The following is a 56,649-nucleotide window of genomic DNA, read 5'->3' on the forward strand; positions in this document are numbered from 1 at the left end:
CGCCTCGATGTGGCCGTCCCGCCCGGTCTTGGGCGTCAGGAGCCAGATCAGACCGCCCTCGGCCAGGTACTCCAGGGCGTCGACGAGGGAGTCGGTGAGGTCTCCGTCGTCGTCGCGGTGCCACAGCAGGACGGCGTCGGCGACGTCGTCGTAGTCCTCGTCGACGAGATCCGTCCCGGTGAGCTCCTCGATGCCTTCGCGGAGATCCTGGTCAGTGTCGTCGTCGTACCCCAGCTCCTGGATGATCTGGCCCGCTTCGAAGCTGAGACGGGTCGCCGGGTTGGACTTGTCCGCGGGGTCCGCGGTCGCGCTCACGGGAATAACCTCCAGTATTCGGCCCGGCGTCCATGCCGAGGCTGTGGCCGTAGTCCACACGGGCGCGGCGGTTCGCGCAAGTACCCGACCCCCGATCCCCCCCAAAGGTTGACGTGCCACAGCGGGGACACGCCGTTCGACGTGTCGGGAATCACACCGATTTGCCCTTCTCTGCGTAGGACAAGGATGCTTCGGGTGGTCCCGGCCCACAGGCCGTACGCATGCCCGAGATGCGAACGGCATTCTGGTCCGCGCGTGCGCGGGCGTAGAGTCTCCTGTTGGCCCTCACCCCGGCCGCCCGCCATCGGGCGGACGGGACACCAGGTCGGACCACCTCTGTACGTAGCACCCGGGGGTGTGCGGGGCGGGCGAAGTCGCCCGGACCGCGCACCGCCAGACCGTCCCGCCCACCAGGCGGAACGGTTACCGATCGGTAGAGATGACGGATCTCCGAGCGCGGTAGCACGATGGAGGCGGCGCGACACACCTCAGTTTCGACCGACAGTGAAGGAACAGCGTGGCTTCCGGATCCGATCGCAACCCGATCATCATTGGCGGCCTTCCGAGTCAGGTCCCGGACTTCGATCCCGAGGAGACCGCGGAATGGCTGGAGTCGCTTGACGCGGCCATCGACGAGCGGGGGCGCGAGCGCGCCCGCTACCTGATGCTCCGCCTGATCGAGCGCGCCCGCGAGAAGCGTGTCGCCGTGCCCGAGATGCGCAGCACGGACTACGTCAACACCATCGCGACCAAGGACGAGCCGTTCTTCCCCGGCAACGAGGAGATCGAGCGCAAGATCCTCAACGCGACCCGCTGGAACGCGGCCGTGATGGTCTCCCGGGCGCAGCGCCCGGGCATCGGCGTGGGCGGGCACATCGCCACCTTCGCCTCCTCCGCGTCGCTGTACGACGTCGGCTTCAACTACTTCTTCCGCGGCAAGGACGCCGAGGGCGAGTCCGGCGACCAGATCTTCTTCCAGGGCCACGCCTCCCCCGGCATCTACGCCCGCGCGTTCCTGCTGGACCGACTGTCCGAGCGGCAGCTCGACGCGTTCCGCCAGGAGAAGTCGAAGGCCCCGTACGGCCTGTCCAGCTACCCGCACCCGCGGCTGATGCCGGACTTCTGGGAGTTCCCGACCGTGTCCATGGGCCTCGGCCCGCTCGGCGCGATCTACCAGGCCCGAATGAACCGCTACCTGGAGCACCGCGGCATCAAGGACACCTCCGACTCGCACGTCTACGCCTTCCTCGGCGACGGCGAGATGGACGAGCCGGAGTCGCTGGGCCAGCTGTCGCTGGCCTCGCGCGAGGGCCTCGACAACCTGACCTTCGTGGTCAACTGCAACCTGCAGCGCCTGGACGGCCCGGTCCGCGGCAACGGCAAGATCATCCAGGAGCTGGAGTCCCAGTTCCGGGGCGCCGGCTGGAACGTGATCAAGCTGGTCTGGGACCGCAGCTGGGACCCGCTGCTCGCGCAGGACCGCGACGGCGTCCTGGTCAACAAGCTGAACACCACGGTGGACGGCCAGTTCCAGACCTACGCCACCGAGACCGGCCAGTACATCCGCGAGCACTTCTTCGGCAGCGACCTGCGCCTGCGCAAGATGGTCGAGAGCATGACCGACCAGCAGGTCCAGCACCTGGGTCGCGGCGGCCACGACCACAAGAAGATCTACGCGGCGTTCAAGGCGGCCCGCGAGCACAAGGGCCAGCCGACGGTCATCCTCGCCCAGACGGTCAAGGGCTGGACGCTCGGCCCCAACTTCGAGGGCCGCAACGCCACCCACCAGATGAAGAAGCTGACGGTCGAGGACCTGAAGCGCTTCCGCGACCGGCTGCACCTGCCGATCACCGACAAGCAGCTCGACGAGGGCTACCCGCCCTACTACCACCCGGGCCGCGACTCGGAAGAGATCCAGTACATGCACGACCGCCGCAGCGAGCTGGGCGGCTACGTGCCGACCCGCAAGGTGCGCCCGCGTCAGCTGGAACTGCCCGGCGACGACGCGTACAAGGCGGTCAAGAAGGGCTCCGGCAACCAGACCATCGCCACCACCATGGCGTTCGTCCGGGTGCTCAAGGACCTCATGCGGGACAAGGGCATCGGCAACCGCTTCGTGCCGATCGCGCCCGACGAGTACCGCACCTTCGGCATGGACTCGCTCTTCCCGTCGGCGAAGATCTACAACCCGCTCGGCCAGACCTACGAGTCGGTCGACCGCGACCTGCTGCTGGCCTACAAGGAGTCGCCGACCGGCCAGATGCTGCACGACGGCATCTCCGAGGCCGGCTGCACCGCCTCGCTGATCGCCGCCGGCTCCTCCTACGCCACCCACGGCGAGCCGCTGATCCCGGTGTACGTCTTCTACTCGATGTTCGGGTTCCAGCGCACCGGCGACCAGTTCTGGCAGATGGCCGACCAGCTGGCCCGCGGCTTCGTGATCGGCGCCACCGCCGGCCGCACCACGCTGACCGGCGAGGGCCTGCAGCACGCCGACGGCCACTCGCAGCTGCTGGCCTCGACCAACCCCGGCGTCGTCGCGTACGACCCGGCGTACGGCTTCGAGATCGCGCACATCGTCCAGGACGGGCTGCGGCGGATGTACGGCACCAGTGCCGAGCACCCGCACGGCGAGGACGTGTTCTACTACATGACCGTCTACAACGAGCCGATCAAGATGCCGGCCGAGCCCGAGAACGTGGACGTCGAGGGCATCCTCAAGGGTCTGCACAAGTACGCGCCGGGCGCCGCCGGCCAGATCCCGGCCCAGATCCTCGCCTCCGGCGTGGCCGTGCCGTGGGCCCTGGAGGCCCAGCGCATCCTCGCCGAGGAGTGGAACGTCAAGGCCGACGTCTGGTCCGCGACCTCCTGGAACGAGCTGCGCCGCGACGCGGTGGAGGCCGAGGAGTTCAACCTGCTGCACCCCGAGGAGCAGCAGCGCGTGCCGTACGTCACCCAGAAGCTCCAGGGTGCCGAGGGCCCGGTCGTCGCCGTGTCCGACTGGATGCGCGCGGTGCCGGACCAGATCTCCCGCTGGGTGCCCGGTCAGTACCAGTCGCTGGGCGCCGACGGGTTCGGCTTCGCCGACACCCGTGGTGCGGCCCGTCGCTTCTTCCACATCGACGCGCAGTCGGTCGTCCTGGCGGTGCTCACCGAGCTCGCCAAGCAGGGCAAGATCGACCGCAGCGCGCTGAAGGACGCGATCGACCGCTACCAGCTGCTCGACGTGGCCGCGGCCGACCCGGGTGCCGCCGGCGGCGACGCCTGATCACCCGCTAGACCCTGAAGGGCCGGGCCTCCGACCACGGAGGTCCGGCCCTTCGGCGTTCCCGGGTGCACCCGAGCGGGTCCCGCTGGTCCCACCGGCCCGCGGCGGCGGATGACGGCACGCAGCGGCCCCGGACTCCATCGAGTCCGGGGCCGCTGGTCGTCGGCCGTCGGCCGTCGGCCGCGCGGGATCAGATGTGGACGGCCGGGCCCGCGTCGACCGCGCCGCGGCGGGTGAGCAGGCCGAGCAGGGCGGCACCGAAGGCCACCACGGCGGCGACCGCGAAGGCGAGCGACATGCCGCTGACGAAGGAGTCGTGCACGGCGCCGGCCATCGCGTCCACCGCCTGCTGCGGGGTGCCGGCCGGGGCCGGCGGGGCGATGCCGAGCTGCGCGGCCTGGTTGAGGCCCTCCGCCCCCGCGCCCTGGACCGGCGGCAGGCCGGCCTTGGCCCAGTTGCCGGGCAGCACGTCGGTGACCTTGGCGGCCATCAGCGCGCCGAGCACCGCGGTGCCGAGGCTCCCGCCGACCTGCATCGCGGCCTGCTGGAGGCCGCCGGCCACACCGGACAGCTCCAGCGGGGCGTTGCCGACGATCACCTCGGTGGCGCCGACCATGACCGGGCTGATGCCGAGGCCCATCAGGACGAACCAGAGCGACATCACGCCGGTGCCGGAGCCCGCGTCCAGGGTGGACATGCCGAACATCGCGGCGGTGGTGATCAGCATGCCGGCCACGATCGGGATCCGCGGGCCGAGCTTGCCGATCGCGATGCCCGCCACCGGCGAGCCGATGATCATCATGCCGGTCATCGGCAGCAGGTGGACGCCGGCCGACACCGGCGACATCCCGTGCACGTTCTGGAGGTAGAAGGTCACGAAGAAGATCGCGCCGAAGAACGCGAAGGCCATCAGCACCATCAGCAGGGTGCCCGCCGACAGCGGCACCGAACGGAACAGGCTGAGCGGGATCAGCGGCTCCTTCGCCCGGGCCTGCCAGAACGCGAAGAGCACCATCAGGACCACCGCGCCGCCCAGGAACAGCAGCGTACGGGCGTCGCCCCAGCCCCACTCGGGGGCCTTGATGATGCCGAAGACCAGCGCGAACATCGCCACCGAGAGCAGCACGATCCCGGGCAGGTCGAAGGACTTGGCGGCCTTCTCGGCCCGTACGTCCTTGAGGATCCACAGGCCGAGGCCGAGCGCGATCAGGCCGACCGGGATGTTGATGAAGAAGACCGACTCCCAGTTGACGTGCTCGACCAGCAGGCCGCCGACGATCGGGCCGGCCGCGGTGGAGGCGCCGATCACGCCGCCCCAGATGCCGATCGCCATGTTGAGCTTCTCGGCGGGGAAGGCGCCGCGCAGCAGGCCGAGCGCGGCCGGCTGGAGCAGCGCGCCGAACAGGCCCTGGAGCACCCGGAAGGCGATCACGGTCTGGATGTTGCCGGCGAAGCCGATCGCGGCCGAGGTGACGGCGAAGCCGACCGCGCCGACCAGGAAGGTGTTCTTGTGGCCGAACCGGTCGCCGATCTTGCCGGCCGTGATCAGGAAGACCGCCAGGGCCAGCAGGTAGCCGCTGGTCACCCACTGGATCTCGGAGGGCGCCGCCTTCAGGTCCGCCTGGATGACCGGGTTGGCGATGGCGACGATCGTGCCGTCCAGGGCGACCATCATCACGCCGACCGCGACGGTCAGCAGGGTCAGCCAGGGGTGGCCCTTGAGACCGCCCCCGCCCGGTGGCGTGCGCTGCGGCGGGACGTCCGCCTTGGCGTTCTTGACGACGGACTGGCTCATCTGGGGCCCTCCGGGGGCGTGGCAGAGAACGGAACGTGGGCGTGGCGCCGCGGCCCACCCGTCCCCACGAGTGCCCGGCCGGCGAACGCCACTTCCGGCAGATTATGTCAGCCACTGACATTCGGCAAACACTGACTTCTGACCCTGGCTGACATTTGTCAGAGCGCTAAGGTTGGGCTCCTCACCCCGCCCGCACGCGCTCGGAAGGCCCCGCCATGGCCGCTCGCACCCCCACCCCCACCGCCGCCCCGGTCACCCCCGAACGGCTGCCAGGGCTGCGCGAGCGCAAGAAGCAGCAGACCAGGGACGCCCTCGTCCAGGCCGCCCACGTGCTCTTCCTCGGCCAGGGCTTCGCCGGCACCACCGTCGACGAGATCGCCTCCGCCGTCGAGGTCTCCCAGCGCACCTTCTTCCGCTACTTCGCCAACAAGGACGAGGTTGCGCTCGCCGTGATGGCCGACGCCGAGGACTACTTCATCGAGTGCCTGTGCCGCCGCCCGGCCCACGAGTCCCCGCTCCAGGCCCTGCGCGCCGCGATCGTCCAGTCCTGGCGCGAACTCGGCGCCGAACAGCGCACCGGCCCCCGCTCGATCACCACCGCCCTGGAACTGATGCGGATGATCGAGGAGACCCCCACCCTGCTCGCCACCCACCTGCGCCGGGTCACCGAACAGGAACGGGTGGTCGTCCGGGTGCTCGCCGAGCGCGAGGGCCTCGACCCGGCCGAGGACCTGCGCCCCAGCGTGCTCGCCGCCGTCTTCGGCAGCGTGCTGCGCGCCGCCCACCTGTCCTGGACCCCCGACCAGGAGCCCGCCGGGCCCGAGGGCATGGTCGCCGTCATCGAGCGCCACTTCGACCAGCTCGGCCCGGCCCTGGCCGGCCACTGGCGCACCGGCCCGAGGTAGCACCGGCCCGCCGTAGTACCGCGGGCACCGCTCCCGGCCCCGCAACGGTGCCGCCCGCCGTAGCACCCGGGTATCACCCCCTACCCCGGTAGCACTCCGATGTTCGACCCCAGTGCGACGACGGGCGGACGGCACCCTCCTAGGCTGGCCCGCGATGAACACGATCACCACGACCGAAGTCCGCGCGCAGACACTCCGGCTGCTCCGCTCGCTCCGGCACCACCTCACCACCCCGACCGGCGGGTACGCCCCGCTGCTCGGGGACTCGCCCCGGGCGTGGCTGCGGCGGCTGCCGTACGTCGTCGCGCTGATCATGCAGGCCTCGCTGATCCCCACCGGGATCGTCGCCCTGGTCGACTTCTACGGCGTCGCCGTGCCCATCGCCGGCGCGCTCACCGTCGCCCAGACCGCGCCGCTGCTGCTCGCCATCACCCGGCCGCTGGCCGCCTGGTGGATCAGCGCGGCCGCCCTCGTCACCACGGCCTCCATCACCGCCCGGCACCACCAGTTCGGCGGCACCTGGCCGTGGACGGCGCCGATGATCCTGGCGTACGTCTTCCTGCTGATCGCGCTCGCGCTGCGGGAGAGCCGGTCCACCCTGATCGCGGTCTGGATCGCCACGATCCTGCTCACCCTCCTCACCACCACGCTCGGCTTCCCGCACGCCGACGACGGCACCACCATGCTGCTGGTCGCCCTCGGCGGCGCCGCCCTGCTGCTCGGCTGGGCCGTCCGGGACCGCGCCGAGGCCCGCCGGCTGCTCGCCGAACAGGAGCACATCAGCGAGGCCGAACGCGAGCGGCGCACCCTGCTGGAGGAGCGCGCCCGGATCGCGCGGGAACTGCACGACGTGGTGGCCCACCACATGTCGGTGATCGCCGTGCAGGCGGCCAGCGCGCCGTACCGGATCACCGGCGTACCGGCCGAGGCCACCGAGGAGTTCACCGCCATCGCCGGCACCGCCCGCGAGTCGCTGGCCGAGATGCGCCGGCTGCTGGGCGTGCTGCGCAGCGAGGAGTCCGCCGCCGAGAAGGTGCCGCAGCCCGGCATCGAGCAGCTGCCGCAGCTGATCGAGACGGTGGGGCGGGCCGGGGTCCCGGCCGAGCTCACGGTGGATCCGGGGCTGGCCGAGGCGGTACCGAAGGCGGTCGGCCTGTCCGCGTACCGGATCGTGCAGGAGGCGCTGGCCAACGTGGTGCGCCACGCGCCCGGTTCGCGGGCCCGGATCTCCCTGGTCGACGAGGGCCCCACCCTGCTGCTGACCGTGGTGAACACGCCCCCGCCGCAGCACACCGAGTCGTTGGAGGCCTCCATGGAGGGCACCGGGCAGGGACTGATCGGAATGCGGGAACGCGCCCGGCTGGTCGGTGGCAGGCTGGAGACCGGCCCGATGCCGGACGGCGGCTACAAGGTCGCCGCCGTCCTGCCCCTCGAAAACCCCCGGGAGAAGCCCGCATGACCATCCGCGTGATCATCGTCGACGACCAGGCCATGGTGCGGGCCGGCTTCGCCGCCCTGCTCAACGCCCAGAGCGACATCGACGTGGTGGGGGACGCGGCGGACGGCGCGCAGGCCCTGGAGGTGAGCGGCCGCACCCACCCGGACCTGGTGCTGATGGACGTCCGGATGCCCGTCATGGACGGCCTGGAGGCCGCCCGTCGGCTGCTCGACCCGGCCGTACCCGGCGCGCACCGGCCCAAGGTGATGATGCTGACCACCTTCGACGTGGACGACTACGTGTACGAGGCGCTGCGCGCCGGGGCCAGCGGCTTCCTGCTCAAGGACGCCCCGCCGGCCGACCTGATCTCCGCGGTCCGGGTGGTCTCGGCCGGCGAGGCGCTGCTCGCCCCCTCGGTGACCCGTCGGCTGATCGAGGACTTCGCCCGCAACCGGCCGGCCCGGCGGCGCGACCCCAAACTGCGGCTCAACGGCCTGACCCCGCGCGAGACCGAGGTGCTGGAGCTGATCGCCCGCGGCCTGTCCAACCAGGAGATCGCCGGCCGGCTGGTCCTGGCCGAACAGACCGTCAAGACCCACATCGGGCGCATCCTCGCCAAGCTCGACCTGCGCGACCGCGCCCAGGCCGTCGTCCTCGCCTACGAGTCCGGCCTCGTGACGCCGGGCCAGTGACGCCGGTTCAATGACGCCGGGCCAGTGACGCCAGGTCAGTGACCCCGGCGGCTCCACCCGGGCGGCACCCCCCGCGGTACCCCGAGCGACACCCCGAGTAGTACCCCGGTAGCACCCGGGAGTTGGCCCCGCGGTGTGACGTCCGCGGGGCCGTCGCATTTCTACCTTCCTCTCCGTCGAAGTCGAACGGACAAGGGAGGGGCCGGACATGGGGAAGTTTCGGGTCAGGAGAGCGATCGCGGCCAGCACGGTGGTGCTGGCCGCGGTGCTCGGTCTCGGCGGCTTCTCCGCGGAAGCCCAACAGGCCGTCACCGGCCCACCGCCGGGCAGCGCCGCCTGGGTGACCGACACCGCGCTCGGCGTCCGCCTGCCCGACCCGGCCACCGCCACCCCGGCCGAAGTCGCCGCGTTCTTCGCCGGGTTGACGCCCTCGCAGCAGGACGCGCTGGCCGTCCGGCACCCGCTGGTGGTCGGCAACCTGGACGGCACCCCGGTCCAACTCCGGTACCGGGCCAACACGTTGGCCCTCACGGCCGAGCGCAGTCGCGAACTCGCCCGGGCCACCGACCCGGCGCTCACCCCGCAGGACCACGAGCAGGCCCGCGACCGCGCCGAGCGCTACCGCGCCCTGCTGGACGGCGACCGCCGGATCCTCGTCTTCGACCCGCGCGGCCGCGGCGAGGTCGCCGAGGTCTTCGGCGACCTCGCCACCGCCCGCCACACCGCCGTCGTCGTCCCCGGCTCGGACAACGACCTGGAGAACTTCGACCGCTCCCCGGGCTCGTACGGCACCCCCGCCGGCATGGCCCGCTCGCTCCACCAGGCCACCGACCGGCAGACCGCCGTGATCGCCTGGGCCGGCTACACCACCCCGGTCGGGATCGGCCTGGACGCCGCCACCGAGGACCTCGCCCGGGCCGGGGCCAAGCGGCTCACCCGGCTGCTCGACGGACTCGCCGTCAGCACCCGCCCGCAGGCCCCCGCCACGGTGTTCTGCCACAGCTACGGCTCGGTGGTCTGCGGGCTGGCCCGCCCCGGGCCCGACCAGGCGTCCGGCGTGGTCGTCCTCGGCTCGCCCGGGATGGGCGTCGGCTCGGCCGCCGACCTCGACCCACGCGTCCCGCTCTGGGCCACCGCCCGCAACGACTCCGACTGGATCGGCCGGGTCCCCTACGTCTCGGTGCTCGGCCTCGGCCACGGCGCCGACCCGACCGCACCCGGCTTCGGCGCCCACCCGCTGCCCGCCACCGGATCCGAGGGCCACGCCGGCTACTTCGCCCCCGGCACCGCCTCGCTCACCGCCTTCGCCGCCATCGCACTCGGCCGCTGACCGCCGACCGCTGACCTCCTCACCGAAAGGAGCACCGCCATGGCCCACCCGCTGACCGCCCTGCGCCGCGCCGCCCACCAGGTCGACGCCCGCACCCCCGAGACCCGCGACCGCGCCCTGGACGGGCTGCGCGCCCTCGCCCTGCTCGCCGTGCCGGTCGGGCACTGGCTGCTCGGCGGCTTCACGCTCTCCGCCGACGGCGCCCTGCACAACGCGAGCCCGCTCTCCTCGCTCGGCGGCCTCGCCCCGATCAGCTGGGTGCTCCAGATGCTCGGGGTGTTCTTCCTGGTCGGCGGCCACTCCTCGGTCCGGTCGCTGGAGCGGGCCCGGACCAAGGGCGTGACGTACCTGGGCTGGCTGCGCGGCCGGTCGGTGCGGCTGCTGCGCCCGGTGCTGGGGGTGACGGCCGTCTGGGCGCTGCTGATCGCACTGCTGCCCGCGCTCGGCGTCCCCGGGGACACCGTGCGGACCGGCGCGACGCTGGTGGTGCAGCCGCTCTGGTACATCGCGGTCTACCTGGGGCTGACCGCGCTCACCCCGCTGTGCGTGGCGGCCGGGCGCCGGCTGGGCGGCTGGTCGGCGGGCGTCCTGGTGGCCGCCGTCGCCGCGGTCGACCTGCTGCGGTACGGGCCGTGGGCGGAGGCGGTGCCGTCCTGGGTCGGGCTGCTGAACATCCTGCCGGGCTGGCTGTTCGGCTACCAGCTGGGCGTGCTGTGGGCGCAGGGCCGGCTGGGCCGCCCGGTGGCCCGGGTGCTGCTGGTCGGCGGCGGCGCGCTGTTCGCCACGCTGCTGCTGGCGTTCCACTACCCGGCCAGCATGGTCGGGGTGCCCGGGATGGAGCGGACCAACTCGCACCCGCCGTCCCTGCTGGTGCTGGCCCTGGCGGCGACGCAGTGCGGCGCCGCGGTGCTGCTGCGGGAGCGGCTGGGCCGGCTGCTGACCCGCCGTCCGCTGCTGTGGCTGCCGGTGGTGGTGGTCAACCTCTCGGCGATGACGATCTTCTGCTGGCACCAGAGCGCGATGCTCGCGGTCGCGGTGCCCGGCGCGGCGGGCCTGGGTGCCGTGCCGGGGCTGACCACCGCGCCGGACTCGCTCGGCTGGGTGGCCGCCCGGCTCGCGCTGCTTCCGCTGTTCGGAGCCGTGCTGGTGGCGATCGGGTGGTTCACCCGACGGTTCGACGGGCCGTGGACGGCCTTCTCCCGGGCCGGGAAGGCGCTGGCCGCGGCGGGTGCGGCGCTGTTCGCCGCGTACGCGCTGGGCATGGTGTGACCTGCGCCGGAGGGTGATGCTCGGAGGGGCGCGGACCGATCGGTCCGCGCCCCTCCGAGCCCCCTGCCCGGGCCGCGCGCTGTCGGCCCCCTGCCCTACGCTGCGGGCATGGTGACGTTCGAGGAGTTCCGCGCGATGGCGCTCGCCCTGCCGGAGGCCGCACAGGAGCCGACCTGGGAGATCGAGACCCTGCGGATCCGCGGCCGGATCTTCGCGATGGGCGCGCCCGGGGGCCGGTCCGTCACCGTCAAGGCCTCCCCCGAGGACCAGACCGAACTGCTCGCCGCCGAGCCCGAGGTGTTCTCCAGCGCGCCGTACGTCGGGCGGCACGGCTGGGTGAGCGTCCGGCTGGACCTGGTCGATCCGGAGGAACTGCGCGACCTCGTCGTCGAGGCCTGGCGGCGCACGGCGCCCAAGCGGATGGTGCGGGAATTCGACGTGCGGGCCACTCTGTGACGCTGAAACGACACCGCCGGTTCATGTGATCCATCCCACAGTTTGGGCGGGCGCGTCACCTCCCGGGGCACCCTACGCTTGCGCAGGGAAGTAGGCAGTCTTATCGCACCCTCCGGGCACCGCCCGAGAAACGGTGACGGGCCCTAAGGGAGTTGGTGCGGTGCGCAACCGTCGGCGCTGGAAGCGGGTACTGATCGGGGCGTTCGCGGGCTGTGCCGTGCTCGCCGACGCCGGCGCCGCGGCGGCCCAGGCGGCCGCCTCCACCGAGCAGCTGGCGATCTCCACACCCCCGGCCGGCAGCGCCGCCTGGGTCCAGGACCACACCTTCGGCCGCACCCTGCCCGACCCGGCCACCACCAGCCCGGCCGCCGCCGCCGCGTTCTTCGCCTCGCTCGCCCCCACCGAGCTGGACCGGCTGATCCAGGACTACCCGCTGGTCGTCGGCAACTTCGACGGCGCCCCGCTGGACCTGCGCTACCGCGCCAACAAGATCGCGCTGGCCGCCGAACGCGACCGCGCCCGGGCCCGCGCCGCCGACCACAAGCTCGACGCCGACGACCGCGAGCTGGCCGTCTCCCGCGCCAACGACGTCGAGCACCTGCTCAGCCCCGACCGGCAGATCCTCGCCTTCGACCCGCGCGGCCGCGGCCTGATCAGCGAGGTGTGGGGCGACCTCGCCGACGCCGAGCGGATCTCCGTCGTCGTCCCCGGCTCGGACGCCGACCTCGGCCACTTCGACCAGGCCGCCGAACCGCTGCGCTCCCCGGCCGGCATGGCCCGCGCCCTCTACGCCGAGGAGCAGCACCAGGCGCCGAACACCCGCACCGCGGTGATCGCCTGGACCGGCTACGTCACCCCGTCCGGCCTCGGCCCGGACGCCGTCACCTCCCGGCTCGCCGACGTCGGCGCGCCCCGGCTGCAACGGCTGCTCGCCGGGCTCAAGGAGACCACCCGGCCGGACGCGCCCCCGGCACTGCTCTGCCACTCGTACGGCTCCGTGGTCTGCGGCAACGCCGCCCCCGAGATCCCGCGCGCGGCCGCCTCGCCCTCCGACACCTCCGGGATCACCGACCTGATGGTGTTCGGCAGCCCCGGCATGGGCGTGCAGAGCACCAGCGAACTGGGCACCGGCGTGCACGTCTGGGCCACCCGCAACCCCACCGACTGGATCGGCAACGTCCCGTACCTGGAGGTCGGCGGCCTCGGCCACGGCGCCGACCCGACCGCCGGCGGCTTCGGCGCCGAGCAGATCTCCTCGGCCCGCGCGGCCGGCCACAACGGCTACTTCACCGAGGGCACCGACAGTCTGCACAACTTCGCGGCGATCTCGCTCGGCCACTACCAGGACGTCGTCCGGCCCACCCCGAACCCCTAGCCGCCCGGCGAGACGCGGACGGGCCCTAGTCCCGGACGGGCTCCTGGTAGAGGCGCAGGGCGTCCGCCGCCGCCCGGGCCAGCTCGCGGCGGGCCGCGGGCGGGTTCAGCACCTCGGCGTCCGCACCGAAGGCGAGCAGTGAGCGGACGGCCGCCGGCGACGGGAAGACCATCGCCACCTCGACCCACTCCTCGGCCGGCCCGGCGCCCGCCTCCGGCGGCGGCGCGGTGACCCGGCCGCCGTGGATGCGGACGAACATGTCCAGCCGCCCGCGCCGCACCCGCACCCGGACCGGCAGTTCCTTCGGCAGCCGCTCCACCTGCTCGCGCAGCACCGCCCAGGCGTCCCCCAGCCCCACCCCGGGGCGCCGGCGCACCGCCTCGTCGGTGGTCTCGGCGGCCAGCACCCGGTCGGCCCGGAACAGCCGGGGCTCGCCGTGCAGATCGGCCACCAGGTACCAGACCGCGGCCTTGCTCACCAGCCCGTACGGATCGACGGTGTACTCCACCGGCGCGGGCGTGCCGCTGTGCCGGTAGCGCAGCCGCAGCCGCCGGTCGGCGAACACCGCGTACTGCAGCTCGCCCAGCTCGGGGCCGGCCGCGGCGCCGGCCGCCGGACCGCTCTGCAACCAGCGGGCCGGGTCGACCAGGATCCGCTCGGTGATCCGCTCGGCGGCCGGGCGGTGCGGGGCCGGCAGCGCGGCCATCACCTTGCGCAGCGCCGAGCCGAGCGCGCCGTCCAGCCCGAGGTCGCTGTGCGCGCCCTGGGCGGAGAGCACGAACAGCGCCCGGGCCTCGTCCGCGGTCAGTCCGGTGACGTCGGTGCGGTAACCGGGCAGCAGACTGATGCCGCCGTGCCGGCCGCGTTCGGTGAACACCGGCACGCCGGCGGCGGAGAGCGACTCCACATCGCGGTAGATGGTGCGGACGGACACCTCCAGGCGCCCGGCCAGTTCGGTGGCGGGCACCCGGCCGCGGGTCTGGAGCAGGAGCAGGATCGAGAGCAGGCGGTCGGCCTTCATGGCAGCAGAATCCCAGCAATCCTGACGGCGGTTGTCAGGTTTTACTGGGAGATTGCCGTTCGAGCCCGAAAGCCCGCACCACCTCTGGGAGCTGATTCCACGTGACCTCCGTCCAGGACGCCCGCCCGCAGTACCTGCTCGCCCTCGGCCAGTTGGAGAAGCTGTTCGCCGAGATCACCCCGGACGCCCTCGGCCGGCCCACTCCGTGCAGCGCGTTCACGCTGCGGGAGCTGCTGAGCCACGTGGTCGGCGGCGTCCACCGGTTCGCCTACCTCGGCGAGGGCGGCCGGGCCGAGGACGTCGCCCCGGCCACCGGGGACCTGGCGGACGACGCCTGGCCGGGCGCGCTGGACCGGGCCCGCGCCCGGGCCGTCGCGGCCTGGGCGGACGACGCCGCGCTGGACCGCCCGACCCACGCGCCCTGGGGCGTGGTGCCCGGCCGGATCGCAGTCGGCGGCTACCTGATGGAGGTGGTCGCGCACACCTGGGACATCGCCCGGGCGCTCGGCTCCGAGCAGCCGCTGGACGGCGCCCTGGCGCACGCCGCGCTGGCCGTCGCCGAGGCCGTCCTGTCGGCCGAGCGCCGCGGCGGGCCGGTCCCGTTCGCCGAGGTGCGGCCGGTCGCCCCGGACGCCGACGTGCACACCCGGCTGGCCGCCTGGCTCGGCCGGGAGGTCTGAGAAGGCACCCGGGACGGGAGGGGGAGCGGCCCGGGCGGCCGCTCCCCGGCCGCCGCTACTCCCGGCCGACCTGGGTGAGGCGCATGTCCGGGTAGCGGTCCCCGGCGACCTCGCCCGCCACCGGCTCCAGCCGGGCCAGTTCCTCGGCGGTGAGCCGCAGCGTGGCGGCCGCGGTGTTCTCGGCGAGCCGGCTGCGCTTGCGGGTGCCGGGGATCGGCACGACGGTGAGCCCGTGCACCTCGGCCCGCTGGTGCACCCAGGCCAGCGCGACCTGCGCGAGGGTCACCCCGCGGGCCGTCGCGATCTCCCGCAGCGGCGCCAGGAGTTCGGCGTTGGCCGCCGCGTTGGCGCCGGTGAAGCGCGGCTGGGTGCGCCGGACGTCGTCCGCCGCGAGCTGCTCGGCGGCCTGGAACGCCCCGGTCAGGAAGCCCCGGCCGAGCGGCGAGTACGGCACGAAGGCGACGCCCAGTTCGGCCGCGGCCGGCACCGCCGTGCGCTCGACGTCCCGGGCGAACACCGACCACTCGGACTGCAGCGCGGCGATCGGGTGGATCGCGTGCGCCTCCCGCAGTTCGGCGCCCGTCACCTCGGACAGTCCCAGTCGGCGCACCTTGCCGGCCCGGACCAGCTCGGCCATGGTGCCGACCGAGTCGGCCAGCGGCACGGCCGGGTCGCGGCGGTGCATGTAGTAGAGGTCGATCTCGTCCACCCCGAGGCGCCGCAACGAGGCGTCCACGGCAGCCCGGATGTACGCCGGGTCGTTGCGGATGCCGCGGTAGCTCGGGTCGTCCTCCCTGCGTTCGAGGGCGAACTTGGTGGCGAGCACCACCCGGTCGCGGTTGGCGCGGACGAAGGGGCCGATCAGCTCCTCGTTGCGGCCGAAGCCGTAGGCGTCGGCGGTGTCGAACAGGGTGACGCCGGCTTCCAGGGCGGCGTCCAGGGTGGCGAGCGCCTCGGGCCGGTCGGTCGGGCCGTAGAAGTCGCTCATGCCCATGCAGCCGAGGCCCTGGACGCCCACGAACGGGCCGTCGGTGCCGAGTTGGACGGTGGGGAGGACGGAGACGGTCATCGCTCTGCTTCTTCCTCTGCGTGCGGTGCACTCCGCTGCGGTGTACTCCGCGTGCGGCGTGCTGATGGTGGCTACTCGTGGCGGCAGACGGCCGGTTCGTCGGACGCGGCGATCCGGCCGGAGTACAGGTCGATCTTGTAGTCGAGGACGGCGAGGGTGGCCTGGAGGTCGGCGACCCGCTGGCGGACCTCCTCGCGCTGGTGGACCAGCAGTTGGCGCCGTGCCTCGTAGGTCCGCTCACCCTCGCGGGCCAGCTCCACGTAGCGGAGCATGTCGGCGATCGGCATGCCGGTCAGCCGCAGCCGGCCCAGGAAGGCCAGCCGGTGCAGGTCGGCGTCGCAGTAGCGGCGCTGGCCGCTGGCGGAGCGGTCGACCGGGTCGAGCAGGCCGATCCGCTCGTACCAGCGCAGGGTGTGGGCGGTGAGTCCGCTGGCCACGGCGACCTCGCTGATGGTGTGCCGCGGAGTCCGGTCCGGATCGCCGACCGGGCGGTGGTACACGTCGGCGCAGGTCCGCAGGTCGAGCTGGACGGGTGCGAGCGTGGCCATGATCGGTTACCCCCTGTGGTGAGCGGTGACGACGACGCTATCGAGTTGGAGTGCACTCCAAGCAAGCTTCCCACCCGGGTGCTCCCGCCACCCGTTTTCGGCCCTTCGTTAGAGTCGGGCGCATGGAGAGCTTGCGGATGATCGAGAACTGGCCGGTGCCCCACGCCGCGGCGGCGGTGGTCCGGGGGGCGGACGGCGCGGTGCTGGGCACGTACGGGCCGCAGCAGCACCTGTTCCCGCTGGCGTCGGTGACCAAGCTGCTCACCTCGTACGCGGTGCTGGTCGCGGTCGAGGAGGGCGTCTTCGAGCTGGACGACCCGGCCGGGCCGGCCGGCTCGACCGTCCGCCACCTGCTCGCGCACACCTCCGGCCTGGGCTTCGACGAGGACCGGGTGTTCGCCGAGCCCGGCAACCGCCGGCTGTACTCCAACGCGGGCTTCGACGCGCTGGCGCGGGCCCTGTCCGACGCCGCCGGGATCGAGTTCTCCCGGTACGTCGCCGAGGCGGTGTTCGAGCCGCTGGGCATGCACGACACCCTGCTGAACACCGCGCACAAGTCCCCGGCCGGCGCCGGCGGCCTGTCCACCCTCGCGGACCTGGTCCGGTTCGCCGCCGAACTGCAGTCCCCGAAGCTGCTGGACCCGTCCACCGTCCGGCGGGCCACCCGCGAGGTCGCCTTCCCGGGCACCAGCGGCGTGCTGCCCGGCTACGGCCACCGCCGCCCGAACGACTGGGGTCTCGGCTTCGAGATCCGCGACGGCAAGGCCCCGCACTGGACGGGCACCGCCAACTCGCCCGCCACCTTCGGCCACTTCGGCCAGTCCGGCACCTTCCTGTGGGTCGACCCGGAGGCCGGCGTGGCCTGCGTCGCGCTCGCCGACCGGGACTTCGGCCCGTGGGCCGCCGAGGTCTGGCCGGCCTTCTCGGACGCGGTCCTGGCCGAACTGAACAGCTGAACGACTCGAAGGCTGAAAGGACAGCCCCTAGCCGTACGAGACCGGCGAGTGCATCTCCCAGAGCAGGAGTTCGGCGCCGGTCTCGCCGGCCGTCGGGTCGGCGAAGGCGTCGCCGGTGATCCGCACGCTGTCGCCCGGGGCCATCGAGCGGCCGCCGCCCTTGGGCCCCGGGATCGTCCGGTAGCCGAGCGAGCCGGCGGTCAGGTGCGCGTACCGCCAGGCGGCCCCGGGCAGTGCGGGCAGTGGCTGCCACGGCCCCGCCGTCGCCAGCCAGAGCGCGGCGTCGCCGCGGCGCAGCCGCAGGGCGTCCGTCCCGGCGTCCCGCTCCAGCCCGGAGGCGAGCAGCGTCAACCCGCCGTCGGCCGGTTCCACCTTGCGCAGCCCGTACGCCGGGGGTGCGTCGAACACGTCCGGCTGGAGCCACATCTGGACGAAGCGGACCGGCCCGGCGGCCCCGCCGACGTTGCGCTCGGTGTGGGTGACGCCGGAGCCCGCGCCGAGGTGCTGGATCATCCCCGGGCGGACCACCCCGCCGTGCCCCTGGGAGTCCCGGTGCGCCAGCGCGCCCTCCAGCACCCAGGTGAGGATCTCGGTGTCGCGGTGCTTGTGCTCCTCGTACCCGGCGCCGGGGGCGAGGAGTTCCTCGTTGCACGCGAGCAGCGCGCCGAAGTGCGTGTTCTTCGGGTCGTAGTGGCCGGAGAAGGAGAACGCGTGTCGGGTCTCGACGCCCTCGGCCGGGGTGGAGAGGTAGCGCTCGGCGGTGCGGCGCAGGTCGGCGCGGGGGCGGGCGGCGTCGTCTGTCACGGGCCCCACGGTAGTGGGTGTGACCGGCACCACCGTGCCGCTGCACCGGGGGGTGTGCACGAGCAGTCACTCACGTGAGGCAGTCTTGTCCTTGTGCCAGCCGCTTCCGCGAACTCCAAGAGCGAACCCAGTCCCACAGCCGAGCCGACCGGGAAGAGCCCGGCCCCCAGGGCCGGCCGCGACCGCCCCGGCCGGGCGGCGCCCCGCCTGACCGCGCAGGAGCGCAGAGTCGCCGCCGAGCGGGCCGAGCGCCGGGCCGCGACGCTCAAGCGGCTGGAGAAGTCCTCGGGCAAGCTGGCCACCGCCGCGATCTCCCGGATGGACGACCAACTCGGCTGGTACCGGCGGATGCCGCCGGAGCACCGCTCCTGGATCGGCCTGGTCGCGCAGGCCGGTATCGCCGCCTTCACCGAGTGGTACCGCCACCCGGACGCCGCCCAGGCGATCTCCACGGACGTCTTCGGCACCGCCCCGCGCGAGCTGACCAGGGCGATCACGCTGCGCCAGACCGTCGAGCTGATCCGCACCACGATCGAGGTGATGGAGGAGGCCATCGAGGAGGTGGCCGCCCCCGGCGACGAGGCGGACATGCGCGAGTCGGTGCTGGTCTACGCCCGGGAGATCGCCTTCGCGACCGCCCAGGTGTACGCCCAGGCGGCCGAGGCCCGCGGCGCCTGGGACGCCCGGCTGGAGGCGCTGGTGGTCAACTCGCTGCTGTCCGGCGACGCGGACGAGGGCGTGCTGTCCCGGGCCGCGGCGCTCGGCTGGGGCCAGCCCAGCCAGGTCCGGGTGGTGATGGGCAGTGCCCCGGACGGCGACAGCGAGCTGGTGGTCGAGGCGATCCGCCGGGCCGCCCGGTACGCCAAGCTGCACGTACTGACCGGGGTGCTGGGCAAGCGCCTGGTGGTCGTGGTCGGCGGCGACAAGGAGCCGGTGCACGCGGCCCGGGCGCTGATCGGCCAGTTCGCCCCGGGCCCGGTGGTGGTCGGCCCGACCGTGCCGGACCTGCTCTCGGCGACCCGCTCGGCGCACGCCGCCGCGGCCGGCCTGCGCGCCTGCGCCGCCTGGCCGGACGCGCCCCGCCCGGTGCTGGCCGACGACCTGCTGCCCGAGCGGGCGCTGGCCGGCGACCAGGCCGCCCGCCGCCAGTTGGTGGAGGAGATCTACACACCGCTGGACGAAGCCGGCTCGGCGCTGCTGGAGACGCTGAGCGTCTACCTGGAGCAGGCCTCCTCGCTGGAGGGCGCCGCCCGGATGCTCTTCGTCCACCCCAACACGGTGCGCTACCGGCTACGACGTGTGACCGACGTCACGGGGTACGCCCCGTCCGACGTGCGTTCGGCGTTCACGCTGCGGATCGCACTCGCCCTCGGCCGACTCACCGCGGCCGGGGAGTCGAGCTGAACCGCCTGTAGGGACCTTACAATCCCGGATGGTTTTCTTCGTTACCGTCGCCTACCCGCCCCTGGGCGCCTGGCGAGAGAGGGTTGAACCGTGCTCGTAATCGTCGCCCCTGGACAGGGTGCCCAGTCCCCCGGTTTCCTCAGCCCCTGGCTGGAGCTGGACGGTGTCACCGACCGCCTGCGCGGCTGGTCGGAGGTCGCCGGGCTCGACCTGGTGCACGCCGGGACCGAGGCCTCCGCAGAGGAGATCAAGGACACCGCCGTCGCCCAGCCGCTGCTCGTCGCGGCCGGCCTGATGACCGCCCGTGAGCTGTTCCCGGACGAGGACGTCGCCCGCAAGCTGGTCGGCGCCGTGGCCGGCCACAGCGTCGGCGAGATCACCGCCGCCGCCGGCGCCGGGGTGCTGAGCGCGCACGACGCGCTGGCCTTCGTCCGCGAGCGCGGCCAGGCCATGGCCGCGGCCGCCGCCGTCACCGAGACCGGCATGATCGCCGTGCTCGGCGGCGACCCGGAGGTCGTCGCGGCGAAGCTGGCCGAGCACGGCCTGACCGCGGCCAACAACAACGGCGGCGGCCAGATCGTCGCCGCCGGCACGCTGGCCCAGCTGGAGACGCTGAAGGCGGACCCGCCGGCCGGCGCCAAGCTGGTCGCCCTCAAGGTGGCCGGCGCCTTCCACACCGAGCACATGGCCCCGGGTGTCGAGCGGCTGGCCGCGCTGGCCCCGACGCTGACCGTGGCCGACCCGCAGGTCCGCTACGTCTCCAACAAGGACGGCGAGGTCGTGGCCTCCGGCGCCGAGGTGCTCACCCGCCTGGTGTCGCAGGTCTCCAACCCGGTCCGCTGGGACCTCTGCATGGAGACCCTCGGGCAGCTGGGTGCGACCGCCGTCATCGAGCTGTCCCCCGCGGGCACCCTCACCGGACTGGTCAAGCGCAACCTCAAGGGTGTGGCGACGCTTGCCCTCAAGACCCCCGCCGACCTGGACAAGGCCCGCGCGCTCGTCGCGGAGCACGGCGGTCAGGATCAGGAGACCCAGGCATGACGAAGCCGCAGATCCGCCCGTCCGAGGGAGCGCAGTACGCGCGCATCCTCGGCGTGGGCGGCTACCGCCCGGTCCGGGTGATCCCCAACGCCGAGGTGCTGGAGTGGATCGACTCCTCGGACGAGTGGATCCGTACCCGCAGCGGGATCGCCGAGCGCCGCTGGGCCGGCCCGGAGGAGAGCGTCGCCGAGATGTCGGTGCAGGCCTCCGGCAAGGCCATCGCCCAGGCCGGGATCACCCCGGACCAGATCGGCGGCGTGATCGTCGCGACCGTCTCGCACCTCAAGCAGACCCCGGCGATCGCCACCGAGATCGCCGAGCGGCTCGGCTGCGGCACCGCCCCGGCCTTCGACATCTCGGCCGCCTGCGCCGGCTTCGGCTACGGCCTGGGCCTGGCCGACGGCATGATCCGCGGCGGCAGCGCCGAGTACGTGCTGGTGATCGGCGTCGAGCGGCTCAGCGACCTGACCGACCAGTCGGACCGCTCGACCGCGTTCATCTTCGGCGACGGCGCCGGCGCGGCGGTCGTCGGCCCGTCCGACACGCCCGGTATCGGCAAGCTGATCTGGGGCTCGGACGGCTCGCAGTCCGAGGTCATCTCGCAGACCCAGGCCTGGGACACCGCCTTCGCCAAGCCCGACGCCGTCAACGGCGTGGGCGAGGAGACCAAGTGGCCGGCCCTGCGGATGGACGGCCAGCCGGTCTTCCGCTGGGCGGTCTGGGAGATGGCCAAGGTGGCCCAGCAGGCGCTGGACGCCGCCGGGGTCACCGCCGACCAGCTCGGCGCGTTCATCCCGCACCAGGCCAACATGCGCATCACCGACGCCATGATCAAGGCGCTCAAGCTGCCCGACTCGGTGCCGGTCGCCCGCGACATCGCCGAGACCGGCAACACCTCCGCGGCCTCCATCCCGCTGGCGATGGAGCGCATGCTGGAGAGCGGCGAGGCCAGGAGCGGCGACCTCGCGCTGATCATCGGGTTCGGGGCGGGTCTCGTGTACGCCGCGGCAGTCGTTACGCTCCCCTAGGCGCGTTTCGCCCCACCCATTCCGCAAAGCCTGCGTCCGGCCACCGGTCGGACGCGTTCAACACCGAAGAGGAGCAGCCAGTATGGCTAAGGACAAGGCCGAGGTCCTGGAAGGTCTCGCCGAGATCGTCAACGAGATCGCCGGTATCCCGACCGAGGACGTCCAGGAGGACAAGTCCTTCACGGACGACCTGGACGTCGACTCGCTGTCCATGGTCGAGGTCGTCGTGGCCGCCGAGGAGCGCTTCGACGTCAAGATCCCGGACGACGAGGTCAAGAACCTGAAGACCGTCGGCGACGCGGTGAACTACATCCTCACCAACGCCACCGCCTGACCGATCGACCCGTTCGATCCGTCCAGCACGTCCGGCGTTCTCGACGCCTCGGACGGCTGACTCGTCGGCCCGGCTCCCCGAGCCTGGCCGACCCGCCGGCCGGGACGCCCCACCGGGCGCCCGGCCGGGCCCTTCCTCGGCTCGCCGCCGACCCCGCACGATCGTGAGAGAAGAAGAACCAGTGACCGCTGAAAACCGTACCGTGGTCGTCACGGGTATCGGCGCCTTCACGCCGCTGGGCGGCGACGCCGCCACCACCTGGGAGAACCTGGTCGCCGGGCGCTCCGGAGTGGCGGCCCTGACCGAGGAGTGGGCCGCCGAGCTGCCCGTCAAGATCGCCGCCCGCACGGCCGTCGAGCCGGGCGAGATCCTCCCCCGACCGCTGGCCCGCAAGCTGGACCGCTCGGCCCAGTTCGCGCTGATCGCCGCCCGCGAGGCGTGGGCCGACGCCGGCTACGAGACGCCGGCCACCGACGACTCCTCCAAGCTCGCCCCCGAGCGCCTCGGCGCCGTCATCGCCTCCGGCATCGGCGGCGTGACCACCCTGCTCGACCAGTACGACGTGCTGAAGGAGAAGGGCGCCCGCAAGGTCTCCCCGCACACCGTCCCGATGCTGATGCCCAACTCCCCGGCGGCCAACGTCGGTCTGGAGGTCGGCGCCCGCGCGGGTGTGCACACCCCCGTCTCCGCCTGCGCCTCCGGCGCCGAGGCGATCGGCTACGCGATCGAGATGATCCGCACCGGCCGCGCCGACGTCGTGATCGCCGGCGGTACCGAGGCGGCGATCCACCCGCTGCCGATCGCCGCGTTCGCCAACATGATGGCGATGTCCAAGAGCAGCGACGATCCCGAGCGCGTCTCCCGCCCGTACGACAAGGGCCGGGACGGCTTCGTGCTGGGCGAGGGCGCCGGCGTGGTCGTGCTGGAGTCGGTCGAGCACGCCGAGGCGCGCGGCGCCCGGATCTACTGCGAGGCCGTGGGCCAGGGCCTGTCCTCGGACGCCCACCACATCGCCCAGCCCGAGCCGACCGGTGCCGGCGTGGCCCGCGCGCTGGCCGACCTGTTCGAGCGCAACGCCCTGGACAAGGCCGAGATCGTGCACGTCAACGCGCACGCCACCTCGACCCCGCAGGGTGACACCGCCGAGTTGAAGGCCCTGCGCAAGGAGCTCGGCGACGACCTCGACCACATCGCCATCTCGGCCACCAAGTCGATGACCGGTCACCTGCTGGGCGGCGCCGGCGGCATCGAGACCGTCGCCACCGTGCTGGCCCTGTACCACCGGATCGCCCCGCCGACCATCAACGTCGACGAGCTGGACGACGACGTGGACGCGGACATCGTGCGCGGCGAGGCCCGCAAGCTGCCCGAGGGCCGGATCGCGGCGCTGAACAACTCGTTCGGCTTCGGCGGCCACAACGTGGTGCTGGCCTTCCGCTCCCGGTAGTCGGAACGCACCGGCCCGCAGCACACCGGCCGGGAACGCACCGTCCCGGAACGCACCGAGAGGGGCCGGCGCTCGCCGTGAGCGCCGGCCCCTCTCGTACGTCGTGACCCGAGGGCTCAGACCACCTGGTGCAGCCAGCGCACCGGTGCCCCTTCGCCCGCGTACCGGAACGGCTCCAGCTCGTCGTCCCACGGCTTGCCCAGCAGCCGGGAGATCTCGGCCTCCAGGTCGGCCCCCTCGCTGCGGGCCCGCAGCAGGACGGCGCGCAGCCGGTCCTCGGGGATCAGGATGTCGCCGTGGATGCCCGTGACGGCGTGGAAGATGCCGAGCGAGGGCGTGCTGCTGTACCGCTCCCCCTCCGCCGTGGCGCAGGGCTCGCTGGTGACCTCGTACCGCATCAGCTGCCAGCCGCGCAGCGCGGAGGCGAGCTTCGAGGCCGTACCGGGCTCCCCTTGCCAGGAAAGCTCGGCACGCCAGTGTCCGGGCGCGGCCGGCTGGCGGATCCAGTCCAGGCTCACCCGCACACCGAGCACCCCCGCGACGGCCCACTCGACGTGCGGGCACAGCGCGCGGGGCGCGGAGTGGATGTAGAGAACTCCACGTGTCGTCACCGGGACCTCCAGGCTGTGGACGAGGGTCGCCTTCCCCAGCTGCCTCGTGCCTGCAGTTGATCCACAGTTACCCACGTTAGCCGACATTAAGCTACTAAATTGAGCAAAACGGACAGGCTTTCGCTCAATGCTAGTCGAATCCTCAACGAGGTCTACCCCTCGGCCGGATCTCTCCCCCGAACGGCCCCAACGCCAGGCGGGACCCACCGTACCGCGCCGCCCCGCACCGTGGATGACGCACTTTCGGATCCGGCCGGAATGCGGTAGTGCGACCGGTTCCCCCGCGCCCGTACGCAAACCGCCCCGCACGCCCGGTGGGGGCGGCGGGGCGGTCAGCTTCCTGACGCTGGGTCAGCCGTCCAGGCGGACCACCATCTTGCCGGTGTTGACGCCGCGCAGCAGGTCGAGGAAGGCGTCCGCGGTGTGCTCGAAGCCGTCCACCACGGTCTCCTCGCTGCGCAGTTCGCCGGACTTCAGCCAGCCGGCCACGTCGGTCACGAACTGCGCCTGCAGCGCCGCGTGGTCGCCGACCAGCATGCCCTCCAGGCGCAGCCGCTTGCCGATCGCGAGCGCCAGGTTGCGCGGGCCCGCGGGGGCGGTGGTGTCGTTGTACTGGGCGATCGCGCCGCAGAGCACCGCACGGCCGTGCACGGTGAGCGAGCCGATCGCCGCCTCCAGGTGGTCGCCGCCGACGTTGTCGAAGTAGAGGTCGATGCCGTCCGGGGCGGCCTGCGCCAGCTGCTCGCGGACCGGGGCGTCCTTGTAGTTGAAGGCGGCGTCGTAGCCGTAGACGTCCACCAGCTTGGCGACCTTCTCCGCCGAGCCGGCCGAACCGACCACCAGCGAGGCGCCCTTGAGCTTGGCGATCTGGCCGACCATGCTGCCGACCGCGCCGGCCGCACCGGAGACGAAGACCCTGTCGCCCTCCTTGAGGCCGCCGACGGCGAGCAGCCCGGCGTAGGCGGTCAGGCCGGGCATGCCGAGCACGCCGAGGTAGGCGGAGAGCGGCGCGGCGGCCGGGTCGACCTTGACCGCGTGGCGGGCGTCCAGGGTGGCGTACTCGCGCCAGCCGAGGCCGTGCAGCACGGCGTCGCCCGGGGCGAAGCCCTCGGCCCCGGAGGCGACCACGTAACCGACCGCGCCGCCCTCCATGACCTCGCCGAGCCGGAACGGCGGGGCGTAGGAGGGCACGTCGTTCATCCGGCCCCGCATGTACGGGTCCACCGAGAGGAAGGCGTTGCGGACCAGGATCTCGCCCGGGCCCGGGGTCCGGACCGGGGCCTCGACCAGGGCGAAGTCGGTCGGCACCGGCCAGCCCTGGGGGCGGGCGGCGAGGTGCCATTCACGGGCGGTGGCGGGTGCGGCCTGCTCTGCCATGGGAAGCGCTCCTTGGGTGGTTCCGGCACAGTGGTTCTGATGCATGAAAGGTTGAGCTACTGAAGTAACGATGGGCATGAAAGGTTCATGTTGTCAACTTTTCAGGTAGACTCTCGGACATGGACACCCAGTCGACCCAGGCCGCCACGCCGCAGTCCGACGAGATCACCCGCGAGGTCGTCGACCTGATGGCCAACCTGGTCGCACTGTTCCACCGCGAGTACGAGGAGGCGGCCGCCGCCCGCTCGCTCACCGGCGCCCAGGCCAAGGTGCTCGCCCTGCTGCGCCGCGGCCCCATGCCGATGCGCCAGATCGCCCAGACGCTCAGCTGCGAGCCGTCCAACATCACCGGCATCGTCGACCGGCTCGAAGCCCGCGGCTTCGTCACCCGGGAGGCCGACCGGCAGGACCGCCGGGTCAAGCTGGTCGCCGCCACCGCCACCGGTGCCACCGCCTCCGAGGAACTGCGCGAGTCGCTGAACTTCGCCCGCGAACCGCTGGCCGCCCTCGGCCCCGACGAGCGGGCGGTCCTGCGCGATCTGCTCCGCCGGATGCTCACCGGCGCCTCCGGCCCCGGGGCGTGAGCAGCATCACAGCCCCGGAGGGAAATCCGGGCCGCCACCGGAGGTAACCGAACCGCCCGTCGAAACGTCTAATGTTCGAACATCGAACACGAGAGACGGAAAGACGGGGGGACACGGAGGATGGGCAGCAGCACGCGCAGACGCCGCTACCTGCGGACAGCCATCGGCCTGGCCGCCGTACTGGTGCTGTCCGTCGTGGGCGCCGGGGCCTGGTTCTACCACCGGCTGGACAACAACATCACCACCTTCGACCCGGGCGGCGTCGCCACCGAGCGCCCGCCCGCACCCGCCCCGGCCACCCCCGGCGCCCTGCTGCCGGTGAACATCCTGGTGCTCGGCTCCGACACCCGTGACGACGGCAACAGTGCGATCGGCGGCGGCGAGGAGGGCGTCGGCCACTCCGACACCGCGATGCTGGTGCACGTCTACGCCGACCACAAGCACGCCGTCGGCGTCTCCATACCCCGGGACACCCTGGTCACCATCCCGTCCTGCAAGCTGCCGGACGGCACCTGGACCAAGCCCCGGACCAACCAGATGTTCAACTCGGCCTTCACCGTCGGCGAGTTCCCCAAGGGCAACCCGGCCTGCACGCAGAACACCGTCGAGACGCTCACCGGCCTGCGGATCGACCACACCATCGTGGTCGACTTCAAGGGCGCCGCCGCGATGGCCGATGCCATCAACGGCGTGGACGTCTGCGTCCCCAACAACGTCGACTCGCACGGCATACACCTCCAGAAGGGCATGCAGAAGCTCTCCGGCCAGCCCGCCGTGGACTACCTGCGGGCCCGCTACGGCTTCGGCGACAACTCCGACATCGGGCGGATGAAGCGCCAGCAGGCCTTCGTCTCCTCGATGATCAAGAAGGTGCAGGGCCAGGGCTTCTCGCTGCCCACCCTGCTCCCCCTCGCCGACGCGGCCACCCGCTCGCTCACCGTGGACGAGGGGCTGGGCACCGCGATGAAGCTGGTGGACTTCGCCCGCTCGCTGCAGGACATCAAGCTGTCCGACATCACCTTCGTGACCGCGCCCTGGCGCTTCGCCGGCGAGCGCGTCCAACTGGTCCAGCCGGACGCCAACACGCTGTGGCGGCTGCTGCGCGAGGACCGCACCCTGGACGGTCAGGGCACCTCCGGCACCGGCACCCCGGCCCCCTCCCCCACCGCCCCCGGCCCCGACGGCGCGACCCCGGGCGCGACGGCCGGCCCGTCCGCGCCGCTCACGCCCGAGCAGGCCGCGGCTCCCGTGCTCGTGGTCAACGGCGTCGGCACCCCCGGCCTGTCGACCTCCGGCGGGGAGGCGCTGCGGGCCCGGGGCTTCCAGAACGTCACGCTCGGCAAGCCCTCCGGCGGACGGTTGCAGACCGAGATCAGCTACGACCCGGCCCTGAAGGCCGCCGCCGACCAGGTGGCCGCGCTCTTCCCGGGATCGCGCGCGGTCGAGGAGCCGGGCTCCGAGGGGATCACCGTCACCCTGGGCCGCGACTACCGACCCACCCCCGCCACCAAGCTGGACGCGGTCGACAGCGGCCCCGGCACGAAGCCCTCCGCCCCCGCCACGGCCGACCCGAGCGGCACCCCGAGCGGTGTGCCCACCGGCATAGCCGAGAACTCCCGCGGCGCCGACACCGATCCGTGCGCCGACCTGACCTTCGGGTGAACCCGGCCGGGGCCTGTCCGCTCCGCCCTACTCCGGGTCGGGCAGGCCGGTGACGACGGCGGTGAGCCGGGTGCCGCGGGGGAAGGCGCCGGCGGCGGCCAGGCCGGTCAGCGCGGCCAGCAGCTTGGCGACGTAGCGGCGTTCCAGCGGGATGCCGTGGCGGCGTTCGAACCGCTCGGCGAAGGCGGCCAGTTCGGCCGGAACCTTGCCGTAGCCGCCGCCGTGGTGCGCGTGGTCGATCCGCCAGTTGTCGAACTCCCGGCCGTAGGCGGCCCGGTGGAGCCGGGCGACCTCGCCCTCCAGGTAGCCCTCGCCGCCGCGCAGCACGGCCACGCCGAGCGCCCGAGCGCCCGGTGGCAGGCCGGCCGCGATGCCCGCCAGGGTGCCGCCGGTGCCGACCGGGCAGCAGACCACGTCGCGCCCGCCCAAGTCGGGCAGTTCGGCCGGGATCGCCGCCGCCCCGGTCACGGCCAGCGCGTTGGAGCCGCCCTCCGGGAGCACCAGGCCGGGGCCCCAACGGCCCAGGGCCGGCGCCTCGTCCGTACCGCTCCCGCCGCCGGCCCGGCCGGTGGCCTCCCGGTACTCGGCGCGGGTCAGGAACTCCAGCCGCATCCCGGCCCGTTCGGCCGCCCGCAGCGACCAGTTGCGCGGTCGGTCGGCCAACTCCTCGCCGCGGACCAGCCCGACGCTCTCCAGACCGAGCGCCCCGGCGGCCGCCGCGACCGCCCGCAGGTGGGTGGAGTACGCCCCGCCGAAGGTCAGCAGCCGGGTGTGGCCCTGGGCGACGGCGGCCGCCAGGTTGGGCGCGAGCTTGCGCCACTTGTTGCCCGGGACGCTCGGGTGCAGCAGGTCGTCCCGCTTGAGCCGCAGCTCCACCCCGGCCCGCGCGAGCACCTCGTCGGTGCAGTCCACCAGCGGGGTCGGCAGCAGGGCGGGTTCGAGCATCCGGCCAGCTTAGACCGACCGGCACATGGTGGGTGGATGAAGGAGCGGCGTCCGGGCCGAGTCTGGGTGGTGCCGACGAGGGAGTAGCAGCGGAGCTGCGGCGACTGAGGAGAAGCCGTCCAGGCGACAGCCTGGGCGTCGCGACGCCGCCCACCATGTGCCGGTCGGTCTTACGGCCGGCCGGTCGGGGTGAGCAGCCCCAGGTTGTAGGCGGCGGCGACGGCGGAGGCGCGGTCCTTGACGTCGAGCTTGGCGTAGACGTGGATCAGGTGGGTCTTCACGGTGGCCTCGCTGATGAACAGCCGGGCGGCGGCCTCCCGGTTGGTGGCTCCGGAGGCGACCAGTTCCAGCACCTCCAGCTCGCGCGGGCTGAGCGGCTCCCGGACGGGCGCGCGGACCTGGCCGAGCAGCTTGGCGGCGACGGTCGGCGCGATCACCGAGGCGCCGCGGGCGGCCTCCCGGACGGCGTGGAACAGCTCCTCCCGGGCGGCGTCCTTGAGCAGGTAGCCGGTGGCGCCGGCCCGGACGGCGGGCAGCACGTCGGCGTCGGTGTCGTAGGTGGTGAGCACCAGGACCCGCCCGGGCAGGCCGCGTTCGGCCATCTCGCGGATCGCGGTGACACCGTCCATCCGCGGCATCCGCAGGTCCATCAGCACCACGTCCGGGCGCAGCGCGGCGACCAGGACCAGCGCCTCGGCGCCGTCCCCGGCCTCACCGACCACCTCGAAGCCGGGGGCGGCGGTGAACATCCCGCGCAGCCCGTCCCGGACCACCGGGTGGTCGTCCACCAACAGCAGTCTGATCGTGGTCGCGTCGCTCACGGTTCTACTCCTCCATGCTGATCGCCGGCAGGGTCGCGGACACCGTCGTGCCGGCGCCCGGTTCGGTCTCCAGGTCGAGCCGCCCGGCCAGGCGCTGCACGCGGCGGCGCATCACGTCCAGACCGTAGCCGCCGCCGGTGGCCCGGGAGGCGGGCTCGGCGGCCGGGTCGAAGCCGACGCCGTCGTCCCGGACGTCCAGGGTGACCAGGCCGGACATGTACGAGAGGGTGACGCCGACCCGGGAGGCCCGCGCGTACTTGGCGGCGTTGGCCAGCGACTCCTGGGCGATCCGCAGCAGGGTCACCTCGATCTCGGGGTGCAGCGGGCGGGCCTCTCCGGTGACGGTCAGCCCGGCGGCGGCGCCGTTGCGCTCCCGCCACTGCTCGACCAGTTCCGCCAGCGCCTCCGGCAGCGCGGCCCGCTCCAGCTCGATCGGGCGCAGCGCGTGGACGGCCCGGCGGGCCTGGGTGAGGCTCTCCCTGGCGAGGGCCGCCGCGTTCGCCTGGTGCCGCTCGGCGGCCGCGGCGTCCTGGGCACGGCTCTGGTCGGCGGCCTGGAGCTGGGTGACGATCCCGGCCAGGCCCTGGGCGACGGTGTCGTGGATCTCCCGGGCGAGCCGGCGGCGCTCGTCCGCGGCCCCGGCCTCCCGGGCCTGGACGAGGAGTTGGGCGTGCAGTCCGGCGTTCTCGGCGAGCGTCTCGGTGAGCAGCCGGTTGGCCTCGGCGAGTTCGGCGTTGGCGACCTTGCGGCGGGTGCTCAGCCGGTCGGCGACCTCGCGGAGCGCGAACATCAGCCCGACCACCATCAGGTTGAAGGCGACGACGGTCAGCAGCCCGCCGAACTTCGCCGTGCTGTCGGGCAGGACCCCGCCGATCTGGGAGAGCGAGGTGGGGACGGTGGCCACGGCCGCGCCCGCCATCCGGGCCCGGCCCCGCAGGTACTGGGCGGCGTGCAGGTAGCCGGTGAAGGCGAAGAAGCCGAAGATCGGGTTGTCCAGCACCAGGACGGTGATCAGCGCCAGCAGGACGACGAAGTGGGCTCCGGCGTACCGGGCGCGGCCGTCCGGGCCCGGCTTGCGGTCGAGCACCGAACGCAGGACCAGCCACAGGAACGCGGCGGCCGCCGCCGGGAGGACGGCGGCGGCGGAACGCGCGGTCGGGGCGGGGACCAGCAGGGCCAGGGTGAGGGCGATCAGCAGGGCGACGTAGCAGAGCGGGCCGATCAGCTGGTCCAGCCGGTCCAGCCGGTCACCGAGCGCGTTCTCGTCGGCCGGCGGCCACTTGATCATTCCCACCGGAACAGCCTGGCAGCCGCGGCCCCCGCGAGCACGGCGTACGCCGCGAGTGTGAGCAGGCCCACGGCGTGCGGGAAGTGTCCGGACCAGGCGTCCTGCAGGGTCTGGACGGCGGCCCCGCTGGGGGTGAAGTCGCCGATCCGGTTGAGCAGGGCCGGCGCGAACTCGCGCGGCAGCCAGATCCCGGAGAAGAACATCATCGGGAAGAAGGCCAGCGCGCCGACCGCGTTGCCGGCCTTGGCGGACGGGACGACCGCGGCGAGCAGCAGACCGATCGACAGCAGCGCGGCGGCGGCCAGCAGGAAGGCCAGCAGGAACCCCAGCGGCTGGCGCGGCAGCGCCACCCCGAGCAGGGGCCCGGCCGCCACCACCAGCAGCACCGAGACGACGGCGACGCCCAGGTACAGCGGCAGCAGCGCGCCAAACAGCAGCGCCGGGCGGACCGGGCTGGCGGACATCCGGCGCAGCACGCCGCGTTCGCGGTAGGCGGCGAGCAGCGAGGGCAGGCCGTTGAGGCCGAGCAGCAGCAGGGTGAAGACGGCCAGGATCGGCGCGTACAGCTGGATGGTGCTCATGCCGTGCATGTCGGGCGAGGTCTTGCGCAGGGCCGGGACGGAGCCGAGGACGAGCAGCAGCACGACGGGGAAGGCGAGGCTGAAGAAGGCGGTCAGCGGGTCGCGGAGGAAGAGACGGGCCTCGGCGACGGCCAGGCGGCGGACGGCGTGGGCGGTGTGGGCGGTGTGGGCGGTGTGCTGGGCAGGGTGGTTCACGGTGCGGTTCACGGTGGTGGTCCCCTCGGGCGTGGTGATGGCGGGTCAGGAGTGGCGGCGGGTCAGGAGTCGTGGCGGGTCAGGGCGAGGTAGGCGTCGTCCAGGCTGTGCTCGCGGATCCGCAGCCCGGTGACGACGATCCCCTCGCGGGCGAGCAGGCCGGTGACCTCGTCGGCGAAGTCCCCGACGCCGGAGACCTCGACCCGGCCGTCCCGCTCCTCGACCCCGGTGACCCCCGGCAGGGCCGCCAGCCCGGCGGTGTCCAGCGGCCAGGTGGGGCGGAAGCCGAGCGTGCCGCCGGTGCCGGAGCGGGCGATCAGCTCCGTGGGGGTGCCGGTGGCGACGATCCGTCCGCCGTCGAGGACGGCGGCCCGGTCGCAGAGCGCCTCGACCTCGTCCATGAAGTGCGAGACCAGGACCACCGTCACGCCCTCGTCGCGGATCCGCCGGATCAGCTCCCAGGTGTCGCGGCGGCCCTGCGGGTCGAGCGCGGTGGTCAGCTCGTCCAGGAAGGCCACCTCGGGGTTGCCGATCAGGGCGAGGGCGATGAACAGCCGCTGGCGCTGGCCGCCGGAGAGCTTGTCGAAGGGGGTCCGGCGCTGGTCGGCGAGCCCCCACTCGTCCAGCAGCTCGCGCCAGTCCCGGGGGTTCGGGTAGAGCGCGGCGTACAGCTCCAGCGCCTCGCCGACCCGCAGCGCGCCCTGCAACTGGGCCTGCTGGAGCTGGATGCCGATCCGCGGCCGCAGCCGGTGGGCGTCCTTCACCGGGTCCAGGCCGAGGACGCGGACGGTCCCCGCGTCGGCCCGGCGCAGGCCCTCACAGCACTCCACGGCGGTGGTCTTGCCCGCGCCGTTCGGCCCCAGCAGGCCGAACACCTCGCCGCGCTCCACGCCGAAGGAGACGCCCTCCAGCACCTGGCGCCGCCCGTAGGCCTTGTGCAGCCCCGCCACCTCGATCACGGCCATCGCGCCGCTTCCTCCCGCTCGTCCCCGCTGGTCCGGCCGCTTCTTCCGGCCTGCAACGAGCCTCCCGCGCGGGGCCCCGGCCGCGGATCGACCGGACGGTCAGGGCCACGGGCGGACGCGGTGGAGGGGGGGATCAACCGATCGGTGGACGGGGGCCGCCCGAGGGTCGGGACAGCGCGAAGCCCGGCCGCCGTGTCGGCGACCGGGCTCGGGCCTCTCTTTCGGATCACACCGCGCGCCCGACGTGATCCGAAAGAGAGGCCCTAGATGCAGGTGGGTCAGGCCGCCGCGCCGTCGGCGTGGCGGGTGTTGATGGCCCGGCGCAGGGCGCGCGGGACGGGGCCCGCGGCGGGGGCCAGCTTGTCGATCCTGGTGCGGAACTCGCGACTCTGGCGCCACGTCAGGACGGCTCCGAGCCGGGCGGCGTCGACCAGTGCGACCAGCGCGGCGTCCGCCGGGTCGACCCGGCTGAGCGGCGACTTCAGCGCCGAACTCACGGACGCCACGAGCGACTTGCGCAGCCGCGACTCCGGCAGGGTGACCCGGGTGCAGGGGAACAGTCCGAGCGCGCGGCGCTGTTCGAGCCGGATCCGCCCGGCCGCCGCCAGCCCGTCCCGGACCACACGGGCGGCGCGCGCCGCCGGGCCCTGGCGGCGGCCGACCCAGCTCTGCCAACTGCGCCGCCGGCCCTGCCGGATCTGCTCCAGCATCGCGGCGGAGAGCGGGTCCAGGCCGTCGGCCGGCGCGCCGTCGACGGCGGCCGGGTGCCGGCCGTCGTCGCGGATCAGTCCGCGCCGCAGGAGTTCGGCGAGCGCGGCGGCACGCAGCACCAGGTCGAGCCTGGCGGTGGCGGTGAGCCGCTCGCGCTCGGGGTGGTAGGCGAGCAGGTAGAGCTTCTCCGGCAGGGTGATGGGCAGGTCCACGATGGACTCCAAGCAGATGGACGGTGGATGGGCCCGCTCATCCGGCGTCGGAACCGCCGGTCTCCGGGCTCTCCTTGGGCGGTCGGCCGCGCCGGGGAAGACGGGCCGCGTCGCCGGGCATCCGGCCCGCGTCGCTGAGGGCACGGCGAAGGAGGAACTCGATCTGCGCATTGGCACTGCGCAGTTCGTCCGCGGCCCACCGGGCCAGTGCGTCGTGGACCGCCGGGTCCAGTCGCAGCAGGATCTTCTTCCGCTCCGTCGCCAACGCTGCGCCTTACTGGTAGAGGGAGCCCGTGTTGACGACGGGCTGGGTACCCCGGTCGCCGCAGAGCACCACCAGGAGGTTGCTCACCATGGCGGCCTTGCGCTCCTCGTCCAGTTCGACGACGTCGCGCTCGGCGAGCCTGTCCAGCGCCTCCTCGACCATACCGACGGCGCCCTCGACGATCAGTCGGCGTGCCGCGACCACGGCCCCGGCCTGCTGGCGCTGGAGCATCACCTGGGCGACCTCGGGCGCGTAGGCGAGCCGGGTGATCCGGGACTCGACGACCCGCACCCCGGCCGAGACGACCCGGGCGGCGATCTCGGCGGAGAGCATCCGGCTGATCTCGTCCGCGCCGTCGCGCAGCGACAACTCGCCCTCGCGGTGGGCGTCGTACGGGTAGCTGCTGGCGATGTGCCGGACGGCGGTCTCGGTCTGGATGGCGACGAAGTCGGTGTAGTCGTCCACCTCGAACACGGCCTTGGCGGTGTCCTCGACCTGCCAGACCACCACGGCGGCCATCTCGATCGGGTTGCCGTCCGCGTCGTTGACCTTGTTGGTCTCGGTCTCGTGGTTGCGGATCCGGGTGGAGATCCGGCGGCGACTGGTGAACGGGTTCAGCCAGGTCAGGCCCTCGGCGCGGATGGTGCCGCGGTAGCGGCCGAGCAGCTGGACCACCCGCGCCTGGCCGGGCGAGACCACGGTCAGCCCGCACAGCAGCAGCACCGCGCCCAGCACGGCCAGCGGCCCGACGGTCAGCAGGGTGATCCCCAACGCCTTGGACCCGCCGGCCAGTTGGAGGCCGCCGACGATGGTCGCCCCGACCCCCGCGAGCAGGCCGAGCAGCGTCCCTCCGAGCACCGGCAGCCCCGCGGCACCGGTGATGACCCGCTCGGTGATCTTGGGGACCGGAAGGTCGAGGACGGGGCCGTCTTCGACGTCGACGGCAGAACGCGGTGTGGCCATGAGACCAGCTCCTCCAGCGAGTGTGTCCGCTCTAGCTGTCAAAGTGATATCACTTTTTGCGTCGACGTCGCCAGGGGTCGGACCGCATCCATCCGAGGTCGACGTCAGCCCGCTCGCCCCTGCCGGTTCCCCGGGCGTTCCCCAACGCGGGTGAATCTCGGCGCGCCAAGCCCTGAGCGGCTGGCCGATGCTCTACAGTTCCGACCGGAACTGGAGCTGTTTTGCCAGGTCAAGCCACCGTGTTGGCTGACGGTCGGTCCACCGACCGATCAGTGGCCTGAGGTGGGGCGGGTGGGACTCGAACCCACGACCAAGGGATTATGAGTCCCCTGCTCTAACCGGCTGAGCTACCGCCCCGGTTCGCCGCGTGCGCCGGTCGTCGACCACGGCAGCAGCAGACGGCCCCGAAAGGCCGTCCCGGGCAGCATAGCCGGTCGATCAGCCGTGGTGCGCGCCGGGGGCGCGCACGGGTGCGCACAGGCGTGTGCCTCTCCGCGTTGCGCAGTTCGGGTGGCGTCCGGACGGCCGCACGGGCAGCCTGGACGGATGACGACACGTGGGACGGGAGCCGCGGCCGGGGTGCTCGCGGTGCTGCTCGCCGCGGCGGGCTGCACCACCTCGGCCGGGCCCGGCGGGGGCGCGCCGACGGTCAGCTCGGCTCCGGCCACCCCCTCCGCCCGCCCCTCCGGAGCCGCCCCGGGCGCCGGCGGCAGCCACGGCTGGAGCCGGCAGCGCCTCAAGGGCGCCGTCGCCAAACACACCGGGGTCACCCGCACCGCCAAACCCACCGTGCTCAACGGCCTGGTCGGAGCCGTCTTCACCCGCAACGCGGACGGCGACCACTTCTGCACCGCCAGCGTCGTCGACAGCGCCGGGCTCAACCTCATCGTCACCGCCGCGCACTGCGTCTGGGACCCCCAACTCGGCCAGCGCAGCGACCTCGTCTTCGTCCCCGGCTACCGCAACGGCGACACCCCCAGCGGCGTGTGGCCGCTGCTCGCCGTCACCGTCGACGACGGCTGGAAGGACCACGCCGACCCGGACGTGGACGTCGCCTTCGCGGTCGTCCAGGCCCAGAACGGGCAGCAGGTACAACAGGTGCTCGGCGCCAACAAGCTGGGCGTCGACCGCGGCTACCGGTTGCCCGTGCGGATCACCGGCTACCCCGGCACCAGCGACGTCCCGATCACCTGCGCCAACAACACCACCGAACAGAGCTCCACCCAACTGCGGATCGACTGCCCCGACTACACCGGCGGCACCAGCGGCAGCCCCTGGGTGACCGACTTCGACCCGAGCACCAGGACCGGCACCGTGGTCGGCGTGATCGGCGGCTACCAGCAGGGCGGCGACAGCCCGGACACCTCGTACAGCAGTTACTTCGGCGACCGCGTCCAGGCGCTCTACGACCGGGCCACCGGCTGACCGGAGGGGCGGCAGTGGCGCCGCCGGGCACGGCCTGATAGATCTTCCTCTCGAACGGCGGAACGCACGAGCCCGGTGCCCGCCCCGAGGAACGAGACGGAGCCCCGATGGCCCCCCGCCCGGTACGGCCCCCGCGCGCCGCACGGACGGTCGCGCTGGCGGCCCTGCTGCTCGCCACCGGAACCGCGTGCGGCGGGCAGGCCGAGGCGCCCGCCGCCGAGGTCGCGCAGCAGAGCACCGCCCTCGACCGGATCGGCACCCTCTCGGTCCGGACCGCGCAGGGCCCCCGGGCCTGCACCGCGAGCGTCGTCCGCAGCCCCGGACACAACCTGCTGGTCACCGCGGCGCACTGCGTACAGAGCCGCCGGATCGGCCTGCTGGACGGCCTGGTGTTCACCCCCGGTTACCGCAACGGCTTCACCCCGTACGGCAGTTGGCCGGTGAGGTCGATCACCGTCGACCCGCGCTGGGCGGACGACGACGACCCCGAGTACGACGTGGCCTTCGTCACCGTGGGCCCGGTCGGCGGCAAGGAGGTCGAGGACGCCGTCGGCGGCAACCCGATCGCCACCAGCCAGGGCTTCGGGCTGGCCGTCTCGGTGACCGGCTACCCGAACGAGCGCGACGAACCGATCACCTGCGCGGCCAGGACCCGCTCGCAGAGCCCGACCCAGGAGCGTTTCGACTGCGCCGGCTACACCGACGGCACCAGCGGCAGCCCGTGGGTGACCGACGGCGGCGCGGTCATAGGCGTGATCGGCGGCTACCAGGAGGGCGGCGAAACCCCCGGCACGTCGTACAGCGTCACCTTCGACCAGCGGGTCGCCGCGCTCTACCAGGAGGCGACCACCTGAGCCGCCCGGCCGCCACGAGGTGACGAAGGCAACACGAAGGCAACACGAAGGCCCCCCGGTCATCCGAGGGGCCTTCGCTCTGAGCAGTCACCGGGCGGACCCGATGCAGCTCCCGCATTTGGACTCGAACCAAAAACCTGCCGGTTAACAGCCGGCTGCTCTGCCAATTGAGCTATGCGGGATCGCGGTACCGAACTGCCGTACCACGGACGGGAGGAGAGCTCTTGCGAACCCTCTCCCGAGCTCCCCCAATTGGACTCGAACCAATAACCTGCCGATTAACAGTCGGCTGCTCTGCCAATTGAGCTATGGGGGATCGGCTTCCGCTTCGGCCCCCGGTTCCCCGGGCTCCTCGGCGCTCGCTGCGGGACATACATTAGCGCACTCGGGGGGGTGGTCCGCCAATCGCTTTCGCCGGACCGCCCCCGGGGCTCCCGCCCGGCGTGCCCGGCGCGCGCCCGGCACGGCGCCCGGGGATGCTGGGGGGCACGGACGGTTCGCCGTCCCGACGGACGGGTAGGGCAATGCGGCAGAAGGCCGCCAGGAGAGGGTGGATCCGATCATGTGGAAGCTGTCGTTGGCCGCGGGGTTCGCGGCCGGCTACGTCCTGGGCTCCCGGGCCGGGCGCCGGCGCTACGACCAGATCACGAAGGTCACCCGGCGGATCGCCCAGAACCCCACCGTGCAGGGCGCGGCCGACCGGGCCAGGCAGCAGGCCGGCGCGGTCGCCGGGAAGGCCGCCGGCGCCGTCGCGGACAAGTTCGGCGACCGGCTGCCGAACGCCGTCACCGAGCGGGTGCCGTACTTCAACCGCCCCCGCGTCGAGGACGACGGCTGGGGTACCTTCCGCCCGTGACGGGGCGGTGACGCCAGGGTGTACCGGGGCCCTGCGACGGGTCCCGAACGGGCAACACCTCACCCGGCTCGGACGCGTCCCGGGCCGGGCTGAGGCATGATCTCGACATGGCCATCGTCGCGGGGATAGACAGCTCGACCAACCGCACCCGGATCGTCGCGTGCGACACCGACACCGGCGCCGTCCTGCGCTCCGGCAAGGCGCCGCACCCCGTCCCCGAGGACCCGGACACCCGCCCCGGCGAGGCCGACCCGCAGCTCTGGCTGCACTCGCTCGGCGACGCCGCCGCCGGCGGCCTGCTGGAGGGCGTCCGGGCCATCGGCGTCAGCGCGCAGCAGCACGGCATGATCGGCCTGGACGCGGGCGGCGTGCTGGTCCGCCCAGCGATCCTCTGGAACGACCCGCGCTCCAGCGGCGCCGCCGCCAAGCTGCTGGACGCGCTCGGCGGCCCGGCCGCCTGGACCGCCGCGATCGGCGCCGTCCCCAGCCCGACCTACACCATCGCCAAGCTGCGCTGGCTGGCCGAGTTCGAACCGGCCAACGCCCGCCGGGTGGCCGAGGTGCTGCTGCCGCACGACTGGCTGATCTGGCAACTGCTCGGCCACCCCAAGCGCCGCACCACCGACCGGGGCGACGCCTCCGGCACCGGCTACTGGTCCCCGATCACCGGCGAGTACCGGCAGGACCTGGTCGAACTGGCGCTCGGCCACGAGCTGCGGCTGCCCGAGGTGCTCGGCCCCGCCGAACCCGCCGGGCACACCCCCGAGGGCCTGCTGATCTCGGCCGGCACCGGCGACAACATGGCCGCCGCACTCGGCCTCGGGCTGCGCCCCGGCGACGCGGTGGTCTCGCTCGGCAGCGCCGGAACGATCTTCGCGGTGCACGACCAGGCCGTGGTGGACGCCACCGGGCTGATCTCCTCCTTCGCCGACGCCGCCGGCCGCCACCTGCCGATGGTCGCCACCCTCAACGCCGCCCAGGTGCTCCGCTCCACCGCCGCCATGCTCGGCCGGGACCTGGACGGCCTGAGCGACCTCGCCCTGCACTCCTCCCCCGGCGCGTACGGGCTGGTGCTCCTCCCCTACCTGGACGGCGAGCGGACGCCGGCCCTCCCGCACGCGGCCGGCACCCTGACCGGCCTGCGGGCCGACTCGATGACGCCGCAGCACCTCGCGCGAGCCGCCGTCGAGGGCATGCTGTGCAACATCGCGGACGCCCTCGACGTGCTGCGCGCCCAAGGCGTCGCGGTGCGACGGGTGTTCCTGCTCGGCGCGACCGGGCGGCTGCCCGCCGTCCGGCACATCGCCCCGCCGCTGTTCGGCGTCCCGGTCGTGGTGCCGCCGCCGGGCGCCCACGCCGCCCGCGGGGCCGCCCGGCAGGCCGCCTGGGCGCTGGCCGGCACCCCGGAGCCGCCGGAGTGGGAGCTGCCGGACGCCGAGACCGTCGAGCCGGACGGGGAGCAGGACCTGGCGATCGGTTCGGCGGTGCGCCAGCAGTACCGCGCCGCCCGCGAGCAGATGCACCCGGAGTCGGTGGCCTGACCCCGGGGGACGGCAGCGGCCCGGCCCCGGCCGGTGCGGATGCGTCACCCGGCGGCCGGTGGCAGCGTGGGACGGGACACGGCCACCGGCGTGAAGGGCGGCAGGACTCCATGGCGCTGCACAAGGGAACCGGCGACGACCGCCGACTGAGCATCAGTCCGTTCGTGGGCGCCGCCGACCCGCTGGGCTCGATGAAACTGGCACCGCCGCTGCACCGGCTCGGCGAGGGGCCCGTCGCGGCCGACAGCGCGTACCAGCTGATCCACGACGAGCTGATGCTGGACGGCAACGCCAGGCTCAACCTGGCGACCTTCGTCACCACCTCGATGGAGGTGCAGGCCACCCGGCTGATGACCGAGTGCCTGGACAAGAACATGATCGACAAGGACGAGTACCCGCAGACCGCCGAACTGGAGCGGCGCTGCGTGGCGATCCTCGCCGACCTCTGGCACGCCCCCGACCCGGACGCCACGGTCGGCTGCTCCACCACCGGCTCCAGCGAGGCCTGCATGCTGGCCGGCATGGCACTCAAGCGCCGCTGGATGCGCCGCAACGCCGACCGCTACGCGGCCGGGGCCCGGCCCAACCTGGTGATGGGCGTCAACGTGCAGGTGTGCTGGGAGAAGTTCTGCACCTTCTGGGAGGTCGAGGCCCGCACCGCGCCCATGGAGGGCGAGCGCTTCCACCTCGACGCCGAGCAAGCGGTCGCGCTGTGCGACGAGGACACCATCGGCGTGGTCGGCATCCTCGGCTCCACCTTCGACGGCTCCTACGAGCCGATCGCGGAGATCTGCGCGGCCCTGGACGACCTCCAGCAGCGCACCGGCCTCGACGTCCCGGTGCACGTGGACGGCGCCTCCGGCGGCATGGTGGCGCCCTTCCTCGACCCCGAGCTGGTCTGGGACTTCCGACTCCCCCGGGTCGCCTCGATCAACAGCTCCGGGCACAAGTACGGCCTGGTCTACCCCGGCGTCGGCTGGGCCCTGTGGCGCGACCAGGAGGCCCTGCCGGAGGAACTGGTCTTCCGGGTCAACTACCTCGGCGGCGAGATGCCGACCTTCGCGCTCAACTTCTCCCGCCCCGGCGCCGAGGTGGTCGCGCAGTACTACATCTTCCTGCGGCTCGGCCGGGACGGCTTCCGGGCCGTCCAGGGCGCCTGCCGCGAGGTCGCCACCCACCTGTCCGGGGCGATCGAGCAGCTGGGCGCCTTCCGGCTGCTGACCCGCGGCGACCAGTTGCCGGTCTTCGCCCTCACCACCGCCGCCGACGAGCCGTTCGACGTGTTCGACGTCTCGCGGCGGCTGCGCGAACGCGGCTGGCAGGTGCCCGCGTACACCTTCCCCGCGAACCGGACGGACCTGTCGGTGCTCCGGGTGGTCTGTCGCAACGGCTTCTCGCTGGACCTCGCCGACCTGCTGCTGGCCGACCTCTCCCGGCTGCTGCCGGAGCTGCGGCGCCAGCCCGGCCCGCTCAAGGAGCTCGGGGTGCCGGCCCGGTCGGGCTTCCACCACTAGGGCGTGTCTCACTTCATTCGCGTCATTCGCGGCGGATCTCGTCGGGGCGTGATCGTCGGGGCGTGATCACGGTGGGGAGGGCGCGGCGAAGCGCTCTCCCCACCGTGCGTCCCGGACGAACCGGGGCAGCCTCCCCCCGCGAGGCTGCCCCGGCCGGTGGGGGAATCGGGACGTGGTGCCGGAGCGTGGACCGGTGACCGGTCCGCGTCCGAACGACGCCGTCGGGCGGCGAACCGTGCCGACCGGAGAACTGTGCACGACGGACGCGTGCACATGCGAGCGTTCCCGGGGGTTGTGAGACACTTCCGTCCGTCTCAGCGCCATGACCTGGGGTTTGGGACGCCAGGCCGAGGAGTTTGGAGAAGCGGAGACACCCGAACGGCCCAGGCCGGAGCCTGTTCCGCTTTCCCGTTCCCCGTTCCCGACCCGCATCGTTGGAAGGCCCCATGGGTTCCGCCTGGAAGAACCTGCCCGAAGAGCTGTCCGAACCCGCCCGGCTGCTGGCCGAGGAGCTCCGCGCCATCAAGGACGCCGCCGGGCTCTCGCTGTCCGAGCTGGCCGCCCGGACGCACTACAGCCGGGCCTCCTGGGAACGCTGGCTGAACGGCAAGCGGGTCATCACCGGGCAGGCGCTGGAGGCGCTGACCGGGGCGGTGGACTGCGACGGGCCGACGCTGCGGGCGCTGTGGGAGCAGGCCGTCGCGGGGCCCGAGGAGGACGGCGAGCCCGCCGCTCAGGCCACTCCCGGGAAGCCTCCGGCGGCGGAGCCTCCGACGGACCGGACCGGCGCACCCGACACGTCCGATGCACCCGTCGCCTCCGGCGCACCCTACGAGCCCGACGAGCCCGACGGCGCCGCGACACCGCCCGCGGCGTGGTGGCGGCGCCCGGCGATGCTCCTGACCGGCGCCGCCGTGCTGGCGGCCCTGCTGGTGCTGATCGGCCTGCGGGCCACGCGGCACCGGGAGCAGCCGGCGACCGTCGCCGAACCCGTCCCGCCCGCCACCGCGGCCAAGCCCGCCCCCGCCGCCCCCACCTGCCAGGCCGTCGGATGCGCGCACAAGGACCCCAAGGCCACCGGCTGCGGCAAGGACGCCCGGACCCTGCAGACCGACGTCATCGGCAAGGTCGTCGTCTACCTCCGGTACAGCCAGACCTGCCAGGCGGCCTGGGCGGCGATCACCGAGGGCCAGCCGAACGACTACGCGACCATCACCGACGACTCCGGCGAGAGCGAGACGGCGCTCATCCACTGGGGCTACGACAACTACTCGTCGATGCTGGACGCGGCCGACCGGGCCACCACCTTCCAGGTCTGCGGGTACCAGCCGGCCGGGCACGTCTGCACCTCGCCCGTCTCCGACCTGGCCGCCGTGGTGGCCTCCACCCCGATCCCGATCGGCCCCGCCTCGCCGCCCCCTGGCACCGGCGCGGACGCCGCGGTCACCGACCCGCCGTCCCCGGCGCAGCCGACCAGCACGCAGCCCACCACCGCACAGCCCACCACCGCGCAGCCGGCCCCGAGCCGGCCCTAGCCGACCCCGGCGGGCCGTTCAATCGAGATATCCGCGCAGCTGCGCAGCGAAGGCGTGGTCACGGAGCTTGATCAGCGTCTTCGACTCGATCTGCCGGATCCGCTCCCTGGTCACGCCGAACACCGTGCCGATCTCCTCCAGCGTGCGCGGACGGCCGTCGTCCAGCCCGTAGCGGAGCTGGACGACCTGGCGCTCCCGCTCGCCCAGGGTGGCCAGTACCGCGTCCAGGTGCTGGCGCAGCAGCAGGAAGGTGGCGGATTCCGCGGGTGAGGCGGCGTCGGCGTCCTCGATCAGGTCGCCGAGCGCGACGTCGTCCTCCTCGCCGACCGGGGTGTGCAGCGAGATCGGCTCCTGGGCCAGCCGGAGCAGTTCGCGCACCCGCTCCTCGGTCAGCTCCAGGGCGGCGGCGATCCCGGCCGGGGTCGGTTCCAGCCCGCGCTCCTGCAGCAGGGCGCGCTGCACCCGGACCACCCGGTTGATCAGCTCGACCACGTGCACCGGCACCCGGATCGTCCGGGCCTGGTCGGCCAGCGCCCGGCTCATCGCCTGCCGGATCCACCACGTGGCGTACGTGGAGAACTTGTAGCCGCGGGCGTAGTCGAACTTCTCCACCGCCCGGATCAGGCCCAGGTTGCCCTCCTGGATCAGGTCCAGCAGGGTCAGTCCGCGGCCGACGTAGCGTTTGGCGACGGACACCACCAGCCGCAGGTTCGCCTCGATCAGCCGACGCTTGGCGATCCGGCCGCGCACCACCAGGGCGTCCAGTTCGCGGGCCAGCGGGTCGGACGGCGGGGGGTCGCCGTTCAGCCGCTCCTCGGCGAACAGGCCGGCCTCGACCCGGCGGGCCAGCTCCACCTCCTCGACGGCGGTGAGCAGGCGGACCCGGCCGATCTCGCGCAGGTACTGGCGGAGCAGGTCCGCCGCCGGGCCGGTGTCGCCCTCGGGCTGCGGGCGGGGCTCCGCCCCGTCCCCGCCGTCGGACTCCGGGGCCTCGGCGTCGGGGGCCGCCTCCAGGTCCTCGGGGTGGCCCTCCGGCAGGCCCCGGGCGCCGTCCGGGGGCGCGGCCCCGGCCCGGCCGTGGTCCGTCTCCCGTTCCCCGGCCGGTCCGGCGGGGTTCGGTCCGGTCCTGGCGCCGGTCGGGCTGGAGGCCGGTGCGGCGGTCGGGCTGGAGGCCGGTGCGCCGGTCGGGCTGGAGGCGGCCGGTGCGCCGGTCGGGCTGGAGGTCGCGGCAGAGCCTTGGTCCACGGGCATCCCCTCGGGGCGGGCGCGACTCTGGCGGACCCGCGCTGAACGGAGGTGGGACGCCCTCCAGTGTGCGGTACGCCACGCTCCGTGGCCGAGACTCGTGCGCCGACTTTCTGCGCCGTTCCCACGGCTCTACGCGCCGTTCCTACAGCGCCGCCGCGCCCCGGCTGCGGAGCTGCTGGCCGTACTGCTGGAGCTGCCACAGCTCGGTCTGCACCGCGTGCTGCTGCTCGGCGTCGGCCCGGTGGCCGAGCCGCTGCAGGTAGCCGCGGACCTCGGCGATCCGCCGGTCCACCGCCAGCAGGCGCAGCTTGACCAGGAACTCCCCGGCGTAGACCGCGTCCACCTTCCGGCGGGAGCGCACCGGCTCGACGGTCAGCTCGGTGACCAACGAGCGCACCTGGTCGTCCGGGGCCGCCTCGCGCACCGCGCTGGTGAAGTCGGGCAGCGTCGCCCCGTACGCGGCGCCGCCGGCCTTGGCGATGGCCTGCCGGACGGCGGCGTACGGCAGCGTGGGGAACTCGTCCTCGCCGTAGTGGTCGAAGGCCGGGCTGACCAGGTCCGGGTGCTGGAGCGCCAGCTTGAGCAGCTCCCGCTCGACGAACTGGGCCGGGTCGCGCGGGTTGAGCCGGAAGGCGGGCTGTGCCGGTCGCACCGGCGCGGGCTCGGGGCGGCGGCCGCGGTCGGCGCCCCGGGGGTTCTGCTGGCGCTCGCGGTCCCAGCGGGCCAGCTGGGAGACCCGGCGGACGACGAAGGGCTCGTCCAGGATGCCGAGCATGCCGGCCAGGCGGACGGCGTACTCGTGCTGGATCGAGCGGTCCTTGATCTTGGCGACGATCGGGGCCGCCTCCTCCAGGGCCGCCGACCGCCCCTCCGGAGTGTCCACCCGGTGCCGGGCCACCGCCGAGGTCAGCGCGAACTCGAACAGCGGGACGGGGTTGTCGATCAGCTGCTTGACCGCCTCGTCGCCCTGGGCCAGGCGCAGCTCGCACGGGTCCATGCCGCCCGGGCTGACCGCGATGGAGGTCTTGGCGGCGAACTTCTGGTCGTCCTCGAAGGCGCGCAGGGCGGCCTTCTGGCCGGCCGCGTCGCCGTCGAAGGTGAAGACCGTCTCGCCGCGGTACTGCGAGGTGTCCATCAGCAGCCGGCGGATGATCTTGATGTGGTCCTCGGCGAAGGCCGTACCGCAGGTGGCCACCGCCGAGGTGACCCCCGCCAGGTGGCAGGCCATCACATCGGTGTAGCCCTCGACCACCACCGCGCGGCCCGACTTGGCGATCTCCTTCTTCGCCAGGTCGATGCCGTACAGCACGTGCGACTTCTTGTAGATCGGCGTCTCGGGGGTGTTCAGGTACTTCGGGCCGTTGTCGTCCTCGCGCAGGCGGCGGGCGCCGAATCCGACCACCTCGCCCGCGATGTCCCGGATCGGCCAGACCAGCCGGCCCCGGAAGCGGTCGATCAGGCCGCCGCGCTGGCCCTGCGAGGCCAGGCCGCCGAGCAGGATCTCCTTGTCGGTGAAGCCCTTGCCGCGCAGGTAGCGGACCAGGTGCTCCCAGCCCACCGGGGCGTAGCCGACGCCGAAGGTGCGGGCGGCCTCCTCGTCGAAACCGCGCTCGGCCAGGAAGCGGCGGCCGATCTCCGCCTCCGCCGAGGCCAGCTGCTCCTGGTAGTAGGCGGCGGCCACCTTGTGCGCCTCGACCAGGCGGGTCCGCTCGCCCTGCTGGTGGCGGGGGCTGTAGCCGCCCTCCTCGTAGCGCAGGGTGACGCCGGCCTGGGTGGCCATCCGCTCGACGGCCTCGGCGAAGGTGAAGTGCTCGATCTTCATCAGGAAGGCGATGGTGTCGCCGTTCTCCTGGCAGCCGAAGCAGTGGAAGACGCCCTTGGCGGGGTTCACGTAGAACGAGGCGGACTTCTCGTCGTGGAAGGGGCAGACGCCCTTGTACTCGCCGCCGCCACCGTTGGTGAGCTGAACGTAGTCGCCGACCACGGCGTCGATCGGCAGTGCGCTGCGCACCGCCTGTACGTCTTCGTCCCTGATCCGCCCGGCCACCCCGGAAGTCTACTGGGGCGGCCGGGGTTTCCGGGCGGGCCGGTCGCGCCGAAGCCTGTTGCGCCACGGGGGGCGGTCGGGCGCCGGGCGGCACGGCCGTGGGCGGTCAGGCCCGGGCGGCACGGCCGTGGGCGGTCAGGCCCAGGCGGCGCCGACGAGCCGGGCGTGCAGGGCGAGGGCGGAGGCGTCGGTGAGGGTGGCGATCTGGTCGATGACCGCGCGCAGGGCGGCCCGGTCGTCCTCGGCCTCGCGGTAGAGCGCGGCGAACACCGGGTCCAGGCCCTCGGGAGCGCGCTGGGTGAGCACGTACGCCAGCTCGGCGATCACGATCCGCTGGCGGGCCCGCAGCTGGGCCTGCTCGTCGCGCTGCATCACGAAGCGGACGGCGACCGCCTTGAGCACCGCGACCTCCAGCCGGACGCCCCGGGGCACCACCAGCTCGGCCGTGTACCGGGTGAGCCGGCCGGGGCCGTAGCGGGCCCGGGTGGCCTGCTCGGCGGCCAGGCAGAAGCGGCCGATCAGCTGGCTGGTGAGGTCCTTCAGCCCGGCCCGGGCACGGGCCGTGCCGTCGTACCCCTGGGGCCACCAGTCCTGGGCGAGCAGCCGGTCGAGGGCGGCGGCCAGCTCCTCCGGCTCGGCGTCCGGGGCGTAGCGCTCGGCGACCTTGAAGAGTTCGGCCCGCTCGCTCGGCGCGCGCAGCACGGCCGGGTCGATGTGGCCGGCCTGGAGGCCGTCCTCGACGTCGTGGGTCGAGTAGGCGACGTCGTCGGACCAGTCCATGACGGTGGCCTCGAAGCACTTGCGCCCAGCCGGGGAGCCGGCCCGCAGCCAACGGAACACCGGCAGGTCGTCGGCGTAGACGCCGTACTTGGGCGAGGCCGGGTCGGTGGGGTGGGCGCCGCGGGTCCACGGGTACTTGGTGGCGGCGTCGAGGGTGGCGCGGGTCAGGTTGAGGCCGACGCTGCGACCGGGCCAGGGGGCGAGCCGGGCGGCGGGGTGCTCGCCCTCCGGGGCGAAGCGCTTGGGTTCGAGCCGGGTGAGGATGCGCAGCGACTGCGCGTTGCCCTCGAAGCCGCCGCAGGCCTCGGCGGCCTGGTCGAGCGCCTCCTCGCCGGTGTGGCCGAACGGCGGGTGGCCGATGTCGTGGGCCAGGCAGCCGGCCTCCACGAGGTCCGGGTCGCAGCCCAGGGCGGCGCCCAACTCCCGCCCCACCTGGGCGCATTCGAGGGAGTGGGTGAGCCGGGTGCGGGGGAAGTCGCTGCGCATCGGGGCGACCACCTGGGTGGTGCCGGCCAGTCTCCGCAGCGCCGCCGAGTGCAGCACCCGGGCGCGGTCGCGCTGGAAGGCCGTACGGCCGGGGCGCTTGTCCGGTTCGGGGACCCAGCGGGCCTCGGCGGCGTGGTCGTACGGAAGCGGGGCGGCGGCGAGGCGGTGCGCGGTGTCATCCATATGCCCCTCACGGTACGCCGCGCCCCCGACAGCCGGGGTGTGCCGCGCACGAAGGGGCGTGGGCCGGAGCGTGAATCCTGCGGTACGCGCTGGTGTCCGCCCCGGCCTGCCGGACGGCCCCCGGCCTCAGCCGCGGACGGCCTTGAGGACGGCGGCGGCCACCGCCTCCTGCCCCTTGGCATTGGGGTGGATCGCCGCCAGGCCCGGGGCCGGGAACGGCGGTTCGACCCAGCGGGTGGCCTCGCCCGCGCACATGTCGTGCCCGGCCGAGGGGGCGGCCGCGTCCACGAACACCGCGCCGGCGCCCTCCGCACGCCGCTTGAGCATGCCGTTGAGCTGCTGCTCCTTCTCCGAGAGGAAGCCCAGGTCTCCCTCGGTGACCGCCTTGCCCAGCACCGGCCGGCAGCTCGCCGGGTCGGCCGGGAGCAGCGTCGGGTACCCGACCACGTACACCCGGGCCTGCGGGGAGCGGTGCTTGATGTCCTCCAGGATCCGGCCGAGCTGCTCACCGGCCGCGTCGACCTTGCGCTGCACCTCGTCGGTGCCGCCGGAGGCGTAGTGCTCGCGGCAGGGCGAGGACGCGCGGGTGGCACCGACGGCGCCCTTCACCGCGTCCACCAGGTTCTCCTTGGCGCACTCCTTGACGACCTCCATGAAGCCCGCGTCGTTGCCGCCGATGCCGACCGTCACCAGCCGGGTGGCCGGGGTCAGCGCGTTCAGCTGGGGCGGGTTGGTGCCGCGGTCGGTCTCCTGGGCACCGGTCAGGTCACCGGTGCGGGCGCCGCTGCAACTGACGTCCTGGAACTGGCCGCCCGGCAGCCCGAGCCCCTTCGCCACCAGGGACGGGTAGTTGACCCCCGAGCGGGAACAGCCCTTCGGCTCGCCCACCTGGGGGGTGATCTTCAGGCCGGCGGTGTACGAGTCGCCGAGGGCCACGTACGGGCCGTTCGGCGGCGGCGTGGACTTGGTGTTCTTGGCGGGCAGCGCGCCCGCGAAGCCCTCCGTCCCGCCGTCCGCGCCGGTGCACCCGGCGAGCAGCAGCGCGGCGAGCCCGACCGCCAGGGCGGCGGCCGGGCGAGTGGTCCTGGACATGGTCGTGGGCATGGCATCCCCCCGAGGGATAGGCGTCACACGGGCAGCTCCGTACGGCGGCGCGTCCCCCGACGCCGCCAGCACCAACGAACGGGGCCCTCGAATGACTCCCGTGACTCCCGGCCGCCGCCGACCCGGCCGGTTCCCGCCCCTGCGGGACCGAATTCCGCGCCGGGCCTACTCCGCACCGCGTTCGTGCTCGGCCAGGAACTGCTCGAAGCGCCGCCCCAACTCGTCCGCCGACGGCAGGTCCACCGGCTCGGCCAGCAGGCTCTCCCGGCCCTCCGCGCCCGCCACCGCGTCGTACTGGCCCTCCATGCCGCGGATCGCCGAGCGCAACTCGCCGTCCCCGTGCGCCAGCTGCTCCTCGATGTCCGCGTACACCTCGCCGACCCGCTCGCGCAGCCGGGTGCCGGGCAGCACCAGGCCGGTGGCGGACTGCACCGCCTCCAGGATCAGCACGGCCGCCGCCGGGTACTCCGAGCGCGCCACGTAGTGCGGGACGTGCACGGCGAAGCCCAGCACGTCGTGCCCGGCCTCGGCCAGGCGGTACTCCAGCAGCGCCTGGGCGCTGCCCGGGACCTGCGCCTGCTCGAACCACTGCGGGTAGCCGGCCGCGAGGTCGAGCCGGTTGCCGTGCGGGGTCAGGCCGACCGGGCGGGTGTGCGGCACGCCCATCGGGATGCCGTGGAAGTCCACCGCCAGCCGGACCTCGAAGCGCTCCACCAGCTCGCGGACGGCGCCGGCGAAGCGCTCCCACTCGACGTCCGGCTCGGGGCCGGTGAGCAGCAGGAACGGCGCGCCCGCGCCGTCGCGGACGAGCTGGAGCAGGATCTCCGGCGGCTCGTAGGACGTCCACTGGTCGCGGTCGAAGACCATCGGGGGGCGGCGCGCCCGGTAGTCGACCAGGCGGTCGTGGTCGAAGCGGGCCACCACCTGCGGCGAGCCCGTCTCCAGGAGGTGGGCCACCACCTGGCCGCCGGCCTCGCCGGCGTCCATGAAGCCCTCGAAGTGCTGGAGCAGCACGAGGCCCGCGCCGGTGTCGCGCAGCTCCGCGGCGGCCGCGGCCACCGCGGCCACGCCCTGCTGATCCAGCTCGTACAACGCCTGGAAGTCACGCACCGCGCACCCAACCCCGTTCTCTACTCGTCACGACGTACCGGCTTCTCGTCCTCTCCAGCGTGCCGGGCGCCGCCGGAATTCCCGACCCGCCCGGCGACGGGGCCGGCGGCCTCGGCGGACCGCTCCGGACCATGATCGCACCCGGGTGGAAAGCCCCTGGTCACGGGTGTTCAACGGCCCGGCCGGGGACGGGCCGCAGCGGCCCGCACCGCCATTCGCGTGCCGCGAAGTGACGCACCGCCTTCTGGCGGGTATCGTCCTCTCGCTGCCTCGCATCGTCGCGTCGTCGTCACGTCGTCCCGTAACGCCGTCGGCCACGTCCCGGACCGGTGCTCGGCCAGCCCCCACGACGCATCTTGCCTTCATCTGGCCGCCTGTTTCCTTCGCGCTCCCGTTTCCTCTTCGGCCATCTCGCGGACGCACGCTGTCCCCTCGCTCATCCCCGCCGGACCGGTCCGTGGACCCGTGTCCGTTCCGGCACCGCGCTGCCCGCTTCCGGGCCGCCGCCCCCGCCCCGCCCGACCGGCTCTCCGGCGTGCGCGGGTACCGGCGGGCGGACTCCGGGGCCGGGGCGACTGTCCACCGCAGCCCGAGCCGTCACCCCGGCGCGGGAGGCACCCTCCGACCGATGAAGGACCGAAGGTTCCGTGCCCGTACCTGTCATCCTCACCGGCCGCACCGTGCGGCTGGAGCCCCTCGCCGCGCACCATGCCTCGGCCATCGCCGAGGCCGGCGCCGAGGACCGTACGACCTACGCCTTCACGCCCGTCCCGCACGGCCTCGAAGCGGCCCGCGACTACATCGCGCGCGCCCTCGCCGACCAGGCCGCGGGCCGGTCGCTGCCGTTCGCGACGGTGAACGTGGCGGACGGCCGGGTCGTCGGCTCCACCCGATTCCTGGAACTCGACTACTGGCGGGGGCCGATGGTCTGGCCACCGGTGCCCGGGGTGCCGTTCGGCGACCCGGCCACGGCCGTCCCGGACGCCGCCGAGATCGGCAACACCTGGCTCTCGCCGCGCGCCCAGGGCACCGGCATCAACACCGAGGCCAAGCTGCTGATGCTGCGCCACGCCTTCGAGACCTGGGGGGTGCAGCGGATCTCGCTGCGCGCCGACGCCCGCAACCAGCGCTCGCGCACCGCCATCGAGCGGCTCGGCGCCACCTCCGAGGGCGTCCGCCGGGCCCACTCGCGCGGGCTCGACGGGGTGGTGCGCTCGACCGCGTTCTACTCGATCCTCGACGACGAGTGGCCCGCGGTGCGGGACATCATCGAGCTGCGGATCGCCGCCGCCACCTCGCCCAGCGCCCCGGATCCGGCGATCAACCAGGAGTGCCTTAGACACGGCGGCGGTCCCGGGCACCTGATCACGGCCTGAAACGGTCCGAAGGGGGCTACGGCCGCCACCCGTAGCCCCTGGCGGCCAGGCCGAGGACCCGTGCGAGGAGCTCCGGATCGGCAGCTCCCCGGAAGCGGTCGGGGTGCGCCTCGGCCAGCGCCGACCCGGGTCGCCAGCCGCCGCCGCGCACCGGGGTGACCCGGACGCTCCAGATCTCGAATCCGGTCCAGCTGCGGTGCAGGTGCAGGACGCCCTCGGCGGTGTGGGACACCCACTTGTCCTCCATCTCCCGGGGGCGCAGCCCGGCCCGGATCCGCTGCCACTCCTCGTCCGTCCAGACCACGTCCGGCACCGGGCAGGCGCGGGGCAGCAGCATGGGCTTCAGGCGGCCCTCCCTCTCCGGGGCGGGCCGGACGCCGCCCGGCTCGGGGAACGCCCAGCCGGGCAGCGGTTCGCGGGCGCCCAGCCAGGCGGCCGGAATGCCCTCGGTCCCGGTGTGTGCGGCGACCACTCCCCCGGTGATCGCGGCCACCGTGTCCATGTCGCCGCCGGCCGCGACCGCCTCCCGGACGGCGGCCGGATAGTCGCTCAGGTGCCGGGCGGCGCACCACAGGGCGTACGGGACGGTGTCGACGGCGGACGTCCGGCTGCCGTTGCCCAGGATCTCGGCGGCGGCCCTCGGGTCCGGTTCGGCGAGCAGCTGGACCGCCTCGGTGAGGCCGTCACGGACGGCGCCGTAAGGGGCGAGGGAGATCACCGCCTCCAGGAAGGACTCCGGCGTCATCGCCTCGGTGCGCGCCCGCACCGCGTACGCGGCGGCCACCGCGACCGCGATGGCGCCGTCCACCGCCTGCGGGTGGGTGTGCGTGACCACCGCCGTCGCGGCCGCCAGCCGGACGGCCTCGTCCAGGTCCGCGGCGCACGCCGCCCCCAGCGGGGCGACCCGCATCGCGGCGCCGTTGCCGTACGAGCCCTGGCCGTCGAAGACTTCGGCCGCCAGGGCCTTGGCGTCGCCGCCCTCGCGGATCAGCCGCAGCATCCGGTTGGCGGCCGGGCCGTAGCCGCGGTCGAAGTCGTGGCGCAGGGCGAAGGCGTGGGTGAGGTCGAAGGTGTCGATCGTGCCGCGTTCGGTGTGCGCGGCGTACACCGAGCAGGCCATCTCGGTGTCGTCGGTCCACGGCCAGGGGCCGGGCGGGTCGGTGCGGGCGGCGAAGTGGGCGGCGGCGGTGGCCGGGACGAAGAACTGTGCACCGTAGGCGTCGCCCACGGAGAGGCCGTTGAGCGCGTCGAGCGCGGGGCCGGCGGGTGGAGTCGTCATATGCTCCCCAGCTCAGCGGTTCGACCGACGCTCCGTCAACCTCATTCCCGCAGGTTCCCCCGACGGGCGATGTTTCGCATACATCCGATCATCGCGGGCACCACCCAGGGCATGACCCGCGTGAACCCGCTCGACCCCGTCGTGCTGCTCGGCGCCGACCAGCAGCACATCGTCACCCGGGCGCAACTGCGCCGGCTCGGGGTGCCGTCCGGCACCATCGCCCACCGGCTGCGCCCCGGCGGGCCCTGGCGGCAGGTGCTGCCCCGGGTGATCTTCCTGCAGACCGGCAGGTTGACGGCTCATCAGCGGCTGCGCGCCGCGCTGGCGTACGCGAGCCCGAAGGGGCGGGCCCCACAGGCCGGGGAGGTGCTGCTGACCGGGGACGCGGTGCTGGCCGACGCCGGGCTGCCGAGCGCCGGACACCCGGCCGACCTGGCCCGGATCGACGTCCTGATCCCCGGCCAACGCCGGGTCCGTGACAGCGAGTTCGTCCGGATCCACCGGTCGGCCGGGCCCCTGCCGGGCGGCTTCGAGCGGGACGACGGACTGTGGAGCACCACCGTCGCCCGGGCGCTGGCCGACCTCGCGCCGGGCGAGACGGGGCAGCGCCGGTTCCGGGCGCTGTGCGCGGAGGCCGTCCAGCGGCGGCACTGCGAACTCGGCGAGCTGCTGGACAACTTGCTGGCCCGACCGGGCGCGCTCGGACTGCCGCAGGTGGCCCGGGTCGTGGAGGACCTCACCGCCGGGGTGCGGTCGGTGGTGGAGGGCGAGGCCCGCGAACTCCTGGCGCACACGGGCCTGCCCGAGCCGCTGTGGAACCCGGTGCTCTTCCTGGACGGCCGCTTCCTCGCCGTCCCGGACGCCTACTGGCCGCACGCCTGCGTGGCGCTGGAGATCGACTCCCGCACCTGGCACCTGCACCCCGCCGACCACGAACGCGGCCTGGCCCGCGCCAACCGGCTGACCGTCGCCGGGCTCCCCGTGGTCCGCACCACCCCGGTCCAACTCCGGCGCGACCCCGTCCCGGTCCTCCACGAGCTGACCGCCCTCCTCACCACCGGCCCGCACGGCCCGCACCCCCGCATCACCTGGCGCCGGGCCCGGTGACGGCGGCGTGCTCGGTGCGGGCCGCGGGCTCGGTGCGAGGGTGTCAGCAGCGCGGGTCGATCTCCTGGAAGGTCGCGTAGTGGTCCGGCGACCAGTACTGCTCGCCCGAGCCGCCGGTGACGACGCGGCGGGTGCCGCGGTCGTTGGAGCCCGGGGTGACCACGGTGAACTCGTGGTAGTAGCCGCCGGACTTCTTCGGCAGACGGCTCTCGCGGTTCTCGAAGACGATGCCGTCGCGGTTGTACGGGTACGGGCCGTTCTTGGCGATCAGGCCGAGGGTGTCCTGGGCCTGGCTGGGGAGCTTGGTGCGGCAGACGTCGGCGAGCGCCGGGTCGGCGGGCACCCAGGTGCCGCTCGGGGCGGGGGTGCCGCCGGCGGGCGGGGACGGCTTGGGGGCCGAGGGCTTGGGGGCCGAGGCGCCCGCCGTGGTGGCGGTGGAGCTCGCGGCGGCCTTGGGGTGGCTGCTGCCGCCCTTGCCGGCGAGCAGGTAGCCGATCCCGGCGACGAGGGCCAGGATCAGGACGGCCACGACGACGAGCGGGCTTTTGCGTCTGGTCATGCGCCCCAGCTTGGCAGGCCCGCGGGCGCCGTCCGGCCAGCTACACACGTGGCCGCCGCCACATCCGGCAGGGCGGGGAAACGCGGGCGGCCGGAGACAGACGGACGGCCGGGCGGGGACGGACGCCATTGTCCGTCCCCGCCCGGCCGTTGTTACGTACGCCGGTTCTCCTGCGCCGAGCTCCGGTGTACGCCCTCCCGACGGGGAGGGAAGCGGTCAGTCCGGCCCGCGGCCGAGGAGGGGATGCCTACCCTCCCTCAGCGCGGGTCGCTGCCCGCCGTCTCGATGGCGGCGCGGCCTGCCTCCAGGCGCGCCACCGGGATCCGGAAGGGGGAGCAGGAGACGTAGTCCAGCCCCACCTCGTGGAAGAAGTGGACCGAGTCCGGGTCGCCGCCGTGCTCGCCGCAGACGCCGAGCTTGAGGTCGGGGCGGGTGGCCCGGCCGGCCTCGACGGCGTGTTTGACGAGCGCGCCGACGCCGTCCCGGTCGATGGTCTCGAACGGGGAGACCCCGAAGATGCCCTTCTCCAGGTAGGCGGTGAAGAACGAGGCCTCCACGTCGTCCCGGGAGAAGCCCCACACGGTCTGGGTGAGGTCGTTGGTGCCGAAGGAGAAGAACTCGGCGGCCTCGGCGATCTGGCCGGCGGTGACCGCGGCGCGCGGCAGCTCGATCATGGTGCCGAGCTTGATGTCCAGCTGCACGCCGGTGGACTGGGCGACCTCGGCGAGCACGCGCTCGCACTCGTCGCGGACCAGCTCCAGCTCCTGGACGGTGCCGACCAGCGGGATCATCACCTCGGGGCGCGGGTCCGCGCCGGCGAGCTTGCGCTCGGCGGCGGCCTCGGCGATGGCGCGGACCTGCATGCCGAACAGACCGGGGATGACCAGGCCGAGGCGGACGCCCCGCAGGCCCAGCATCGGGTTCTGCTCGTGCAGCTTGTGCACCGCCTGGAGCAGGCGCAGGTCGTTCTCGTTCGGGTCCTTGCGGGCCTCGGCGAGGGCGACGCGCACCGACAGCTCGGTGATGTCCGGCAGGAACTCGTGCAGCGGCGGGTCGAGCAGGCGGACGGTGACCGGCAGGCCGTCCATGGCCTGGAAGAGCTCCAGGAAGTCGCCCTTCTGCAGCGGCAGCAGGGTGGAGAGGGCGAGCTCGCGGTCCTTGTCGTTGTCCGCCAGGATCAGGTGCTCGACCTCCTTGCGGCGCTCCTCGCCGAGGAACATGTGCTCGGTGCGGCACAGGCCGATGCCCTGGGCGCCGTAGCGGCGGGCGCGCCCGCCGTCCTCGGCGTTGTCGGCGTTGGCGCGCACGGCGAGCCGGCGGCGGCCGTCGGCGTGCGACATCAGCCGGTGGACGGCCTGGACGAGCCCGCCCTGGACGTCGGCGCCGGCGTGCAGGGTGCCCTCGAAGTACTCGACGACGGGGGACGGCAGGACGGGGACCTCGCCGAGGTAGACCTTGCCGGTGGCGCCGTCGATGGAGACGATGTCGCCCTCCTCCAGCACCAGGCCGTCGGCGGTGGTCATCCGGCGGCGCTTGGTGTCGACCTCCAGCTCCTCCGCGCCGCAGACGCAGGTCTTGCCCATGCCGCGGGCGACGACGGCGGCGTGCGAGGTCTTGCCGCCGCGCGAGGTGAGGATGCCCTCGGCGGCGATCATGCCGTCCAGGTCGTCCGGGTTGGTCTCGCGGCGGACCAGGATGACCTTCTCGCCGGAGCGGGACCACTTGACGGCGGTGTAGGAGTCGAAGACGATCTTGCCGATGGCGGCGCCGGGCGAGGCGGCGAGGCCCCAGGCGATCTGCTGGGACTCGGCGTTCGGGGCGAAGCGCGGGAACATCAGCTGCGAGAGCTGGCCGCCGGTGACCCGCATGAGGGCCTCGTCCAGGTCGATCAGGCCCTGGTCGACCAGCTGGACGGCGATCCGGAAGGCCGCGGCGGCGGTGCGCTTGCCGACGCGGGTCTGCAGCATCCAGAGCTTGCCGCGCTCGATGGTGAACTCGATGTCGCAGAGGTCGCGGTAGTGGTTCTCGAGCGTCTGCATGATCGTCATCAGCTCGTCGTACGACTTCTTGTCGAGCTTCTCCAGCTCGGCCAGCGGCAGGGTGTTGCGGATGCCGGCGACGACGTCCTCGCCCTGGGCGTTGGACAGGTAGTCGCCGTAGACGCCCTGGGCACCGGTGGAGGGGTCGCGGGTGAAGGCGACGCCGGTGCCGGAGTCCTCGCCGAGGTTGCCGAAGACCATGCTGCAGACGTTGACCGCGGTGCCGAGGTCGTTCGGGATGCGCTCCTGCCGGCGGTACAGGCGGGCGCGGTCGCCGTTCCAGGAGTGGAAGACGGCGTGGATGGCGAGGTCCATCTGCTCGCGCGGGTCCTGCGGGAAGGCCCGGCCGGTCTCGCGCTCGACGATGCCCTTGAACACCTCGACGAGTTCCCGGAGGTCGGAAGCGTCCAGGTCCAGGTCGTTGACGGTGCCCTTGGCGTGCTTGGCCTCGTCCAGGGCCTCCTCGAACAGCTCGCCGTCGACGCCCAGCACGGTCTTGCCGAACATCTGGACCAGGCGGCGGTAGGAGTCCCAGGCGAAGCGCTCGTTGCCGGACTGGGCGACGAGGCCGACCACCGAGGCGTCGGAGAGGCCGATGTTCAGGACGGTGTCCATCATGCCGGGCATGGAGAACTTCGCGCCCGAGCGGACCGACACCAGCAGCGGGTTGTCCGCCTGGCCGAGCTTCTTGCCCATCCCCTGCTCGAGCGCGTCCAGGTGGGCGCTGATCTCCTGGTGGAGCGAAGCCGGCTCGCTGCCGGTCTCCAGGAAGACCTTGCAGGCCTCGGTGGTGATGGTGAACCCCGGAGGGACGGGGAGGCCAAGGTTGGTCATCTCGGCCAGGTTCGCGCCCTTGCCGCCGAGAAGGTCCTTGAGGTCCTTGTTTCCTTCAGTGAAGGAGTAAACAAACTTCTGCTGGGACGGCACGGGTCGGTCTCCTCGTACGCGGTTGCCCTGACGCCGGAGAACATACCCATTTCGAAGGTTCTTCTCTGCCCCTAATAGGCCGTACGAGGCCGGTACCCGGGGGTAACCCGATAGATCGAATGCACATAAAGGCGTTCACCTCTGTTGGTGAAATCGTCCGGATGACGCTAGCCAGCCTTCAAGTCTTGAACGAATGAAACATGAAGATCGCACGATTCGGACGCTGGGTAGCGGTCGGGGGTCGCCCGCGTTGCCCCGGCTTGATTTCCTGCACTCGGATCGGCCGATCACCGGTCCACCGGCTTCGGGAAGCGATTCACAGCC

49 protein-coding genes and 3 tRNA genes (1 of these 52 running past the window's edge) are annotated in these 56,649 nt (G+C 73.4%); 25 read left to right on the forward strand and 27 right to left on the reverse strand.

The annotated features are described in order from the left end of the window. Window positions 1-315 carry the 5' portion of a DUF3052 domain-containing protein gene (locus ACIPLC_RS04190; RefSeq protein WP_400470914.1) on the reverse strand. The gene continues 126 nt to the left of window position 1, outside the view, so 315 of the gene's 441 nt are visible here — the first part of the coding sequence; it begins with the start codon at window positions 313-315; its stop codon lies beyond the left edge, outside the window. A 517-nt stretch (window positions 316-832) separates the two neighbouring features. Between ACIPLC_RS04190 and aceE the strand changes: the two genes are divergently transcribed. Further along, window positions 833-3,583, forward strand: a complete 2,751-nt coding sequence (gene aceE, locus ACIPLC_RS04195; RefSeq protein ID WP_400470916.1) for a pyruvate dehydrogenase (acetyl-transferring), homodimeric type — start codon at window positions 833-835, stop codon at window positions 3,581-3,583. Between the two features lie 190 nt (window positions 3,584-3,773). Here the strand turns inward: aceE and ACIPLC_RS04200 are convergent, their stop codons facing one another. Next, entirely contained in the window at window positions 3,774-5,378 is a 1,605-nt protein-coding gene (locus tag ACIPLC_RS04200) for an MFS transporter (RefSeq protein ID WP_400470918.1), read from the reverse strand. Between the two features lie 215 nt (window positions 5,379-5,593). Here ACIPLC_RS04200 and ACIPLC_RS04205 point away from each other — a divergent pair, with 215 nt between their 5' ends. The 7 genes from ACIPLC_RS04205 (at window position 5,594) to ACIPLC_RS04235 (ending at window position 12,843) form a co-directional block, all read left to right on the forward strand. Then, window positions 5,594-6,283, forward strand: a complete 690-nt coding sequence (locus tag ACIPLC_RS04205; RefSeq protein WP_400470920.1) for a TetR/AcrR family transcriptional regulator — start codon at window positions 5,594-5,596, stop codon at window positions 6,281-6,283. Window positions 6,284-6,437: 154 nt separating this feature from the next. Then, window positions 6,438-7,742 (forward strand): sensor histidine kinase, encoded by a 1,305-nt coding sequence (locus ACIPLC_RS04210; protein WP_400470922.1) that lies wholly within the window; start codon window positions 6,438-6,440, stop codon window positions 7,740-7,742. Continuing rightward, entirely contained in the window at window positions 7,739-8,413 is a 675-nt protein-coding gene (locus tag ACIPLC_RS04215; RefSeq protein WP_063347446.1) for a response regulator transcription factor, read from the forward strand. Before ACIPLC_RS04210 ends, ACIPLC_RS04215 begins: the two co-directional genes overlap by 4 nt. 208 nt (window positions 8,414-8,621) lie before the next feature. Next, a complete protein-coding gene (locus tag ACIPLC_RS04220; protein WP_400470924.1) occupies window positions 8,622-9,743 on the forward strand; it encodes an alpha/beta hydrolase in 1,122 nt (373 codons plus the stop codon). A gap of 39 nt (window positions 9,744-9,782) precedes the next feature. After that, the gene (locus ACIPLC_RS04225) at window positions 9,783-11,012 is read left to right on the forward strand and encodes an acyltransferase (protein ID WP_400470926.1); all 1,230 of its coding nucleotides are present in this window, start codon (window positions 9,783-9,785) and stop codon (window positions 11,010-11,012) included. Between the two features lie 108 nt (window positions 11,013-11,120). Next, window positions 11,121-11,468, forward strand: a complete 348-nt coding sequence (locus tag ACIPLC_RS04230; RefSeq protein ID WP_400470928.1) for an MmcQ/YjbR family DNA-binding protein — start codon at window positions 11,121-11,123, stop codon at window positions 11,466-11,468. 160 nt (window positions 11,469-11,628) lie between these two features. Continuing rightward, window positions 11,629-12,843: an alpha/beta hydrolase gene (locus tag ACIPLC_RS04235; RefSeq protein ID WP_400470930.1), complete on the forward strand. Its 1,215-nt coding sequence runs from the start codon at window positions 11,629-11,631 to the stop codon at window positions 12,841-12,843. 25 nt (window positions 12,844-12,868) lie between these two features. Here the strand turns inward: ACIPLC_RS04235 and ACIPLC_RS04240 are convergent, their stop codons facing one another. Continuing rightward, window positions 12,869-13,864, reverse strand: a complete 996-nt coding sequence (locus tag ACIPLC_RS04240) for a helix-turn-helix transcriptional regulator (protein ID WP_400470932.1) — start codon at window positions 13,862-13,864, stop codon at window positions 12,869-12,871. A 101-nt stretch (window positions 13,865-13,965) separates the two neighbouring features. Between ACIPLC_RS04240 and ACIPLC_RS04245 the strand changes: the two genes are divergently transcribed. Beyond that, window positions 13,966-14,544, forward strand: coding sequence for a TIGR03086 family metal-binding protein (locus ACIPLC_RS04245; protein WP_400470933.1), 579 nt, complete (start codon window positions 13,966-13,968; stop codon window positions 14,542-14,544). A 55-nt stretch (window positions 14,545-14,599) separates the two neighbouring features. Here the strand turns inward: ACIPLC_RS04245 and ACIPLC_RS04250 are convergent, their stop codons facing one another. Both ACIPLC_RS04250 and ACIPLC_RS04255 read right to left on the reverse strand, forming a co-directional pair. Further along, complete coding sequence (locus ACIPLC_RS04250) at window positions 14,600-15,613, reverse strand: aldo/keto reductase (protein ID WP_400470935.1); 1,014 nt, start codon at window positions 15,611-15,613, stop codon at window positions 14,600-14,602. Window positions 15,614-15,684: 71 nt separating this feature from the next. After that, entirely contained in the window at window positions 15,685-16,161 is a 477-nt protein-coding gene (locus ACIPLC_RS04255; protein ID WP_400470937.1) for a MerR family transcriptional regulator, read from the reverse strand. 122 nt (window positions 16,162-16,283) lie between these two features. On the opposite strand from ACIPLC_RS04255, the gene ACIPLC_RS04260 reads away from it, so the two are divergent. Next, window positions 16,284-17,117, forward strand: coding sequence for a serine hydrolase domain-containing protein (locus ACIPLC_RS04260; protein ID WP_400470939.1), 834 nt, complete (start codon window positions 16,284-16,286; stop codon window positions 17,115-17,117). Between the two features lie 27 nt (window positions 17,118-17,144). Here ACIPLC_RS04260 and ACIPLC_RS04265 read toward each other — a convergent pair whose 3' ends face one another. Next, a complete protein-coding gene (locus tag ACIPLC_RS04265; protein WP_400470941.1) occupies window positions 17,145-17,921 on the reverse strand; it encodes a pirin family protein in 777 nt (258 codons plus the stop codon). 207 nt (window positions 17,922-18,128) lie between these two features. Between ACIPLC_RS04265 and ACIPLC_RS04270 the strand changes: the two genes are divergently transcribed. The 5 genes from ACIPLC_RS04270 to fabF all read left to right on the forward strand — a co-directional run bounded on the left by ACIPLC_RS04270 (window position 18,129) and on the right by fabF (window position 23,175). Then, a complete protein-coding gene (locus tag ACIPLC_RS04270) occupies window positions 18,129-19,325 on the forward strand; it encodes a PucR family transcriptional regulator (protein WP_400471239.1) in 1,197 nt (398 codons plus the stop codon). A 90-nt stretch (window positions 19,326-19,415) separates the two neighbouring features. Next, on the forward strand, window positions 19,416-20,366 hold the full coding sequence (locus ACIPLC_RS04275; protein WP_400470943.1) for an ACP S-malonyltransferase: 951 nt from the start codon (window positions 19,416-19,418) through the stop codon (window positions 20,364-20,366). Next, window positions 20,363-21,394: a beta-ketoacyl-ACP synthase III gene (locus ACIPLC_RS04280; protein ID WP_400470945.1), complete on the forward strand. Its 1,032-nt coding sequence runs from the start codon at window positions 20,363-20,365 to the stop codon at window positions 21,392-21,394. The genes ACIPLC_RS04275 and ACIPLC_RS04280 overlap by 4 nt, the downstream gene beginning before the upstream one ends. Window positions 21,395-21,476: 82 nt before the next feature. Continuing rightward, entirely contained in the window at window positions 21,477-21,728 is a 252-nt protein-coding gene (locus ACIPLC_RS04285) for an acyl carrier protein (protein WP_363620356.1), read from the forward strand. Window positions 21,729-21,909: 181 nt separating this feature from the next. After that, the gene (fabF, locus tag ACIPLC_RS04290) at window positions 21,910-23,175 is read left to right on the forward strand and encodes a beta-ketoacyl-ACP synthase II (RefSeq protein WP_400470947.1); all 1,266 of its coding nucleotides are present in this window, start codon (window positions 21,910-21,912) and stop codon (window positions 23,173-23,175) included. Window positions 23,176-23,291: 116 nt separating this feature from the next. On the opposite strand, the gene ACIPLC_RS04295 is transcribed toward fabF, so the two are convergent. Both ACIPLC_RS04295 and ACIPLC_RS04300 read right to left on the reverse strand, forming a co-directional pair. After that, the gene (locus ACIPLC_RS04295) at window positions 23,292-23,786 is read right to left on the reverse strand and encodes a DUF3145 domain-containing protein (RefSeq protein WP_218197899.1); all 495 of its coding nucleotides are present in this window, start codon (window positions 23,784-23,786) and stop codon (window positions 23,292-23,294) included. A gap of 351 nt (window positions 23,787-24,137) precedes the next feature. Continuing rightward, entirely contained in the window at window positions 24,138-25,163 is a 1,026-nt protein-coding gene (locus tag ACIPLC_RS04300) for an NADP-dependent oxidoreductase (RefSeq protein WP_400470949.1), read from the reverse strand. A 119-nt stretch (window positions 25,164-25,282) separates the two neighbouring features. Here ACIPLC_RS04300 and ACIPLC_RS04305 point away from each other — a divergent pair, with 119 nt between their 5' ends. Both ACIPLC_RS04305 and ACIPLC_RS04310 read left to right on the forward strand, forming a co-directional pair. After that, window positions 25,283-25,747: a MarR family winged helix-turn-helix transcriptional regulator gene (locus ACIPLC_RS04305; RefSeq protein WP_400470951.1), complete on the forward strand. Its 465-nt coding sequence runs from the start codon at window positions 25,283-25,285 to the stop codon at window positions 25,745-25,747. Between the two features lie 120 nt (window positions 25,748-25,867). Next, window positions 25,868-27,409, forward strand: coding sequence for an LCP family protein (locus ACIPLC_RS04310; protein WP_400470953.1), 1,542 nt, complete (start codon window positions 25,868-25,870; stop codon window positions 27,407-27,409). A gap of 27 nt (window positions 27,410-27,436) precedes the next feature. Here ACIPLC_RS04310 and ACIPLC_RS04315 read toward each other — a convergent pair whose 3' ends face one another. From ACIPLC_RS04315 to ACIPLC_RS04355, 9 genes are all read right to left on the reverse strand, one after another. Continuing rightward, window positions 27,437-28,354, reverse strand: a complete 918-nt coding sequence (locus tag ACIPLC_RS04315) for a 1-aminocyclopropane-1-carboxylate deaminase/D-cysteine desulfhydrase (protein WP_400470955.1) — start codon at window positions 28,352-28,354, stop codon at window positions 27,437-27,439. Window positions 28,355-28,524: 170 nt separating this feature from the next. Beyond that, entirely contained in the window at window positions 28,525-29,175 is a 651-nt protein-coding gene (locus ACIPLC_RS04320) for a response regulator transcription factor (protein WP_208869068.1), read from the reverse strand. 4 nt (window positions 29,176-29,179) lie between these two features. Beyond that, window positions 29,180-30,463, reverse strand: coding sequence for a sensor histidine kinase (locus tag ACIPLC_RS04325; RefSeq protein ID WP_400471241.1), 1,284 nt, complete (start codon window positions 30,461-30,463; stop codon window positions 29,180-29,182). Continuing rightward, window positions 30,460-31,251 carry an ABC transporter permease gene (locus ACIPLC_RS04330; protein ID WP_400470957.1) on the reverse strand — a complete coding sequence of 264 codons (792 nt, stop codon included), beginning with the start codon at window positions 31,249-31,251 and terminating at the stop codon, window positions 30,460-30,462. Before ACIPLC_RS04330 ends, ACIPLC_RS04325 begins: the two co-directional genes overlap by 4 nt. 50 nt (window positions 31,252-31,301) lie before the next feature. Continuing rightward, on the reverse strand, window positions 31,302-32,204 hold the full coding sequence (locus tag ACIPLC_RS04335) for an ABC transporter ATP-binding protein (RefSeq protein WP_400470959.1): 903 nt from the start codon (window positions 32,202-32,204) through the stop codon (window positions 31,302-31,304). Window positions 32,205-32,482: 278 nt separating this feature from the next. Next, the gene (locus tag ACIPLC_RS04340) at window positions 32,483-33,127 is read right to left on the reverse strand and encodes a GPP34 family phosphoprotein (protein ID WP_400470961.1); all 645 of its coding nucleotides are present in this window, start codon (window positions 33,125-33,127) and stop codon (window positions 32,483-32,485) included. A gap of 37 nt (window positions 33,128-33,164) precedes the next feature. Further along, a complete protein-coding gene (locus tag ACIPLC_RS04345; protein ID WP_400470963.1) occupies window positions 33,165-33,392 on the reverse strand; it encodes a hypothetical protein in 228 nt (75 codons plus the stop codon). Window positions 33,393-33,401: 9 nt separating this feature from the next. Further along, a complete protein-coding gene (locus ACIPLC_RS04350) occupies window positions 33,402-34,355 on the reverse strand; it encodes an SPFH domain-containing protein (protein WP_400470965.1) in 954 nt (317 codons plus the stop codon). 283 nt (window positions 34,356-34,638) lie between these two features. Next, window positions 34,639-34,712: transfer RNA gene (locus ACIPLC_RS04355), tRNA-Ile, on the reverse strand. A 189-nt stretch (window positions 34,713-34,901) separates the two neighbouring features. Here ACIPLC_RS04355 and ACIPLC_RS04360 point away from each other — a divergent pair. Both ACIPLC_RS04360 and ACIPLC_RS04365 read left to right on the forward strand, forming a co-directional pair. Next, window positions 34,902-35,780, forward strand: coding sequence for a hypothetical protein (locus ACIPLC_RS04360; protein WP_400470967.1), 879 nt, complete (start codon window positions 34,902-34,904; stop codon window positions 35,778-35,780). Window positions 35,781-35,887: 107 nt separating this feature from the next. After that, the gene (locus ACIPLC_RS04365) at window positions 35,888-36,634 is read left to right on the forward strand and encodes a trypsin-like serine peptidase (protein WP_400470969.1); all 747 of its coding nucleotides are present in this window, start codon (window positions 35,888-35,890) and stop codon (window positions 36,632-36,634) included. A 109-nt stretch (window positions 36,635-36,743) separates the two neighbouring features. On the opposite strand, the gene ACIPLC_RS04370 is transcribed toward ACIPLC_RS04365, so the two are convergent. Together ACIPLC_RS04370 and ACIPLC_RS04375 are read right to left on the reverse strand one after the other, a co-directional pair. Then, a tRNA-Asn gene (locus ACIPLC_RS04370) sits at window positions 36,744-36,816 on the reverse strand. A gap of 61 nt (window positions 36,817-36,877) precedes the next feature. After that, window positions 36,878-36,950 (reverse strand) — tRNA-Asn (locus ACIPLC_RS04375). Between the two features lie 234 nt (window positions 36,951-37,184). Between ACIPLC_RS04375 and ACIPLC_RS04380 the strand changes: the two genes are divergently transcribed. From ACIPLC_RS04380 to ACIPLC_RS04395, 4 genes are all read left to right on the forward strand, one after another. Continuing rightward, the gene (locus tag ACIPLC_RS04380) at window positions 37,185-37,490 is read left to right on the forward strand and encodes a hypothetical protein (protein ID WP_400470971.1); all 306 of its coding nucleotides are present in this window, start codon (window positions 37,185-37,187) and stop codon (window positions 37,488-37,490) included. Window positions 37,491-37,597: 107 nt separating this feature from the next. After that, complete coding sequence (locus ACIPLC_RS04385) at window positions 37,598-39,031, forward strand: FGGY family carbohydrate kinase (protein WP_400470973.1); 1,434 nt, start codon at window positions 37,598-37,600, stop codon at window positions 39,029-39,031. A 110-nt stretch (window positions 39,032-39,141) separates the two neighbouring features. Then, window positions 39,142-40,545 (forward strand): glutamate decarboxylase, encoded by a 1,404-nt coding sequence (locus ACIPLC_RS04390; RefSeq protein WP_400470975.1) that lies wholly within the window; start codon window positions 39,142-39,144, stop codon window positions 40,543-40,545. Between the two features lie 446 nt (window positions 40,546-40,991). Further along, complete coding sequence (locus ACIPLC_RS04395) at window positions 40,992-42,080, forward strand: DUF2690 domain-containing protein (protein WP_400470977.1); 1,089 nt, start codon at window positions 40,992-40,994, stop codon at window positions 42,078-42,080. Between the two features lie 18 nt (window positions 42,081-42,098). On the opposite strand, the gene ACIPLC_RS04400 is transcribed toward ACIPLC_RS04395, so the two are convergent. From ACIPLC_RS04400 to ACIPLC_RS04420, 5 genes are all read right to left on the reverse strand, one after another. After that, window positions 42,099-43,331 carry a sigma-70 family RNA polymerase sigma factor gene (locus ACIPLC_RS04400; RefSeq protein WP_400470979.1) on the reverse strand — a complete coding sequence of 411 codons (1,233 nt, stop codon included), beginning with the start codon at window positions 43,329-43,331 and terminating at the stop codon, window positions 42,099-42,101. Window positions 43,332-43,470: 139 nt separating this feature from the next. After that, entirely contained in the window at window positions 43,471-45,375 is a 1,905-nt protein-coding gene (gene dnaG / locus ACIPLC_RS04405; protein ID WP_400470981.1) for a DNA primase, read from the reverse strand. Window positions 45,376-45,510: 135 nt separating this feature from the next. Then, the gene (locus ACIPLC_RS04410; protein WP_400470983.1) at window positions 45,511-46,824 is read right to left on the reverse strand and encodes a deoxyguanosinetriphosphate triphosphohydrolase; all 1,314 of its coding nucleotides are present in this window, start codon (window positions 46,822-46,824) and stop codon (window positions 45,511-45,513) included. A gap of 126 nt (window positions 46,825-46,950) precedes the next feature. Further along, window positions 46,951-47,916 (reverse strand): SGNH/GDSL hydrolase family protein, encoded by a 966-nt coding sequence (locus tag ACIPLC_RS04415; protein ID WP_400470985.1) that lies wholly within the window; start codon window positions 47,914-47,916, stop codon window positions 46,951-46,953. Between the two features lie 177 nt (window positions 47,917-48,093). Then, window positions 48,094-49,038, reverse strand: coding sequence for a PAC2 family protein (locus ACIPLC_RS04420; RefSeq protein WP_400470987.1), 945 nt, complete (start codon window positions 49,036-49,038; stop codon window positions 48,094-48,096). Between the two features lie 647 nt (window positions 49,039-49,685). On the opposite strand from ACIPLC_RS04420, the gene ACIPLC_RS04425 reads away from it, so the two are divergent. After that, window positions 49,686-50,414: a GNAT family protein gene (locus tag ACIPLC_RS04425; protein ID WP_363586328.1), complete on the forward strand. Its 729-nt coding sequence runs from the start codon at window positions 49,686-49,688 to the stop codon at window positions 50,412-50,414. A gap of 16 nt (window positions 50,415-50,430) precedes the next feature. Here ACIPLC_RS04425 and ACIPLC_RS04430 read toward each other — a convergent pair whose 3' ends face one another. Beyond that, window positions 50,431-51,693, reverse strand: coding sequence for an ADP-ribosylglycohydrolase family protein (locus ACIPLC_RS04430; protein ID WP_400470989.1), 1,263 nt, complete (start codon window positions 51,691-51,693; stop codon window positions 50,431-50,433). A 111-nt stretch (window positions 51,694-51,804) separates the two neighbouring features. On the opposite strand from ACIPLC_RS04430, the gene ACIPLC_RS04435 reads away from it, so the two are divergent. Next, window positions 51,805-52,800, forward strand: a complete 996-nt coding sequence (locus tag ACIPLC_RS04435; protein WP_400470991.1) for a hypothetical protein — start codon at window positions 51,805-51,807, stop codon at window positions 52,798-52,800. Between the two features lie 43 nt (window positions 52,801-52,843). Here the strand turns inward: ACIPLC_RS04435 and ACIPLC_RS04440 are convergent, their stop codons facing one another. Next, window positions 52,844-53,359: a ribonuclease gene (locus ACIPLC_RS04440; RefSeq protein WP_400470993.1), complete on the reverse strand. Its 516-nt coding sequence runs from the start codon at window positions 53,357-53,359 to the stop codon at window positions 52,844-52,846. A gap of 257 nt (window positions 53,360-53,616) precedes the next feature. Then, window positions 53,617-56,325, reverse strand: a complete 2,709-nt coding sequence (ppdK, locus tag ACIPLC_RS04445) for a pyruvate, phosphate dikinase (RefSeq protein WP_400470995.1) — start codon at window positions 56,323-56,325, stop codon at window positions 53,617-53,619. Window positions 56,326-56,649 lie beyond the last annotated feature (324 nt).

The sequence above is a fragment of the Kitasatospora sp. NPDC086801 genome (genome assembly GCF_044745805.1).
In the GTDB taxonomy this organism is placed as follows: Bacteria; Actinomycetota; Actinomycetes; order Streptomycetales; family Streptomycetaceae; genus Kitasatospora.

What these genes read in the sequence shown, in the direction of transcription:
- ACIPLC_RS04200 (WP_400470918.1), bottom strand. Translation starts at nt 5,378, where the DNA reads ATGAGCCAGTCCGTCGTCAAGAACGCCAAGGCGGACGTCCCGCCGCAG.
- ACIPLC_RS04205 (WP_400470920.1), top strand. Translation starts at nt 5,594, where the DNA reads ATGGCCGCTCGCACCCCCACCCCCACCGCCGCCCCGGTCACCCCCGAA.
- ACIPLC_RS04210 (WP_400470922.1), top strand. Translation starts at nt 6,438, where the DNA reads ATGAACACGATCACCACGACCGAAGTCCGCGCGCAGACACTCCGGCTG.
- ACIPLC_RS04215 (WP_063347446.1), top strand. Translation starts at nt 7,739, where the DNA reads ATGACCATCCGCGTGATCATCGTCGACGACCAGGCCATGGTGCGGGCC.
- ACIPLC_RS04220 (WP_400470924.1), top strand. Translation starts at nt 8,622, where the DNA reads ATGGGGAAGTTTCGGGTCAGGAGAGCGATCGCGGCCAGCACGGTGGTG.
- ACIPLC_RS04225 (WP_400470926.1), top strand. Translation starts at nt 9,783, where the DNA reads ATGGCCCACCCGCTGACCGCCCTGCGCCGCGCCGCCCACCAGGTCGAC.
- ACIPLC_RS04230 (WP_400470928.1), top strand. Translation starts at nt 11,121, where the DNA reads ATGGTGACGTTCGAGGAGTTCCGCGCGATGGCGCTCGCCCTGCCGGAG.
- ACIPLC_RS04240 (WP_400470932.1), bottom strand. Translation starts at nt 13,864, where the DNA reads ATGAAGGCCGACCGCCTGCTCTCGATCCTGCTCCTGCTCCAGACCCGC.
- ACIPLC_RS04250 (WP_400470935.1), bottom strand. Translation starts at nt 15,613, where the DNA reads ATGACCGTCTCCGTCCTCCCCACCGTCCAACTCGGCACCGACGGCCCG.
- ACIPLC_RS04255 (WP_400470937.1), bottom strand. Translation starts at nt 16,161, where the DNA reads ATGGCCACGCTCGCACCCGTCCAGCTCGACCTGCGGACCTGCGCCGAC.
- ACIPLC_RS04260 (WP_400470939.1), top strand. Translation starts at nt 16,284, where the DNA reads ATGGAGAGCTTGCGGATGATCGAGAACTGGCCGGTGCCCCACGCCGCG.
- ACIPLC_RS04280 (WP_400470945.1), top strand. Translation starts at nt 20,363, where the DNA reads ATGACGAAGCCGCAGATCCGCCCGTCCGAGGGAGCGCAGTACGCGCGC.
- ACIPLC_RS04285 (WP_363620356.1), top strand. Translation starts at nt 21,477, where the DNA reads ATGGCTAAGGACAAGGCCGAGGTCCTGGAAGGTCTCGCCGAGATCGTC.
- ACIPLC_RS04300 (WP_400470949.1), bottom strand. Translation starts at nt 25,163, where the DNA reads ATGGCAGAGCAGGCCGCACCCGCCACCGCCCGTGAATGGCACCTCGCC.
- ACIPLC_RS04305 (WP_400470951.1), top strand. Translation starts at nt 25,283, where the DNA reads ATGGACACCCAGTCGACCCAGGCCGCCACGCCGCAGTCCGACGAGATC.
- ACIPLC_RS04310 (WP_400470953.1), top strand. Translation starts at nt 25,868, where the DNA reads ATGGGCAGCAGCACGCGCAGACGCCGCTACCTGCGGACAGCCATCGGC.
- ACIPLC_RS04315 (WP_400470955.1), bottom strand. Translation starts at nt 28,354, where the DNA reads ATGCTCGAACCCGCCCTGCTGCCGACCCCGCTGGTGGACTGCACCGAC.
- ACIPLC_RS04325 (WP_400471241.1), bottom strand. Translation starts at nt 30,463, where the DNA reads ATGATCAAGTGGCCGCCGGCCGACGAGAACGCGCTCGGTGACCGGCTG.
- ACIPLC_RS04335 (WP_400470959.1), bottom strand. Translation starts at nt 32,204, where the DNA reads ATGGCCGTGATCGAGGTGGCGGGGCTGCACAAGGCCTACGGGCGGCGC.
- ACIPLC_RS04350 (WP_400470965.1), bottom strand. Translation starts at nt 34,355, where the DNA reads ATGGCCACACCGCGTTCTGCCGTCGACGTCGAAGACGGCCCCGTCCTC.
- ACIPLC_RS04360 (WP_400470967.1), top strand. Translation starts at nt 34,902, where the DNA reads ATGACGACACGTGGGACGGGAGCCGCGGCCGGGGTGCTCGCGGTGCTG.
- ACIPLC_RS04365 (WP_400470969.1), top strand. Translation starts at nt 35,888, where the DNA reads ATGGCCCCCCGCCCGGTACGGCCCCCGCGCGCCGCACGGACGGTCGCG.
- ACIPLC_RS04385 (WP_400470973.1), top strand. Translation starts at nt 37,598, where the DNA reads ATGGCCATCGTCGCGGGGATAGACAGCTCGACCAACCGCACCCGGATC.
- ACIPLC_RS04390 (WP_400470975.1), top strand. Translation starts at nt 39,142, where the DNA reads ATGGCGCTGCACAAGGGAACCGGCGACGACCGCCGACTGAGCATCAGT.
- ACIPLC_RS04395 (WP_400470977.1), top strand. Translation starts at nt 40,992, where the DNA reads ATGGGTTCCGCCTGGAAGAACCTGCCCGAAGAGCTGTCCGAACCCGCC.
- ACIPLC_RS04400 (WP_400470979.1), bottom strand. Translation starts at nt 43,331, where the DNA reads ATGCCCGTGGACCAAGGCTCTGCCGCGACCTCCAGCCCGACCGGCGCA.
- ACIPLC_RS04410 (WP_400470983.1), bottom strand. Translation starts at nt 46,824, where the DNA reads ATGGATGACACCGCGCACCGCCTCGCCGCCGCCCCGCTTCCGTACGAC.
- ACIPLC_RS04415 (WP_400470985.1), bottom strand. Translation starts at nt 47,916, where the DNA reads ATGTCCAGGACCACTCGCCCGGCCGCCGCCCTGGCGGTCGGGCTCGCC.
- ACIPLC_RS04430 (WP_400470989.1), bottom strand. Translation starts at nt 51,693, where the DNA reads ATGACGACTCCACCCGCCGGCCCCGCGCTCGACGCGCTCAACGGCCTC.
- ACIPLC_RS04435 (WP_400470991.1), top strand. Translation starts at nt 51,805, where the DNA reads ATGACCCGCGTGAACCCGCTCGACCCCGTCGTGCTGCTCGGCGCCGAC.
- ACIPLC_RS04440 (WP_400470993.1), bottom strand. Translation starts at nt 53,359, where the DNA reads ATGACCAGACGCAAAAGCCCGCTCGTCGTCGTGGCCGTCCTGATCCTG.